Source organism: Streptomyces sp. NPDC001920 (genome assembly GCF_053594495.1).
In genome coordinates, this window is the sequence record NZ_JBSFEP010000018.1 from 113,953 (window position 1) to 169,774 (window position 55,822).

The 55,822-nt window shown below is 70.0% G+C and carries 51 protein-coding genes and 2 pseudogenes (2 of these 53 running past the window's edge); 25 read left to right on the plus strand and 28 right to left on the minus strand.

Going from position 1 to position 55,822, the window contains the following annotated elements:
- Together ACWCPI_RS28565 and ACWCPI_RS28570 are read right to left on the minus strand one after the other, a co-directional pair.
- On the minus strand, positions 1 to 862 hold the 5' portion of the coding sequence (locus ACWCPI_RS28565; RefSeq protein WP_451040847.1) for a S1 family peptidase. 68 nt of this gene lie to the left of the window's left edge; 862 of the gene's 930 nt are visible here — the first part of the coding sequence; it begins with the start codon at positions 860 to 862; its stop codon lies beyond the left edge, outside the window.
- A gap of 243 nt (positions 863 to 1,105) precedes the next feature.
- A complete protein-coding gene (locus tag ACWCPI_RS28570; protein WP_451040848.1) occupies positions 1,106 to 1,969 on the minus strand; it encodes a hypothetical protein in 864 nt (287 codons plus the stop codon).
- A gap of 124 nt (positions 1,970 to 2,093) precedes the next feature.
- Here ACWCPI_RS28570 and ACWCPI_RS28575 point away from each other — a divergent pair, with 124 nt between their 5' ends.
- Both ACWCPI_RS28575 and ACWCPI_RS28580 read left to right on the plus strand, forming a co-directional pair.
- Entirely contained in the window at positions 2,094 to 3,305 is a 1,212-nt protein-coding gene (locus ACWCPI_RS28575; protein ID WP_451040849.1) for a pyridoxal phosphate-dependent aminotransferase, read from the plus strand.
- Positions 3,306 to 3,401: 96 nt separating this feature from the next.
- Positions 3,402 to 3,824: an SCO4983 family protein gene (locus ACWCPI_RS28580; protein ID WP_451040850.1), complete on the plus strand. Its 423-nt coding sequence runs from the start codon at positions 3,402 to 3,404 to the stop codon at positions 3,822 to 3,824.
- A 130-nt stretch (positions 3,825 to 3,954) separates the two neighbouring features.
- Here the strand turns inward: ACWCPI_RS28580 and ACWCPI_RS28585 are convergent, their stop codons facing one another.
- Both ACWCPI_RS28585 and ACWCPI_RS28590 read right to left on the minus strand, forming a co-directional pair.
- Positions 3,955 to 5,688, minus strand: coding sequence for an Ig-like domain repeat protein (locus ACWCPI_RS28585; RefSeq protein WP_451040851.1), 1,734 nt, complete (start codon positions 5,686 to 5,688; stop codon positions 3,955 to 3,957).
- 307 nt (positions 5,689 to 5,995) lie between these two features.
- Positions 5,996 to 7,819, minus strand: coding sequence for a phosphoenolpyruvate carboxykinase (GTP) (locus ACWCPI_RS28590; protein ID WP_451040852.1), 1,824 nt, complete (start codon positions 7,817 to 7,819; stop codon positions 5,996 to 5,998).
- A gap of 331 nt (positions 7,820 to 8,150) precedes the next feature.
- On the opposite strand from ACWCPI_RS28590, the gene trhA reads away from it, so the two are divergent.
- The 3 genes from trhA (at position 8,151) to ACWCPI_RS28605 (ending at position 10,714) form a co-directional block, all read left to right on the plus strand.
- Positions 8,151 to 8,900 (plus strand): PAQR family membrane homeostasis protein TrhA, encoded by a 750-nt coding sequence (gene trhA / locus ACWCPI_RS28595; protein ID WP_451040853.1) that lies wholly within the window; start codon positions 8,151 to 8,153, stop codon positions 8,898 to 8,900.
- A gap of 425 nt (positions 8,901 to 9,325) precedes the next feature.
- Complete coding sequence (locus tag ACWCPI_RS28600) at positions 9,326 to 9,955, plus strand: TetR/AcrR family transcriptional regulator (protein ID WP_451040854.1); 630 nt, start codon at positions 9,326 to 9,328, stop codon at positions 9,953 to 9,955.
- Between the two features lie 33 nt (positions 9,956 to 9,988).
- Complete coding sequence (locus tag ACWCPI_RS28605; RefSeq protein ID WP_451040855.1) at positions 9,989 to 10,714, plus strand: Mut7-C RNAse domain-containing protein; 726 nt, start codon at positions 9,989 to 9,991, stop codon at positions 10,712 to 10,714.
- A 1-nt stretch (position 10,715) separates the two neighbouring features.
- Here the strand turns inward: ACWCPI_RS28605 and ACWCPI_RS28610 are convergent, their stop codons facing one another.
- The 5 genes from ACWCPI_RS28610 to ACWCPI_RS28630 form a co-directional block, all read right to left on the minus strand.
- The gene (locus ACWCPI_RS28610) at positions 10,716 to 13,118 is read right to left on the minus strand and encodes a galactose oxidase-like domain-containing protein (RefSeq protein WP_451040856.1); all 2,403 of its coding nucleotides are present in this window, start codon (positions 13,116 to 13,118) and stop codon (positions 10,716 to 10,718) included.
- The gene (locus tag ACWCPI_RS28615) at positions 13,115 to 14,296 is read right to left on the minus strand and encodes a glycosyltransferase (RefSeq protein WP_451040857.1); all 1,182 of its coding nucleotides are present in this window, start codon (positions 14,294 to 14,296) and stop codon (positions 13,115 to 13,117) included. The genes ACWCPI_RS28610 and ACWCPI_RS28615 overlap by 4 nt, the downstream gene beginning before the upstream one ends.
- Positions 14,293 to 15,942 (minus strand): ArnT family glycosyltransferase, encoded by a 1,650-nt coding sequence (locus tag ACWCPI_RS28620; protein WP_451040858.1) that lies wholly within the window; start codon positions 15,940 to 15,942, stop codon positions 14,293 to 14,295. The genes ACWCPI_RS28615 and ACWCPI_RS28620 overlap by 4 nt, the downstream gene beginning before the upstream one ends.
- Positions 15,939 to 17,216, minus strand: coding sequence for a glycosyltransferase (locus tag ACWCPI_RS28625; protein WP_451040859.1), 1,278 nt, complete (start codon positions 17,214 to 17,216; stop codon positions 15,939 to 15,941). The genes ACWCPI_RS28620 and ACWCPI_RS28625 overlap by 4 nt, the downstream gene beginning before the upstream one ends.
- Positions 17,217 to 17,407: 191 nt before the next feature.
- Entirely contained in the window at positions 17,408 to 19,441 is a 2,034-nt protein-coding gene (locus ACWCPI_RS28630; protein WP_451040860.1) for a thioredoxin domain-containing protein, read from the minus strand.
- Between the two features lie 39 nt (positions 19,442 to 19,480).
- Between ACWCPI_RS28630 and ACWCPI_RS28635 the strand changes: the two are divergent.
- A pseudogene (locus ACWCPI_RS28635) lies at positions 19,481 to 19,764 on the plus strand (hypothetical protein); the annotation flags it as partial.
- Positions 19,765 to 19,819: 55 nt separating this feature from the next.
- Here ACWCPI_RS28635 and ACWCPI_RS28640 read toward each other — a convergent pair.
- Positions 19,820 to 20,086, minus strand: a complete 267-nt coding sequence (locus ACWCPI_RS28640; protein ID WP_451040861.1) for a hypothetical protein — start codon at positions 20,084 to 20,086, stop codon at positions 19,820 to 19,822.
- Positions 20,079 to 20,939: a mycothiol conjugate amidase Mca gene (gene mca, locus ACWCPI_RS28645; protein ID WP_451040903.1), complete on the minus strand. Its 861-nt coding sequence runs from the start codon at positions 20,937 to 20,939 to the stop codon at positions 20,079 to 20,081. The genes ACWCPI_RS28640 and mca overlap by 8 nt, the downstream gene beginning before the upstream one ends.
- A 224-nt stretch (positions 20,940 to 21,163) precedes the next feature.
- Here mca and ACWCPI_RS28650 point away from each other — a divergent pair, with 224 nt between their 5' ends.
- Together ACWCPI_RS28650 and greA are read left to right on the plus strand one after the other, a co-directional pair.
- Positions 21,164 to 21,562 (plus strand): DUF4307 domain-containing protein, encoded by a 399-nt coding sequence (locus ACWCPI_RS28650; protein ID WP_451040862.1) that lies wholly within the window; start codon positions 21,164 to 21,166, stop codon positions 21,560 to 21,562.
- A 211-nt stretch (positions 21,563 to 21,773) separates the two neighbouring features.
- On the plus strand, positions 21,774 to 22,274 hold the full coding sequence (gene greA / locus ACWCPI_RS28655) for a transcription elongation factor GreA (protein WP_356575477.1): 501 nt from the start codon (positions 21,774 to 21,776) through the stop codon (positions 22,272 to 22,274).
- A gap of 116 nt (positions 22,275 to 22,390) precedes the next feature.
- Here the strand turns inward: greA and ACWCPI_RS28660 are convergent.
- The 4 genes and pseudogenes from ACWCPI_RS28660 to ACWCPI_RS28675 all read right to left on the minus strand — a co-directional run.
- Positions 22,391 to 22,486: pseudogene (locus tag ACWCPI_RS28660) on the minus strand (ABC transporter permease); the annotation flags it as partial.
- The gene (locus ACWCPI_RS28665; protein ID WP_451040863.1) at positions 22,483 to 24,468 is read right to left on the minus strand and encodes a recombinase family protein; all 1,986 of its coding nucleotides are present in this window, start codon (positions 24,466 to 24,468) and stop codon (positions 22,483 to 22,485) included. The pseudogene ACWCPI_RS28660 and the gene ACWCPI_RS28665, both read right to left, overlap by 4 nt.
- A 747-nt stretch (positions 24,469 to 25,215) precedes the next feature.
- Complete coding sequence (locus ACWCPI_RS28670) at positions 25,216 to 25,596, minus strand: hypothetical protein (RefSeq protein WP_451040864.1); 381 nt, start codon at positions 25,594 to 25,596, stop codon at positions 25,216 to 25,218.
- On the minus strand, positions 25,593 to 26,825 hold the full coding sequence (locus tag ACWCPI_RS28675) for a helix-turn-helix transcriptional regulator (RefSeq protein WP_451040865.1): 1,233 nt from the start codon (positions 26,823 to 26,825) through the stop codon (positions 25,593 to 25,595). The genes ACWCPI_RS28670 and ACWCPI_RS28675 overlap by 4 nt, the downstream gene beginning before the upstream one ends.
- Positions 26,826 to 26,893: 68 nt before the next feature.
- Between ACWCPI_RS28675 and ACWCPI_RS28680 the strand changes: the two genes are divergently transcribed.
- Positions 26,894 to 27,394: a hypothetical protein gene (locus ACWCPI_RS28680; protein WP_451040866.1), complete on the plus strand. Its 501-nt coding sequence runs from the start codon at positions 26,894 to 26,896 to the stop codon at positions 27,392 to 27,394.
- A 50-nt stretch (positions 27,395 to 27,444) separates the two neighbouring features.
- Here the strand turns inward: ACWCPI_RS28680 and ACWCPI_RS28685 are convergent, their stop codons facing one another.
- From ACWCPI_RS28685 to ilvA, 3 genes are all read right to left on the minus strand, one after another.
- Positions 27,445 to 28,251 carry an ABC transporter permease gene (locus tag ACWCPI_RS28685; RefSeq protein ID WP_451040867.1) on the minus strand — a complete coding sequence of 269 codons (807 nt, stop codon included), beginning with the start codon at positions 28,249 to 28,251 and terminating at the stop codon, positions 27,445 to 27,447.
- Positions 28,252 to 28,330: 79 nt separating this feature from the next.
- Positions 28,331 to 29,311 carry an ATP-binding cassette domain-containing protein gene (locus ACWCPI_RS28690; RefSeq protein WP_451040868.1) on the minus strand — a complete coding sequence of 327 codons (981 nt, stop codon included), beginning with the start codon at positions 29,309 to 29,311 and terminating at the stop codon, positions 28,331 to 28,333.
- A gap of 173 nt (positions 29,312 to 29,484) precedes the next feature.
- The gene (gene ilvA / locus ACWCPI_RS28695) at positions 29,485 to 30,714 is read right to left on the minus strand and encodes a threonine ammonia-lyase (RefSeq protein ID WP_451040869.1); all 1,230 of its coding nucleotides are present in this window, start codon (positions 30,712 to 30,714) and stop codon (positions 29,485 to 29,487) included.
- A gap of 163 nt (positions 30,715 to 30,877) precedes the next feature.
- Here ilvA and ACWCPI_RS28700 point away from each other — a divergent pair, with 163 nt between their 5' ends.
- The 3 genes from ACWCPI_RS28700 to ACWCPI_RS28710 all read left to right on the plus strand — a co-directional run bounded on the left by ACWCPI_RS28700 (position 30,878) and on the right by ACWCPI_RS28710 (position 32,385).
- Positions 30,878 to 31,384: a MarR family winged helix-turn-helix transcriptional regulator gene (locus ACWCPI_RS28700; protein WP_451040904.1), complete on the plus strand. Its 507-nt coding sequence runs from the start codon at positions 30,878 to 30,880 to the stop codon at positions 31,382 to 31,384.
- A gap of 240 nt (positions 31,385 to 31,624) precedes the next feature.
- Positions 31,625 to 32,140: a sigma factor-like helix-turn-helix DNA-binding protein gene (locus tag ACWCPI_RS28705; RefSeq protein WP_451040870.1), complete on the plus strand. Its 516-nt coding sequence runs from the start codon at positions 31,625 to 31,627 to the stop codon at positions 32,138 to 32,140.
- Entirely contained in the window at positions 32,137 to 32,385 is a 249-nt protein-coding gene (locus tag ACWCPI_RS28710) for a hypothetical protein (protein WP_451040871.1), read from the plus strand. The genes ACWCPI_RS28705 and ACWCPI_RS28710 overlap by 4 nt, the downstream gene beginning before the upstream one ends.
- Before the next feature lie 76 nt (positions 32,386 to 32,461).
- Here the strand turns inward: ACWCPI_RS28710 and ACWCPI_RS28715 are convergent, their stop codons facing one another.
- Entirely contained in the window at positions 32,462 to 33,616 is a 1,155-nt protein-coding gene (locus ACWCPI_RS28715; protein ID WP_451040872.1) for a cystathionine gamma-synthase, read from the minus strand.
- A 110-nt stretch (positions 33,617 to 33,726) separates the two neighbouring features.
- Between ACWCPI_RS28715 and ACWCPI_RS28720 the strand changes: the two genes are divergently transcribed.
- The 7 genes from ACWCPI_RS28720 (at position 33,727) to ACWCPI_RS28750 (ending at position 38,921) form a co-directional block, all read left to right on the plus strand.
- Positions 33,727 to 34,845: a hypothetical protein gene (locus ACWCPI_RS28720; protein ID WP_451040873.1), complete on the plus strand. Its 1,119-nt coding sequence runs from the start codon at positions 33,727 to 33,729 to the stop codon at positions 34,843 to 34,845.
- Between the two features lie 148 nt (positions 34,846 to 34,993).
- On the plus strand, positions 34,994 to 35,659 hold the full coding sequence (msrA, locus tag ACWCPI_RS28725) for a peptide-methionine (S)-S-oxide reductase MsrA (protein WP_451040874.1): 666 nt from the start codon (positions 34,994 to 34,996) through the stop codon (positions 35,657 to 35,659).
- Between the two features lie 91 nt (positions 35,660 to 35,750).
- Positions 35,751 to 36,203, plus strand: a complete 453-nt coding sequence (locus ACWCPI_RS28730; protein WP_451040875.1) for a hypothetical protein — start codon at positions 35,751 to 35,753, stop codon at positions 36,201 to 36,203.
- Positions 36,204 to 36,286: 83 nt separating this feature from the next.
- Positions 36,287 to 36,631 (plus strand): hypothetical protein, encoded by a 345-nt coding sequence (locus ACWCPI_RS28735; RefSeq protein ID WP_451040876.1) that lies wholly within the window; start codon positions 36,287 to 36,289, stop codon positions 36,629 to 36,631.
- 135 nt (positions 36,632 to 36,766) lie between these two features.
- Positions 36,767 to 37,174, plus strand: coding sequence for a YciI family protein (locus tag ACWCPI_RS28740; protein ID WP_451040877.1), 408 nt, complete (start codon positions 36,767 to 36,769; stop codon positions 37,172 to 37,174).
- A 9-nt stretch (positions 37,175 to 37,183) separates the two neighbouring features.
- Positions 37,184 to 38,329: an RNA polymerase sigma factor gene (locus tag ACWCPI_RS28745; protein ID WP_451040878.1), complete on the plus strand. Its 1,146-nt coding sequence runs from the start codon at positions 37,184 to 37,186 to the stop codon at positions 38,327 to 38,329.
- Between the two features lie 124 nt (positions 38,330 to 38,453).
- Complete coding sequence (locus ACWCPI_RS28750) at positions 38,454 to 38,921, plus strand: SRPBCC family protein (protein WP_451040879.1); 468 nt, start codon at positions 38,454 to 38,456, stop codon at positions 38,919 to 38,921.
- 70 nt (positions 38,922 to 38,991) lie between these two features.
- Here ACWCPI_RS28750 and ACWCPI_RS28755 read toward each other — a convergent pair whose 3' ends face one another.
- On the minus strand, positions 38,992 to 39,921 hold the full coding sequence (locus ACWCPI_RS28755) for a helix-turn-helix domain-containing protein (RefSeq protein WP_451040880.1): 930 nt from the start codon (positions 39,919 to 39,921) through the stop codon (positions 38,992 to 38,994).
- Positions 39,922 to 40,105: 184 nt separating this feature from the next.
- Between ACWCPI_RS28755 and ACWCPI_RS28760 the strand changes: the two genes are divergently transcribed.
- Together ACWCPI_RS28760 and ACWCPI_RS28765 are read left to right on the plus strand one after the other, a co-directional pair.
- Positions 40,106 to 41,146 (plus strand): NAD(P)-dependent alcohol dehydrogenase, encoded by a 1,041-nt coding sequence (locus ACWCPI_RS28760; protein ID WP_451040881.1) that lies wholly within the window; start codon positions 40,106 to 40,108, stop codon positions 41,144 to 41,146.
- A gap of 199 nt (positions 41,147 to 41,345) precedes the next feature.
- The gene (locus ACWCPI_RS28765; protein ID WP_388802601.1) at positions 41,346 to 41,729 is read left to right on the plus strand and encodes a VOC family protein; all 384 of its coding nucleotides are present in this window, start codon (positions 41,346 to 41,348) and stop codon (positions 41,727 to 41,729) included.
- A 145-nt stretch (positions 41,730 to 41,874) separates the two neighbouring features.
- Here ACWCPI_RS28765 and ACWCPI_RS28770 read toward each other — a convergent pair whose 3' ends face one another.
- From ACWCPI_RS28770 to ACWCPI_RS28780, 3 genes are all read right to left on the minus strand, one after another.
- Positions 41,875 to 45,114, minus strand: a complete 3,240-nt coding sequence (locus ACWCPI_RS28770) for a S8 family peptidase (protein ID WP_451040905.1) — start codon at positions 45,112 to 45,114, stop codon at positions 41,875 to 41,877.
- A 407-nt stretch (positions 45,115 to 45,521) separates the two neighbouring features.
- A complete protein-coding gene (locus ACWCPI_RS28775; protein WP_451040882.1) occupies positions 45,522 to 46,769 on the minus strand; it encodes a L,D-transpeptidase in 1,248 nt (415 codons plus the stop codon).
- 221 nt (positions 46,770 to 46,990) lie between these two features.
- Positions 46,991 to 47,344: a hypothetical protein gene (locus tag ACWCPI_RS28780; protein ID WP_451040883.1), complete on the minus strand. Its 354-nt coding sequence runs from the start codon at positions 47,342 to 47,344 to the stop codon at positions 46,991 to 46,993.
- A 109-nt stretch (positions 47,345 to 47,453) separates the two neighbouring features.
- Between ACWCPI_RS28780 and ACWCPI_RS28785 the strand changes: the two genes are divergently transcribed.
- On the plus strand, positions 47,454 to 47,783 hold the full coding sequence (locus ACWCPI_RS28785) for an LAETG motif-containing sortase-dependent surface protein (protein WP_451040884.1): 330 nt from the start codon (positions 47,454 to 47,456) through the stop codon (positions 47,781 to 47,783).
- A 42-nt stretch (positions 47,784 to 47,825) separates the two neighbouring features.
- Complete coding sequence (locus ACWCPI_RS28790; RefSeq protein WP_451040885.1) at positions 47,826 to 48,590, plus strand: hypothetical protein; 765 nt, start codon at positions 47,826 to 47,828, stop codon at positions 48,588 to 48,590.
- A gap of 78 nt (positions 48,591 to 48,668) precedes the next feature.
- Here the strand turns inward: ACWCPI_RS28790 and hutH are convergent, their stop codons facing one another.
- The 3 genes from hutH to ACWCPI_RS28805 form a co-directional block, all read right to left on the minus strand.
- Positions 48,669 to 50,207: a histidine ammonia-lyase gene (gene hutH, locus ACWCPI_RS28795; protein ID WP_451040906.1), complete on the minus strand. Its 1,539-nt coding sequence runs from the start codon at positions 50,205 to 50,207 to the stop codon at positions 48,669 to 48,671.
- A gap of 64 nt (positions 50,208 to 50,271) precedes the next feature.
- Positions 50,272 to 51,423 (minus strand): diguanylate cyclase domain-containing protein, encoded by a 1,152-nt coding sequence (locus ACWCPI_RS28800; RefSeq protein WP_451040886.1) that lies wholly within the window; start codon positions 51,421 to 51,423, stop codon positions 50,272 to 50,274.
- Positions 51,424 to 51,713: 290 nt separating this feature from the next.
- The gene (locus ACWCPI_RS28805) at positions 51,714 to 52,523 is read right to left on the minus strand and encodes an enoyl-CoA hydratase/isomerase family protein (protein ID WP_451040887.1); all 810 of its coding nucleotides are present in this window, start codon (positions 52,521 to 52,523) and stop codon (positions 51,714 to 51,716) included.
- Between the two features lie 217 nt (positions 52,524 to 52,740).
- Here ACWCPI_RS28805 and ACWCPI_RS28810 point away from each other — a divergent pair, with 217 nt between their 5' ends.
- Positions 52,741 to 53,358 (plus strand): hypothetical protein, encoded by a 618-nt coding sequence (locus ACWCPI_RS28810; RefSeq protein ID WP_451040888.1) that lies wholly within the window; start codon positions 52,741 to 52,743, stop codon positions 53,356 to 53,358.
- Positions 53,359 to 53,399: 41 nt separating this feature from the next.
- On the opposite strand, the gene ACWCPI_RS28815 is transcribed toward ACWCPI_RS28810, so the two are convergent.
- Together ACWCPI_RS28815 and ACWCPI_RS28820 are read right to left on the minus strand one after the other, a co-directional pair.
- Entirely contained in the window at positions 53,400 to 54,530 is a 1,131-nt protein-coding gene (locus ACWCPI_RS28815) for an adenylate/guanylate cyclase domain-containing protein (protein ID WP_451040889.1), read from the minus strand.
- Positions 54,531 to 54,626: 96 nt separating this feature from the next.
- The gene (locus tag ACWCPI_RS28820) at positions 54,627 to 55,487 is read right to left on the minus strand and encodes a biotin--[acetyl-CoA-carboxylase] ligase (RefSeq protein WP_451040890.1); all 861 of its coding nucleotides are present in this window, start codon (positions 55,485 to 55,487) and stop codon (positions 54,627 to 54,629) included.
- Positions 55,488 to 55,597: 110 nt separating this feature from the next.
- Here ACWCPI_RS28820 and ACWCPI_RS28825 point away from each other — a divergent pair, with 110 nt between their 5' ends.
- Positions 55,598 to 55,822, plus strand: the 5' portion of a protein-coding gene (locus ACWCPI_RS28825) for an acyl-CoA carboxylase subunit beta (RefSeq protein WP_451040891.1). The gene runs 1,398 nt beyond the window's last position; 225 of the gene's 1,623 nt are visible here — the first part of the coding sequence; the start codon lies at positions 55,598 to 55,600; its stop codon lies off the right edge, out of view.

The following is a 55,822-nucleotide window of genomic DNA, read 5'->3' on the forward strand; positions in this document are numbered from 1 at the left end:
GGATCTGGTAGGTCTGCTGGGCGTAGTTGATGCCCTGGCGGACGGTGACGTTGCCGCTCTCGTCGACCTCGCACGGATTGTTGACCGTGCAGCGCTGGCCGTCCTCGTTGCCCGAGTTGTTGACGGCGACGACCTTGTTGGTGGCCTGGTCGATGACCGGGGAGCCGGAGGTGCCGCCGATGGTGTTGCAGGCGGAGGTGTAGCGGACGGAGTCCTTGAAGGTCCAGTCGCCTTCCTTGAGGCGGTACACGAACCCGTCGATGTTGCAGTTGTACAGCCGCTTCCAGTAACCGGAGGCGACGGTGATGGCGGTGCCGGCGACCGGGTGGGTGTCGGCCATCGTCAGGGCGTTGATGTTGTACGAGCGCTTGATCTGCGCGTAGGTCGTGGTGAGCTGATAGATCGCCACGTCCGTGTCGGTCATCGTCCCGTAGGCGATCTTGCTGGCCCGCAGGGTGCCGACCCGGCTGCCGGAGGCGTTGAGCAGCCCGAAGGTCCGGCTGGAGGCCCGGTCGACGACGACCTGGCCGGGTCCGGGCATGCCGGTCTCCAGGCAGTGGCCGTTGGTCATCACCAGCGCGGGGTCGTCGTCCTCGGCGTCCGAGAAGCGCACGACCGAGCCGGAGCAGTTGCTCAGCGAGACGGTTCCCGCGAAGTTCACCGCCCGAACGGAGGGGTTCAGGGCCTGGTTGAGGCTCTCCGTGGTGGCGGTGACGGCGTCCCTGACGGTCGACACGGCCGTCTCCGTGTCCACGCTCTTGCCGAACGGTCCGGCCGTGTCCACGGGAGCCGCGATCGCGGGTGCGGCACCGGCCCCGGCTATCGCCAGGGCGAGGAGGGCGGCGCCGAGAGGTTTTCTCATGTGGGGGTCCCCTCATACGAGGAGGGTGACCGAAGAACCTCCGGCCACCCGCACTTTTGTCATGTGCATTCTCACGTAGGAGAGGGGTGGGGACAAGGACTCGGCTACCGGTGGGTTCGGGCCGTAGGGCTTTCCCTATCACCCGCGGCGAGGGGTCCAGGCCGGGCGGCTCAGGACGTTCACGAGGGGGGTGTGAGATCACCACACACGACGCGCGCCCCCCTAACCCCACCCGCTCGTCCTTCAACCCGGCTTCTTGGTGCTCCCCTGCCCCAGCCCGGGCTTGTCGTCCGAGTTGCCCGGCGCGGTCCTGGTCTCGGTGGGGGTGGTGGGGAACGCCGTCGGGCTGGTGGTGGTCGGGGCGGGTGAGGGGCTCTTGCCGTCGGAGTCGGCGTCGTCCGACGCGGCCCCGGAGGGGCCTGAGGACGAGGGGCTCGGGGAGGCGCCTCGCGACGACTCGCCGCCGTCGGACGGGCGGGTGCCGGCGGACGGGTCCGAAGACCTGGCCGGTGCCGCCGGCGCCGCGGGGTCCTCGACCGTCGGGCTCGTCCGGTCGTCCTTGGTCTGCGCGCCACCACCGGAGGAGGACCCGGACATGGCGAAGCCGGCTATCAGCGCCGCCACCGAGACCGCCCCCACGGCCCCTGCGGCCATCGCCACGCGGCGTGGCCCTCGGGCCACGGGCTTGCGCCGCGAGCCCCGGCCCGCGCCGCCGGCCCGCCGGCCGCCGGATCTGCGGCCGCTCTCCTCGCCGAAGCCGTAGTCGTCATCGGGGCCGCTGTACCTGTAGTCGTAGCCGCCGGACGAGCCCTCCCGGTCGGAGTCGGCCCTCGTGAAGGCCGTGCCGTCGTCCGCCCCAGGGCCCGCGTCCACCACCTGCGGCAGCTTCGTCGTCTCGTCGTACGCGTTCTGCCAGCCGTGCGCGGCCGCCGGGTCCGCGTAGGCGTCGTAGGCGGGGGGCGCCTCGGGCTGGGGGTGGTACACGTTCGGGGGTACCTGAGGAACGTCGCGCTCCGGGTCCGAACCATGCAGGCCGTACCCATCTGCCGCACCGTTCGCGGCGTCGGCGGCGGGCGTCCCGTTCTCGTACTCAGGTGGCCTGGACATGACCGCGAATTGTAGAGACGGGAGTGGCGTGCGGGACAGCTACCGTCGATAACACTGCAAACTCCGCGTCTCACGTGGCGGAAAACACGACCCGCCGGACGTTACACGGCCGTAAGCTCCTGGCATGCAGGTGATCCAGTCGACCAAGCTCGCCAACGTCTGTTACGAGATCCGGGGCCCGGTGCTCGAGGAGGCGATGCGGCTCGAGTCGGCGGGGCATCGGATCCTCAAGCTGAACACCGGCAATCCGGCCGCGTTCGGGTTCGAGTGTCCGCCCGAGATCCTGGAGGACGTCCTGCGCAACGTGTCGTCGGCCCACGGGTACGGCGACGCGAAGGGCCTGCTGGCCGCGCGCCGGGCCGTCGTCATGCACAACCAGACCCTCGGCATCGAGACCGACGTCGAGCACGTCTTCATCGGCAACGGCGTCTCCGAGCTGATCGTCATGGCGATGCAGGCCCTGCTCGACGACGGGGACGAGGTGCTGGTACCCGCCCCCGACTACCCGCTCTGGACCGCCGCGGTGTCCCTGTCCGGCGGCACCGCCGTGCACTACCGGTGCGACGAGCAGTCCGAGTGGATGCCCGACCTCGCCGACATCGAGCGCAAGGTCACCGACCGCACCAAGGCCATCGTCATCATCAACCCCAACAACCCGACGGGGGCCGTGTACGACGACGCCATGCTGCGGGGGCTGACGGACATCGCCCGGCGCCACAACCTCCTCGTCTGCTCGGACGAGATCTACGACAAGATCCTGTACGACGGCGCCACGCACACCCCGACCGCCGCCATCGCGCCCGACCTGCTCACCCTCACCTTCAACGGCATGTCCAAGGCCTACCGGGTCGCCGGGTACCGGGTGGGCTGGATGTCGATCTCGGGCCCCCGCGCCCATGCCGACTCCTACATCGAGGGCCTCACCATCCTCGCGAACATGCGGCTGTGCGCGAACATGCCCGGTCAGCACGGTGTCGTGGCCGCGCTGAGCGGACGGCAGTCCATCAACGACCTGGTGCTGCCCGGCGGGCGGCTGAAGGAGCAGATGGACACCGCGTACGATCTGCTGACCCAGATCCCGGGCGTGAGCTGCGTACGGCCGAAGGGGGCGCTGTATCTGTTCCCGCGCCTCGACCCCAAGGTCTTCAAGATCAAGGACGACCGGCAGCTGGTCCTGGACCTGCTGCGGCGCGAGAAGATCATGGTCGTCCAGGGCACCGGGTTCAACTGGACCGCGCCGGACCACTTCCGCGTCGTGACGCTGCCGACGGTCACGGACCTGCGGGACGCGGTCGGGCGGATCGGGCGGTTCCTCGACGGCTACAGCCAGCCGTGACACCGCGTAGGCGGGCGACCCCGCCTTGCAAGCGACTCAACTTTAGACGAGATCTAAGCTAGGATGGCTTCCTGTCAGAGCACAGGAGGCCATCCCATGTACGAACCGATCCGCACCAAGTCGGTCCACAGCACGATGGCCGACACCCCCTCCGACTTCCCCCACCGCTCGCGTGAGGAAGAGCTGGACATCCAGCTCGCAGGTCATCTCGCGGCACTGCTGGCCGTCACGGACGAGCTGCGTGCGGCGGCCCCCTCCGAGGACCTGGACACCGCGGCCGAGCGGCTCGCCGCCCAGGTGGCACGGCTTCGGGGCGGGCGGGCGCCGGCCCGCGCGGCGGCCTCCGGCGGTGAGCCGAAGCTCGCGGCGCTGCACCACCGGGCGCACACCCTCGCGGGGCGGGCGCTGGTGGTCGCGGCGTCGCGTGCGGACACGGCCGTGGCGATCCTCGCCGCCGAGCGCATGGACGCGCACGCCGCCGCGCAGGCCGAGCCGCAGGAACTGACCGGCGTCGGCTGACACCCCCTGGACGGCCCCGGTCCGCGTGCACCCGCAGCGACGCGCGGACCGGGCGCCACAGCACCGCACCCGGCGGGCCGTGGCGCTCCTTGGCCCTCGTCGGGCCCGCTGCGGCCCCTTTCTCCCCCGCTCAGCGCCTGACGTAGACCGTCGCCGTGGCCGTGGACGCCTGGTGCGCATCGTCACCCGGCCAGGCCACCGTGTACGTCGTGTTGCCCCGGGAGCGGGGCAGGTCGTTGATCGTGAAGGTGCCGTCGGCGGCCACCGTCACCGATGACAGGGTGCCCGTGCCGAGGCGGTCCGTCCGGGTCACCTTGAGTACCGCTCGCTCGGGCAACGCCCTGCCCTGAGCCGTGAACGAGCCGCCGATCTCCACGCCCGTCCGCAGCGAGCCCTCCTCGGGCGCGGTGAGGACGATCGAGGTGGGCGCCTTGCCCACGGAGACGGTCGCGGTGACGTCCTCGGCGGGGCGGTGGGTCAGGTCGCCGAGGTAGGAGGCCGTGTACGTGGCGTCGCCGACCCGGTCGGGCTCGTCGAGGACGGTGAAGGTGCCGTCGTCCTTGACGGTGAAGGTGCCGAGCTCACGCGTGCCGCTCGCGTCGGTGCGGGTGGCCCGGACCTTCAGGGGTTCGGCGGGCGCCGGCCCGTCCTGCTCCAGCTTGCCCCGCACGGCCAGCGGCTCACCGGCGACCGCCTGGGCGGGGCTGTGGGTGAGGCCGCCGGCGAAGCGGGTGTCGTACTGGACCGCCGGCGGCTGGATGATGTGCAGCCAGTACTGGTTGCCGGCCGCGTTGGTGGTCACCGCGAACAGCCGGGAGCCGTCCGCCGACCACTCCAGGCCACGCGGCGCGACCCGGTCGCCGTCGAGGCTGCCCTCGAAGGCGAACTCCAGCGGCGCCGTGGAGTCGGTGGGGTCGGCGGGCTGCACCAGCAGGTCCGGCGTCGAGCCGTCGGCCGAGGCGCCCCGCGCGATGTACTTGCCGTCACCGCCGAAGGCGACCGCGCTGGCGGCGGCGCCGGCGGGCAGCGCCTGGTAGCCGTCCGCCGCGTCGGACAGGTCGCCGGTGTTCAGCAGCCGCGTCCCGGCCGACGCGTCGGCCACGGCGATCTTGCTGCCGTCGGCGGAGAACGCCATGTCCTTCAGGTTCAGGGCGCCCTTGCCGTCGGCGTCGGCGAAGCGGCGGGCCGCGTCGCGGACGAGGCTGCCGCCCCCGGTGTCGTACACCGTAAGGAACGGGTCGGCGGCGGACGAGTTGAGCGGCTGACCCATCAGCATCCGGTCGCCGGGACCGGCCTCCAGCTGCAGCTTGCCGTTGTCCTGCCAGTTGGTGCGCGCCACGGTGTTGGTGGCGGGCGCGTAGGCGTCCAGGTGGGTCAGCGTCGTGTCGCACTGCGACGTGTAGTACGAGTAGGGCGTCGTGTAGTACGCCGTGCCGCCGGAGAAGGCGAGGCTGCGGCCGCAGGTGTCGGTGGAGACGTACAGGCCGTTGGAGGTGTAGGTGCTGGTGTCGTAGCGCCAGAGCACCTCGCGTCCGCCGACGTAGAGCGTGGAGCCGTCGGCGTTCAGCGCCAGGCCGGAGATGTGCTGGGTGGTGCTGATCGTGGTGATCCGCTCGCCCTGGAAGTTGTAGACGGCGATCAGACCGGGGTTGTCGTAGCTGCCCATGTTGCTGTCGGCGACGTAGACCCGCTGGTGCGCGGAGTCCACCGCCAGCGCCGAGTACGAGGTGATCGGCAGCTTGGCCACGGCTTCGGAGGCCGCCGCGTGGGCCGCGGGCGCGGCGGCGACGGTCAGGCCGGTCCCGGCGAGTGCGGCGGCGAGCAGCGTGGCCGCGAGACGTCTGGGACGGTGCGCTGTATTCAACTGTGCCCCCCACAGGCTGAATCGAACGCTCACTGGGATCAGTGACGCTCTCGTGGAGGCCATGTAACAGCGGTGGGGAGGCCGCGCTCAAGGCGGCGCGGCCGAACAGGAGAACGAATACAGGCGAGGGCCTGTCGTCGCGCCGCTCCCCGTCGGGGCGGACGGGGACATGCGACGACAGGCCCGGAGCCCCGCACGCCGTTGTACGGAACTTCGCCGGTCTGTGGTGCGGTCACCGCGGCCGACCGTGACGATCTCGCTGGTCAGGGCAGACTCGGAGCCGGCCGCGGCGTGAGGGAGGGCTGGATCAGCCCAGGCGCTGCACCAGGGCGCGGTACTCGTCCCACAGCTCCTTGGGCGTGTGGTCGCCGAAGGTGTTGAGGTGCTCGGGGACGAGCGCGGCCTCCTCGCGCCAGACCTCCTTGTCGACGGTGAGGAGGAAGTCCAGGTCGGAGTCGGACAGTTCGAGGCCGTTCGTGTCGAGGGCGTCCTTGGTCGGCAGGATGCCGATCGGGGTCTCGACGCCCTCGGCCTTGCCGTCGAGGCGCTCGACGATCCACTTCAGCACGCGGCTGTTCTCACCGAAGCCGGGCCAGACGAACTTGCCCTCGTCGTTCTTGCGGAACCAGTTGACGTAGTAGATCTTCGGCAGCTTGGACTGGTCCTTGTCCTTGGCCACGTCGACCCAGTGGGCCATGTAGTCGCCCATGTTGTAGCCGCAGAAGGGCAGCATCGCGAACGGGTCGCGGCGCAGCTCACCGACCTTGCCCTCGGCGGCGGCGGTCTTCTCGCTCGCCACGTTCGCGCCCAGGAACACACCGTGGTTCCAGTCGAAGGACTCCGTCACCAGCGGTACGGCGGTGGCGCGGCGCCCGCCGAACAGGATCGCCGAGATCGGCACGCCCTTGGGGTCCTCCCACTCGGGCGCGATGATCGGGCACTGGGACGCGGGGACGGTGAAGCGGGCGTTGGGGTGGGCGGCCGGGGTCTCGCTGCCGGGCGTCCAGTCGTTGCCCTTCCAGTCGGTGAGGTGGGCCGGGGTCTCCTCCGTCATGCCCTCCCACCAGATGTCGTTGTCGTCGGTGAGCGCCACGTTGGTGAAGACCGAGTTGCCCCACAGCGTCTTCATCGCGTTGGCGTTGGTGTGCTCACCCGTTCCGGGCGCGACGCCGAAGAAGCCGGCCTCGGGGTTGATGGCGTACAGACGGCCGTCCTCGCCGAAGCGCATCCAGGCGATGTCGTCGCCGATGGTCTCGACCGTCCAGCCGGAGATGGTGGGCTCCAGCATCGCGAGGTTGGTCTTGCCGCAGGCGGAGGGGAAGGCCGCCGCCACGTACTTGGACTCGCCCTGCGGCGGGGTCAGCTTGAGGATGAGCATGTGCTCGGCGAGCCAGCCCTCGTCGCGGGCCATGACGGAGGCGATGCGCAGGGCGTAGCACTTCTTGCCGAGCAGGGCGTTGCCGCCGTAGCCGGAACCGTAGGACCAGATCTCGCGGGTCTCCGGGAAGTGGGAGATGTACTTGGTCTGGTTGCAGGGCCAGGGGACGTCCTCCTGGCCCTCCTCCAGGGGGGCGCCCAGCGTGTGCACGGCCTTGACGAAGAAGCCCTCGGAGCCGAGCTCGTCGAGGACGGACCGGCCCATGCGGGTCATGGTGCGCATGGAGACGGCGACGTACGCCGAATCGGTGATCTCGACGCCGATCGCGGACAGCGGCGAGCCGAGCGGGCCCATGCAGAAGGGCACGACGTACATGGTGCGGCCGCGCATGGAGCCGCGGAAGAGGCCCTTCTCCCCCTGGAAGATCTCCCGCATCTCCGCCGGGGCCTTCCAGTGGTTGGTGGGGCCCGCGTCCTCCTCCTTCTCGGAGCAGATGAAGGTCCGGTCCTCGACGCGCGCGACGTCGGTCGGGTCGGAGGCGGCGTAGTACGAGTTGGGGCGCTTGATCGGGTCGAGCTTCTTGAAGGTGCCCTTCGCGACGAGCTCCTCGCACAGACGCTCGTACTCGGCCTCGGAGCCGTCACACCAGACCACGCTGTCCGGCTGCGTCAGTTCGGCGATCTCGTTCACCCATGAGACGAGCGCCCGGTGATTGGTGGGGACGACGGGGGGAGCCGCGATGTCGCGCGCCACGGTTGCTCCTAAATGAGGGATTCTTGTCCTGAATATGCCCTTGTATGCCCCGTGGGGGCCGCGACCCGGATGCTGCACTGAGTCGATCTTCCGCGCTCATCCGGTGCCGACCGCACTCATTTGATCATCCGACGCCTCCGCCCATATGTCCAGAGGGCGTCACAGGTGAGCGGCGTGAGGATCGCCACTCCATCCGATGTTTTCGCTGGGTCACCGAGGATTCACCCCGAGTGCGCCCATGCCGGGCACCCCATGAGACGAAGGCCACTTCCGAGCGCCCATCTGGACGCGGTGATACGAGACTTACGGCCGCGTAGGTACGATTTCCCGCATGACTGCGCCCGCCCCCGACGCGCCCTCGGACACGCCGGCCGCCGGCCGCGATTCCGACGCGCCCTCCCTGCCGCACCAGATCAAGCAACAGGTCGCCCAGCACATCACCGACCCGATCAAGCCCAAGCTCCGCGGCTGGCTGCACCTGGGTATGTTTCCGGCCGTTCTCGTCGCGGGCCTGGTCCTGACCGCCCTCGCCGACTCGACCCGGGGCCGCATCGCCTGTGGGATCTACGTCCTCACGGCCTGCCTGCTGTTCGGCGTGAGCGCGCTGTACCACCGGGGCGACTGGAGCCCGCGCATGGACGGCATCCTGCGCCGGCTCGACCACGCCAACATCTTCCTGATCATCGCCGGCACCTACACCCCGCTGACGATGCTGCTTCTGCCGGGAGCCAAGGGGCAGTGGCTGCTGTGGGGCATCTGGGGCGCCGCCGCGGCGGGCATCGTCTTCCGCGTCTTCTGGGTGGGCGCCCCGCGCTGGCTCTACACGCCCTGCTACATCGCGATGGGCTGGGCGGCCGTGTTCTTCCTGCCGGACTTCATGCGCACCGGCGGCATCGCCGTCCTGGTCCTGGTGATCGTCGGCGGCCTGCTCTACAGCGCGGGCGGCGTGATCTACGGCATCAAGCGCCCGAACCCGTCACCGCGCTGGTTCGGCTTCCACGAGGTGTTCCACTCCCTCACGCTGGCGGCGTTCATCACGCACTACGTCGGGATCTCGCTGGTGGCGTACCAGCACGGATAGCGCTCCTGGGTTTCGCAAGGGCCACCGCCTACGAGCCGTGGCCCTTTTCCATGCCCTCCCGGCGCATCAGGAGCAGACCAGGTGGGCGGGCCCTCGGCATCGCGCTGCTGGGCAGCCTGGTCGCGAGTCCTACCGGGATCGGCTCGACACCGCCGGCCTCCCGGCGGCCGCCGCGGAGCCGCACGTGACTCGCTCAGCGGCGCCCACGCGGTCGCCGAGCGGTTCGACCTGCCCGCCCTCGCGCGTTCCGCCGACGCCGCCCACGTGGACGGCATCGCCGCGGTCCTCGTCGTATGCGGCATCGCCGCCCTGGTGACGGCGGCCCTCACGGCAGCGCTGCTGCCGAACCGGCGGCCCGCCGACCGGCAAGGGTCCGGCGCCGCGGCCTTGGTCCCCCGTAAGGCCCATGGCCGACAATGAGGGGCATGACCACGGCACATACCCCTGTTCCGGAAGCCACGCGCCGTCCGGGCCTGCGGGAACGCAAGAAGACCAAGACGCGGATCGTCATCCGGGACGCGACCTACGCCCTGGTCGGGGAGCAGGGGTACGAGGCCACCACCGTCGAGCAGATCGCGGAGCGCGCCGAGGTCTCGCCGAGCACCGTCTTCCGCTACTTCCCCACCAAGGAGGACATCGTCCTGACGGACGAGCTCGACCCGGTCCTGCTGGCGGAACTGCGCAAACGGCCGGCCGAGGAGCCGTGGCCGGAGTCCTTGCGGTACGTCATGAAACTGGCGATCAGCGCCGCGTTGTCGGAGGAACCCGAAATCGTCCGACTGCGGTCGCGGCTGCTGGCCGAGGTACCCGCGGTGCGTTCACGGATGCGGGAGAGCATGTCGGTCACCGGCCGGATGCTCGCCGAGGCCGTCGCCGAGCGCACCGGTGCGGCGCGGGACAGCCTGGAGGCGAGGGTCTACACGATGTCCCTCATCGGCGGCCTGACGGAGATCTCCCTGTACTGGGCCGAGAACGGCTTCGAGGACGATCTGCACGACCTCCTCGACCGTGCCCTGGACGTGGTCGAGCACGGCCTCCCTGCGAAAAACACCTGAGGTACGAGCCCGCTGCCGTGACATGCTGGCCGGGTGAACGGTCCCGAGATCCACGTCGAGTTCGCCCCCGAGCTGCACCTGTTCGTCCCCGAGGCCAGGCGCTCGGGCGCCACCCGGCTCGCCACCGACGGCGTCTCCACCCTCGGCCATGTCGTCGAGTCCGTCGGCGTCCCGCTGACCGAGGTCGGCACCCTGGTCGTGGACGGTGCCCCGGTGCCGGTGTCCCACGTCCCGGCGGCCGGCGAATCCGTGGTGGTACGGCCCGTCGAACGCCCCCAGCGGGTGCCCGGCGCGCCCCTGCGCTTCCTGCTCGACGTCCATCTCGGCACCCTCGCCCGCCGCCTGCGCCTGCTCGGCGTGGACACCGCCTACGAGTCGACGGACATCGGCGACCCGGCCCTCGCCTCCCGCTCGGCCGCCGAGAAGCGGGTGATGCTCAGCCGCGACCGGGGCCTGCTGCGCCGCCGTGAACTGTGGGCCGGCGCCTACGTCTACAGCACCCGCCCCGAGGACCAGCTCCGCGACGTGCTCGCCCGGTTCCGGCCCGAACTGCGGCCCTGGACCCGGTGCAGCGCCTGCAACGGCCTGCTGAAGGAGGCCACCAAGGAGGAGGTGGCCGACCGGCTGGAGGGCGGCACGCAGCGGTCGTATGACGTCTTCGCCCAGTGCACCGAGTGCAGGCGCGCGTACTGGAAGGGCGCGCACCACGAGCAGCTGGTGGCCATCGTGGAGCGCGCCCTCGCCGACTACGCGAGCTGAGCTAACGCCTGCTCACATCACCCTTCCCGCAGGCGGTCCCGTCCCGGTTGCCGTCCAACCGCAGCGGGTCATCCTTGCCGTTGACCTTCAGACGGCCGTAGTCGTTCTTCTTCAGCCAGTCGCAGCGGGACTTCGCCGTCGCCTTCACCGTCGGCGGGAAGTCGGTCGGCACGCAGACGTTGGCGGAGCCGTAGTGCCGGTCGCAACCGGAGACGGTCGGGCTGACCTTCTGCGAGCCGCGCTTCTTGCCCGGGCCCGTGACCTTGCCCCGGAGATCACCCGCGAAGTCGTGGACGTGGGCCGAGGCGTCCTCGGCGCTCAGGGCCTGCGGACCCCCCAGGTGCACCCACTCGGCCACCGACGGCACCCCGTTGGCGTCGACCGCGAAGAGCATGTACCAGCCGGGCGGGGCCAGGTTGGGGTTGCTCGTCACGTTCAGGTCGACGTTGTTGCCGTCCACCGACAACGGCAGGTCGACGAAGCGCTGGTTCGGGTCGGAGGAGTGGGTGACGGCGGCCGGGCGGATCAGCTCGGCCTTGGCGATGGGCCGGTCGACGGTGATCCGCTGAGTGTCGCCGTAGGTCCACTCGGTGTCGATGACCGACGTGATCTTCGGGCGCTCGCCCTTGAGGAGATAGGGCGGGGTGTAGACCGACACGTCATGGTTCCAGGTGCCGTTGCCCGGGTTGTCGCCGGTCGTCATCACCCGGCCGTCCGGCAGCAGGAACGCCGAGGAGTGGTAGCCGCGCTCCTCCGGGTCCGGGGCCACCGGGTCGAAGGTGTTGGTCGCCGGGTCGTAGAGCGACGACTCGTACACCGGGTCGGCCCGGTTGTGCAGCGCGCCACCCGTCTCCAGGACCTTGCCGTCAGGCAGCAGGACGGCGGAGACGTACATCTTGCCCTGGTCACCCGTCTGGGGGACCTTTCCGGCACCGAGGTCGACGGTGCCCTGCGGGAGCGGCGGGCCGGCGACGTAGGACGGGTCGGGCTGCTTGAGGTCGATGACGTCGGTCAGGCGGTTCGCGTCCGGGTTGGAGTCGATGTTGCCGCCGCCGATGGTGAGGACCTTCTGGTCCTGGGCCGGGGGCAGCAGCACGCTCGCGGACTGGTCGCGCTGGTCCTTGTTCCGCAGGCCGGGGACCTGGGTGACGGTGTTGGCGTCGTAGTCGTAGATCGCCGAGCCCGTGCCCGGGATGTTGTTCCCGAAGACATGGCTGCCCGAGTAGAACAGGCGGCCGTCCTGCATCAGGATCATCGACGGGTACAGACCCCAGTAGGACCAGGTCTGGTTGACCTTCCAGAGTTCGAGCCACTTCTGCTCGGCGTCCGACCAACGCTCGGCGGTGACCGATCCGGTCGAGTCCTCCTTCAGACCGCCGAAGGAGATCACGTCACCGTTGCCGAGGATCGTGGCCGACGGGTACCAGTGGCCGTCGTTCATGTCGTTGGTCCTGCTGTACGTCTCGGTGACCGGGTCGAAGAGGTACGAGTCCTTGTAGCCCTGGTAGCCGACCTTGCCGTCCGCCGACGGGTAGCCCTTGTTGCCGCTCATCACGAGCACCCGCCCGTCGTCCAGCTGGACGTGCCCGGCGCAGAACATGTCCTTGGGCGTGGGGATCTGCTTGTACGTGCCCTTCTCCGGGTCGTAGACCGCGCTGGTGAACGTGCCCGCCTTGAACATCTCCTCGCTGTTGCCGGAGCCGGCGATCAGCAGCACCTTGCCGTTGTTGAGGACGACGGAGTGCATGGAGCGGACCGGGTTCTTCGTGGGCAGCACGTCCCAGCGGCCGTTCGCGCACTCCTCGGCGGTGCCGGTGCACACCGGGTCGGGCACCGGGTCGGCGACCTGGTCCATCGTGTAGTCGTCGGTGGTGACGGAGCCGGTGCCGTACACGGAGACGCCCCAGGCGATCCGGTCGGTGCCGACGGGCACCTCGGGTGTGCGGACCGTGGCCTCGGTCCAACCGGCCGCCATCTGAAGCGTCTTCAGGTCGGTCCAGTACTGCCAGCCCGCCACCGGATCGTGCCGGAACAGGGTGACCGAGGTGTCCGGGGTGGTCGACTTGTACCAGAGCCCCAGGTCGTACTGCTTGCCCGGCGTGACGACGGGCGCGCACGCGGCGGACTCGGTGATCAGCGCCTTGCGGTCGCCGTCGACGCGCCGGGTCAGCGTGACCTTCATGGCCTTGCTTCCCGAGTGCGCGTCGGCCACCGTCTCGAAGGTGAAGTCGTTGTCGCCCCAGCCGGACTTCTTCCAGCAGTAGGGCATGTCGTCGCTGCCGGCGGTCTCGAAGCCGGGGTTCTTGATGAGGTTGGCGGCGGAGGCGGGCGGGGGCGCGGTGAGGAGCAGACCACCGGTGAGTCCCATCACGGCCAGCAGGGCCGTTCTGGTTCTGTATCTCATGCAGTACTCCTTGCTGTGCGGCTCCTGCGCGGCAGATAGACCAGCGCCTCGGTACCGACGAAGCGCAGGACGAAGGTGATGACCAGGGCCAGCGCGGTGGCCGGGAGCACGGCCAGCCCGAACTGCCCCACGAGCAGTGCGATCAGCGGGATGCGCAGCACCAGGTCGGCGTTGGCGAGCAGCGCGAACCGGGCGGTGCGGTCGGCCCAGTGCCGGTGCCGGCGGCGGTCGCGGAACAGCAGCTTCTCGATGAGCAGGAAGTTCCAGGCCACGCCGAACTGGTTGGCGATGATCTCGGCGGGGAGGTAGTGCAGCCCCGCCTGGGTCATCGCCCACAGCGCGGTCAGGTTGGGCACGAAGCCGGTGAGCCCGATCAGTCCGAACACCACCATGCGGGCCAGCGGGTCGGCCGTGCGCAGCCCGGCGAGGTGCCGCAGGAAGCGCCGGCCCTCGGCCGCCGTGGACTTGGACTCCCCCGCGAACCGCTCCTGGAACACGAACGGCACCTCGGTGACCGTCCGCGGGCGGCTGCGTACCGCCAGCTCCAGCAGGATCTTGTAGCCGAGCGGCTTGAGCGCCGCCGCGGTGATGTCACTGCGCCGGATGGCGAAGAAGCCGCTCATGGGGTCGCTGATGCCGTGCAGCCGGCGCGGGAAGAGGGCCTTGGTCAGCCAGGTCGCCGCCCGTGACACGGCCACCCGGTAGCTGTCCGCGAGCCCGGCCCGGCTGCCGCCCTTGATGTACCGGGAGGCGACGACGAGCCCGGCGTTCGCCCGCTCACCCGTGGCGACCAGCTCCGGGACCAGGGACGGCGGATGCTGGCAGTCGCCGTCCATCACGACGATCCAGTCCGACCCGGCGGCCTTCATCCCCTCGACGACCGCGCCGCCGAGTCCGCCGACCGGTTCGTCCCGGTGGATGACGGTGACCGGGAACGGGCAGTCCTGCGCGGCCTCCTTGATGACCTGCGGGGTGTCGTCGGTGGAGTCGTCCACGAAGACGACCTCGCAGGGCAGCCGGGACGGCACCGACTCGGTGATCTGGTGCAGCAGCTGCCGTACGTTCGCCGACTCGTTGAAGGTCGGTACGACGATGGTGACCGCGCCCGGTTCGGGGATCTCGGCCGCCTGTACGGCCGGATCGCCCAGTTCCTCGGGGACGGTGGACTCCTGGCTCATCGAACCCCTCCCGAGGCTGTCTGGATCCGCCGGATCTCGATCCGGTCCTCGCCGGTGCCGAACACGGCGACGGCCTTCGAGTGCTCGATGGCCGCCCGCACGTTGGGCAGGTCGACCGCGTCGCGCCGTACCGTCGGCGAGGCCACCACGTAGTCGAGGTCCTTCCAGCCGCGCGGCATCGTCTTCGTCACGGCCGGGTCGAGGTCGGCCTTGTAGAACCAGATGACGCCGCGGCCGGGCTCGTAGCCCGCGTGCACCAGATCCAGCCACAGCGCGTCGTCGACGAGCACCCGGGTGTTCTTCGGGTCCTCCACCTCGGTGGAGAGCCACTGGGAGGCGGCCTGGTAGGGCGCGTTGGCGTCGGCGGTGACGGCGGTGCGGTCGCCGTCGTACCAGCGCGGCACGACGTAGGCGCCGGCGGCGAGCGCGAGGACGGCCGCGAGGGCGTACCGTCCGCCGGTCACGTACCGCTTCTCGGCCTCGGACCGCCCCCTGCGCAGTACGGCGTGGGCGACGGAGGCCGTTCCTCCGGCGAGGACGAGAGCGAGGAAGGGCAGTGCCTGGATGACGTACATCGCGGGCAGGTAGCCGCTGGGGCGCATGGCCACCAGGGCGAGGATCACCACCGCGCACGAAGGTCCGGCCAGCGCGCGGGCGGTGACCGACCAGCGCCAGGTGACCAGGAGCAGCAGGCCACCGGCGAGCCCGCCGAGGATGAGGACACGGTCGTAGTAGAGCCACGACCGGAGCACGCCGTGGGAGCCGGACCCCTGGTCCAGGATGAAACCGGAACCGGGCCTGGTCATCTGGTACTTGATGCCGTCCCAGAGCGAGACGTGGCCGCCGCCCGGGAACAGTTCGCCCTTCAGCAGGGCGAACAGGGGGTAGGAGAGGCCGATCAGCGCGCAGGCGGTGACGGCTCCGGTCACGGCGAACTTGCGGGTGTCACGGTGGCTGTGCCGCCACATGGTGATGAGGACCGCCGGGAGGACGAAGAGCATCGTCTCCTTGGTCAGTACGGCCGTCGCGGCCGCGATCCCGGCGCCGAAGTGGTGCCAGAGGTGCCGGCTCGGCGAGGCGGCGAGGGCGAACGCGAGCAGCGTCCACATCACCGCGAGGTTGTCGAGGAAGATCTCCCGCTGGAGGACGACCGACAGCGGCGACAGGCCGAACAGGACCATGCCGAGCCCGGCCGCCCAGCGCGGCAGGGACAGCCGTCGCCCGAGCACGTAGACCAGGACCGCGCTGACCGCGCTGATGACGAGCATCGCGGCGCGCATGGTGCCGACGGTCATCGACTCGGGGCTGAGCGCGGCGGGTATCCAGGTCAGCAGGGCTATCTGGATCCAGCCGAGGGGCGGGTGGTCGTACCAGTAGGTGTAGTGGGCGAGGCCCCGGCCCTCCTGGACCGCCCAGGCCTGGGCGAGGTAGGTGCCCTCGTCGTCGCTGAGAGTCGGGTAGTCGGCGATGTTCCAGCCCTGCACGACCAGGATCGCGACGAGGAGTACGCCGCACAGGATCAGGTCGGGACGGGAGGACCGGAGACGCTTCGGCGGCTCCGTTCGACTGGTCGAACATGCTTCATGGACAGGTTGTCTCTGCGCGGGGACCTTCGCAGTGGTCACCGCGGGAAGGGTGGAGGTCACGCAGGGACGTCCTCTCGGAGGTCTCGGGTCGCTTCGGCGTCGGAGAGATGCGCGCCGACGTGCGTGGTCAGCTCCCAGTCGTTCTGGCCGCGCTGCTCACGCCATACGGCGCGGACGGCGGCCCCCGCTAGGAGCACCTGGTAGAAGGGGCCGCCCACGACGAGCTTCAGGTAGTGGACGAAACGGACGCGCAGCCCGTACTGCTTGCCGAAGTCGTGCAGTCCGACGATCTCGAAGACGAAGGTGACGAGCGCGGTGACGGCCGGCAGGAAGGTGATGAACGCGACGCTCACCGGCACGTCGAAGAAGACGGCGATCGCGATGTTGAGCGGGATGACGAGCCCGGTGAAGGCCTGCATGAACGGCGTCATGAGCGTGTACCGGGCGAGCAACCGCTGCCCGAAGGTGGGCAGTTGCCGCCAGTCCTTCTTCCGGTACACCTGGAGGAAGCCCTGGTTCCAGCGGGTGCGCTGCTTGAGCAGCGACATGAGGCTGCCGGGCGTCTCCTCCTTGGTGACCATGTCGGAGTCGTAGGCGACGACGACCTTCTTGCCGACACTGGACAGGCGCACGCCCAGATCGCAGTCCTCGGCGAGGCAGTCGGGGTCCCAGCCGTCGGCTTCCCGCAGCACGTCGGTGCGTACGAAGACGGTGTTGCCCCCGAGCGGGATGAACCCCTTCTGCGCGTGCAGGTGCAGTCGCGACCGGAACCAGAAGAAGTACTCCAGGCAGTTGCGCAGGCTGTACCAGCTGGAGTGGAAGTTGATGAGCTGGACGCCCCCTTGGACCACATCGGCTCCCGTGGTCCGGAACGCGTGGTCCACGTGCGCGAGGAGCTCCGGGTGGACCTGGTCCTCGGCGTCGAAGACCCCGACGACGTCGCCGCGGCAGTGCGGCAGCGCCGTGTTCATGGCCTTCGGCTTGTTCTTCTTCTCGTGGGTGTCGACGACGACCCGGACGCGCGGGTCACGTGCCGCGGCCCTCTCGGCCACCTCCGCCGTCTCCGGGTCGTCGTGCCCGACGATCACGATGATCTCGAAATCGGTGTGCGTCGACTCCAGCAACCGCTGGATGGTGTGGTCCAGCACGGCCTGCTCGTGCCGGGCCGGCAACAGCAGCGAGAACGACACGTGCTCGCCGCCGTCCGGTCTGCTGAACCGGGTGGAGGCGAGCACCTCGGGCGTGCGCCACGCGTGCATCTGCCACCACAAGGTGAAGGCCGCCATCCAGAACAAGGCCAGCGAGACAACGGCTATGAAGACAGATGTCAACAATCAGATCCCCCCAGATCCTCAATGCCCCCTGTCGCAACGGTGAGTTACGCCCGTCACGGCACTGTGCAGAGATTAGGGGGGATCTGTGAAGCCCGCAGGCCGTTTCAGTGAAGAGCGCGTTTCATCACAACGGTCCCCGAGAGTGAACAATTCGAACACAGCTTGCGTAACTGCCGCATGGACATGCCGTTTCAGCTGCTCAGCGCGGTTCGCAACCGGTCCGGCTCGGTGGTCGGGGCATCGCAGGTGAAGTTACGGCAGACGTAAGCGGCGGGTTGACCCTGCTGCAGGGGCCGGTCAACAAGAAGCGGGAACTCGTCACTCTCCGGAGTTCCCACGGCCACGACCGCCCCCGGGGCCGTGGCCAGAAGTGCCGTACGGTGCAAGGTCTTCGTGGCCTTGTCATCCAGACTCGGTCCCACGATCGCGACCTCGCGCGGCCCGTCCAGGCCGGCCTCGGCCACGGCCAGACCCCAGCCGATGAAGCGGGGGACGCGCGGACCGAGGGCCTTGACCACACCCAGCGCCTTCTCGGCCGCGGCACGGTGCGACCCGGCGCCGGTCTGCGCGGCGTAGCTCAGCAGGGCGCCGGCCGCCGCGCTCCAGCCGGAGGGGGCGGCGTTGTCGGTGGGGTCCTGCGGGCGGCGGATCAGCTGCTCGGCGTCGGCGGCGGTGTCGTACAGGGCGCCGGACTCCTCGTCGGTGAAGCGGGCGAGCACGTGGTCGAGCAGGAACCCGGCGAAGTCCAGCCAGACGCCCTCACCGGTGACGGAGGCCAGCGCGAGGAAGCCCTCGGCGACATCGCCGTAGTCCTCCAGCACCCCCGCGTTGGCGCCGGCCCGGCCGTCCTTGCTGGTGCGCGTGAGGCGGGCCTGGTCGTCGAGGTGCAGCCGGACGAGGAGGTCGGCGGCACCGAGCGCGGCGTCCACCAGATCGGGGCGGTCGAAGTAGGCGCCGGTCTCGGCGAGGGCGGCGATCGCGAGGCCGTTCCAGGCGGCGACGATCTTGTCGTCTCGGCCCGGCGCGGGGCGGTCGGCCCGTGCCGCGAGGAGGCGTTCCTTCACGGACGCGATCTTCTCGGCGTCGAACACGCCCTCGTGCTGCGGGAGCTGGAGGACGGAGGACCCGTGCTCGAAGGTGCCTTCCTCGGTGACGCCGAAATACTGGGCGGCGAGTTCGGCGTCGTCGTCGCCGAGCACCTCGCGCAGCTGCTGAGGGGTCCAGACGTAGTAGGCGCCCTCGACGTGCGCACCGGTCCCGTCGTCGCTGTCGGCGTCGAGCGCGGACGCGAACCCGCCCTCGTCCGTGCGCAGTTCACGCACCATGAAGTCCGCGGTCTCCAGGGCGACACGCCGGGCCAGCCCGGATCCGGTGGCCCGCCACAGATGGGCGTACACCCGGCACAGCAGGGCGTTGTCGTACAGCATCTTCTCGAAGTGCGGCACGACCCAGTCCCGGTCGACGGAGTACCGCGCGAACCCGCCGCCGAGCTGGTCGTAGATCCCGCCCCGGGCCATCCGCTCACAGGTGTCCCGCGCCATCTGCAACGCACCCTCGGCGCCCGTCCGCGCGTGGTGCCGCAGCAGGAACTCGATCACCATGGACGGCGGGAACTTGGGCGCGCCCCCGAACCCGCCGCGCTGCGGGTCGTACTCCCGGGTGAGCCCGAGCAGCGCCTGGGCCAGCTCCTGCTCGCCGGGGGCCTCGGTGCCGCCGTAGGAGATCTCCCGCCCGGCGAGGTCCCGCACGATCTTCCCCGCCACGTCGGCGACCTCGTCCCGCCGGTTCACCCAGGCGCTGTGCACGCCCTCCAGTACCTGACGGAAGGACGGCATGCCCTGCCGGGGCGCCGGCGGGAAGTAGGTGCCGAAGTAGAACGGCTCGGCGTCCGGCGTGAGGAACACGGTCATCGGCCAGCCGCCCTGGCCGGTGGCCGCCTGGACGGCCTCCATGTAGACGGCGTCCACGTCGGGGCGTTCCTCGCGGTCGACCTTGACGTTGACGAAATGGGCGTTGAGGTAGTCGGCGGTCGCCTGGTCCTCGAAGGACTCGTGGGCCATCACGTGACACCAGTGACAGCTGCTGTAGCCGACGCTGAGCAGAACGGGTTTACCGCTCCTGCGCGCCTCCTCGAAGGCCTCGGCCGACCACGGCCACCAGTCGACCGGGTTGTCGGCGTGCTGGAGCAGGTACGGGGACGTTTCGTGAGCCAGTCGGTTCGGCATACGTCCATCCTGCCCCACCGGGGCCACCGGCCGTCCGTGTCGTACGGCGACCGGCATGGCGGCGACCGGGCCCGGCTCCTGCGGTGCCCCCCGCTGCCGTACGCGGCATCGGGCGGCGTGGAATCCGGCTCAGCGGTGGCGCAGGAGGAACCGGCATGCCGCCCGGCGCCGGCCGTCCGCTACGGGACGCGAAGCCGGACGACGGCGTGGAGGCGCAGCGGCTCCTGCCGGCGCGCGGCGTGAACCGGGAAGCCGGCCGGCGGGCACGGCGGCTCGGCATGGTGCCGGATCGCCATGCCCGGGAGGCCATGGGCGTGGCGGTGCGGCCCGGCGGTCACTCGGCCACCGTGCCGCCCGCCCGCCCGCCGCTGTGCGCCGTCAGCTCTGCCGTGGCTCGGCCGAGGAGCCGGCCGCCGCGGCGCCCCGGGAGTCACCGGCGTCGGCCTGCGCCTCGGGGGCCTCCTTGAAGTCGACCCTGCTCATGTGACGGTTCATGGACTTCATCAGGCCCCACACCGCCACGGCCATCACCGCGAAGACGATGAACCCGAGGACGCCGGGGGTGACCTTGTCCTTGTCCACCTCCTTGGCGAGGGTGGCGAGCTGTGTCATTGCCAGGCTTGCGCTTGCGCTCATGTCAGGCATTGTCGCGGATGCCCGCAAACAGGTCGTCCTCGGGGAGGGAGGTACCGACGAGGGACTTCGCCAGCTCGTACTCCTCGGTCGGCCAGACCTCCTTCTGGATCTCCATCGGGACGCGGAACCAGCCGCCGTCGGGATCGATCTGGGTGGCGTGCGCGATCAGGGCCTTGTCGCGGATCTCGAAGAAGTCGCCGCACGGGACGTACGTGGTCAGCGTGCGCTGCTTCATGCCGAACTCGTCCCAGCGCTTGAGCCAGTCGCCGTACGGTGACTCCAGGCCGCGATCGATCATGGCCTGGTGCAGCGCCTCGGTACGAGGACGGTTGAAGCCCTGGTTGTAGTAGAGCTTCAGCGGCTGGAACGCGGGGCCGAACTCCGCCTCCGGGTACTTCTCGGTGTCCGCCGCGCCCTCGAAGGCCACCATCGAGATCTTGTGGGTCATGATGTGGTCGGGGTGCGGGTAGCCGCCGTTCTCGTCGTAGGTGGTGATCACCTGGGGACGGAACGAGCGGATCTTCTTCACCAGCTCACCGGCCGCCACCTCGACGTCCTCCAGGGCGAAGCAGCCCTCCGGCAGCGGCGGCAGCGGGTCGCCCTCGGGCAGGCCGGAGTCGACGAAGCCGAGCCACTCCTGCTCGACGCCGAGGATCTCGCGCGCCTCGTCCATCTCCTTCTTGCGCACCTCGTGGATGTGCTCCTCGATGTACGCGTCGCCCTGCAGCTTCGGATTGAGGATGGAGCCGCGCTCCCCGCCCGTGCAGGTCACGACCAGCACGTCCACCCCCTCGGACACGTACTTCGCCATCGTCGCCGCGCCCTTGCTCGACTCGTCGTCGGGGTGGGCGTGGACGGCCATCAGTCGCAACTGGTCAGTCAAGACTCAATCCTCGTAAGTCGGCGCCCGGTGTGCACCGGGCAATTCAGATAGATGCCGTCCCGGTGGGACGTCGTCGAGGGGCGGCGGTCGGGTGCCGGGCGGGCGGCTTCTATAGTGACCGAATCGGAGGGCGGATAATTCCGGGGTACGGCCCGGACACTTCTTTTCGGGACATCCGGCCCGCCCCGACCGAGAGGACGATCATGAGTACGCCGAGCACGCGACTGCCCGAGGGCCGCTACGGCCGCTCCTCGGACGCGCGCGCCGACCGCACGCTCAAGGTCGTCGGCGCGGTGCTCGGTGCGGCACTGCTGGCGCTGGTCGGGTACTTCGGCTACCACTACGTCGGCCAGAACAAGATCAGCGCCGAGGTGATCGGCTTCGACGCGTCGAAGGACTCGGTGAAGGTCCATCTGGAGGTCCGCAAGGACGCCGGCGCCTCCGGTTACTGCACGCTGCGCTCCCAGGCGGAGAACGGCGCCGAGGTGGGCCGGGCCGACTTCCGCTTCGACGGGGACGCGACCCGGATCGACAAGGTCGTCACACTGCGTACGACCTCCCTGGGAACGACGGCCGAGCTGCTCGGCTGCCACGCCGACTGAGCCGGCCGACCGGAACCGATCGAGGCTGGTCGACACCGACCGGATCCGTCCGGAATGCGTAGGCGCTGACCTGCGTCGATGCAATTCTGGTGGCTTATGTCCTCCCCCTTCGGCCATTGAATTGTTAGGCTCGTGGTTTCGCCCTTCCGTGAGGGAACATCCTTCTGGGTAGGGCGATGCTTTGTATTCCCAGTACCTACGAGGAGCACCTGTGACCCAGACCAGCGAGAACGTCACCTGGCTGACCCAGGAGGCGTACAACCAGCTCAAGGCCGAGCTGGAGTACCTGTCTGGTCCTGCGCGCACGGAGATCGCCGCCAAGATCGCGGCCGCGCGCGAGGAGGGCGACCTGCGCGAGAACGGCGGGTACCACGCGGCCAAGGAGGAGCAGGGCAAGCAGGAGCTCCGAGTGCGCCAGCTGACCCAGCTCCTGGAGAACGCCAAGGTCGGCGAGGCCCCGGCGTCGGCGGACGGTGCGGTGGCCCCCGGCATGGTCGTGACGATCGCCTTCGACGGTGACGAGGACGACACCCTGACCTTCCTGCTCGCCTCACGCGAGTACGCGAGCTCCGACATCGAGACGTACTCGCCGCAGTCCCCGCTGGGCTCCGGCGTGATCGGCCACAAGGTCGGCGAGGACGCGGAGTACGAGCTCCCGAACGGCAAGACGGCCTCGGTGAAGATCCTGAAGGCCGAGCCCTACAGCGGCTGACCCGGACCGCGCGGCGGCCGACCCGTCCTCCGCCGAAGCCCCCGGCGCCCGTCCGGCGCCGGGGGCTTCGGCTATGCCGTCGCCGAGCGGTACTTGCGCACCGCGAGGGTCCGGACGGCACTGGTGCTGCCGCCGATCTGCATGGATCCGCCGAAGACGTAGGTGAACAGGACCACGAACATGATCGGCTGGATGAGGCCGTAAATGATCATCTCCGGGAAACTTCTGCCCCGATCTTCGCGTGGTTCCACTCGGAGTCACTACCGCCCCGACCAGCCCGTTCGGCGGTGTACTCCGGATCAGCCGTGCCCGTCACCTCCATGGGAGGCAGCACATAGAGGGGCGGCGGGGCAGTGCCCCCATAGGGCGCCAGAGCCTCTAGCGCACCCTCGTACTCCCCGGTGCCCCACCAATGCTGTGCACGCCGATACAGGGCGGCCCAGCCCCGTCCGCCGATCTGCTCCGAGCGGTCGTAGTCCTTCCAGTTCTTCCCGGAACGAATCTTGTCCAGCATTGCTTCAAAACCGCCCCGGACGTCCTTCCACTGACGGCTGGGTGAGACGATGCCCGCGATCTCCCGCCACTGCTCGTCGGTGATCTCGACGGGGATGGTCACGCCGGTCTCTCGGTGCCACTCAGCGATCGGGTCTGTCACCCCTTTGTGGCGAGGCTCGCCCCTGCCAGTGATCTGCACGCGCACGTCGAGTAGGTCCAGCACATCTTGCTTCTGCTGGAAGGTGAAGTCGTCCAAGCGACCGTCGACCTTCTCGATCTTGGCGAGCATGTTCTGAGCACGGCCTTCCTGGCCCTCAACCTCGCACAGCCACTCCGCAACGCGCTCACGCTCGGCAACAAGGTCGGCTTCCTGTTGCTTCAGCTCCGCCTTGATCTCTTCGACAAGCTTGGCGTCGCCATCGTCGTCTTGGTCATCAATGGAGGCGAGAAGAAGGGCAATCTTGCGCTTGCGGCTGCCACGCTTCTTCTCGATCTGGTCGTCCAGCTCCGCCAGCCGTCGGCGGTATGACTCAGCACGCTGGGGCACGGTCCCCAAGGAATCCTCGACCAGCTTGCGCAGCTTGCCCTTGTCGGACATCAGCTTCTTGACCTCAGCCCAGACTGCGGCGTCCACCTCGTCACAGGGGATCTCCCAGCAGTCCGCGTGAGACTCGGGTACCTCTCCGTCCGTGCGGTTGGCCATGCATCGGTAGTAACGGCCAGCCGTGTTGATCGAGCGGCCCTCCGGGACCATCGCGCCCGTACGGTGCGCACCACAGACGCTAAAGAGTCGGTTCGAGAGCAGATACTTGCTGTGCTTGCCCTTGACGCGGGCACCGCGCGCGAGGGCGGCCCTCAGCTCCTCCGCTCGGTCGTCCGGAAGCGCCTTGGGGAGGTCGATCCGGAAAGTGGTGCTGATCTCCTCGCCGTCTTCGTTCTCTCCGGCGAAGACAAAATCCACGTAGCCCTTGAGGGCAGCCATAACGCGGCCGACGAGGTTGCCGCCCTCCCATTCCTTACCCCGGCGCGTTCGGTACCCGAGGGCGTTGAGGTGACGAGCGCCGTCCTCCCGAGTCACGGGCTCGGGCGAGTCGATCATGAAGTCTGCGAACGTCTCGATCTGCTCGACCTCTGCGGGGTTGAGCGCAGGGTTCCCGTCCGCGTCGAGCATGTAGCCGAAGGGCGGTTCACCCAGGGGCCAGCCCCCAACCGCAGCCTTCTGCATCCGCCCACCCGACGTACGCTCCAGGATCAAGGCATGCTCCACCTCTGCCAGGTATGCGAGCAGGGAGAGCTGAATGCCGAACATGTCGTCTTCGGAGTCGATTCGGCCGTCGGCAGTGGCCACGCGTACACCCGTGTCGGTCACGTCGTAGACCCAACGATGGATGTTCTTCATCGTGCGTCCGAGGCGGTCCAGCTTGCCGAAGACGATCAAGTCCAGACGGCCGCCCAGAGCGTCATCGGTGAGGCGGTCGAGGTCTTCACGGCTGGCAAGCTTGCCCGAGACACCCCCGTCCACATAGAGGTCAACGACGATATGAGGCACGTTACGCAGGGCGTATGCGAGCCAGGCCCGGCACTGCTCCTCTTGGACCTTCAGCCCGTAGCCTTCGAGTTGCTGGGCCGTCGACACCCGCAGGTAGATGGCAACCCGAAGGGGCTTCTGGAGGGTGCGCGCAAGGGTACGCTTAGCCATGGTCAGTCCTCCGCGACTGGCAAGTGACCCCGGTGGCAGGCCCTAATCTCCCACCGGGGTCGCGTTGTTTTTGCACATGATAACTCGCGAGGTGGCCTCAAGATCTAGTTTGGCGCAATCAACTCGTTTGTGCTGATGGGTCGTTGGACATCGATCCAATCAAGAGGGCCGCCAGACGCCTCCGTTGCGCCTCCGTCCACTCAAACAGCACGCCAACGGGAGGTCACCTCACCGGGGCGCGATTCCCTTTCATTTCCATTATTCTCGGATCGCTCCTTACTCGGCATACTTCCACCCTCAGCGATCATCTGCTGCCTGATCTCGCGCAGGTTTGCCAGGTCTTCGGCAATACCGAAAGCGAAGTCAGATTCTCCGGGGGCGCAGCCGGAACCGACATAACGCCAGGCCGCCGAGGCTGTGAGACCACGACCGCAGCCGGAGGTGTTCCAGTTCGGTCAGGCCGCCCAGGCGCCAGCACGTGCCCATCAGGGCGCGGATGTGGCGGTCCACGACGGCCGCACGAATGTCTTCCAGGCTCTTGAGCCCGATCCGCAGGGCAGCGTAAGGCCCCCTGTTCACTCGCCCATGGCAGCTCCCGCCCAAAGCCTCTACGGCCGGCGGCGTGCCCAAGCCGCGCCTCCACGAGGGCGACGGTTCGTCCTCGTGGCAGGCCGATGACGCGGTGACAGCACAACGAAGGCTCCCAGCCGCAAAGCCGGGAGCCTTCGGACACAGACCTGGAACGCGTTACTTCAGACTGAGCTCAACGGCCTCAAAGATCTCTGAGTCAGTCTCCTTCTGCCAGTCCGGCAGATCGGGCCAGTCGGCTACGTACCCCGGCTTCGGGTCCTCGAAGTGCTTGAACATCTGCGCCGTCCAGCACGTCGCGACGAAGCGGCTCTTCTGTTCGCGCGACAGTCGGGAGGCGTGCCCGCCGCTCAATTCGAGGAAGTGGCGCACCTGCTCGTACACAGCGCCCGCAGCCTCACGTTCCCACTCAGGCGTTTCGTCCCACGGGGTTACGTAGCTCGGCTTGGGTTCGCCAGGGAAGTGCTTCCGCACACCGTCGATCCATGCCTCACGAAAGACTCGCGCGCCCTCGGTCGTCATGGCATCCTGTCTCGTCATGCCGTCAGGGTGCCGATCTCGGCCCTCAACTCGGCGATACGCCCGTCTCGCCCGAAGCTGCCCAACTTGGCAGTCAAGGTCTGGAGTCTACGGGCGACGTAGCCAGACCCTGAGGTCCGTGCCAGGTGCACCGCTTCGAGCCCGTACTCAATGACCTGCTCCGGATCCTTCCGCTTGGCGCCGATCGCAGCCAGGTCGACGAGCACCGCGCCACGGCGCCGGAAGGACTGCCCCGCAGCCAGAGGTGCGAGCTTCAGCGCGTCCTTCAAAGCCGTCTCAGCCAGCCCGAGACGGTTGAGCTGCAAGTACCGGGCTCCTCGTTCCTCCGCCAGTCGCGAGCCGTCGAAGCGGAGCCAGCCACCGGTCGACACCTGCCCTCTGAGGTCGGCAACCTTCTCGGCCTCATCCATCGCCTCCTCGCAGGCATCAAAGTCGCCGAGCCATGCGAACGCCTCAGCCTGTACGGCCGCAGCCCAATGCTTGGTTGCAAGGCTGCTGTCCCCGCGCATGGCGACCCGGCGCGCGGCTCCCAGGGTCTCGGCAGCCTGACGGTAGCGCCGCTCGGAGAGGTCGACGTAGGCGGTGCGAATCAAGGCACACGCCCACAGGTCGTAGGCACCGGCTTCCTTGCTCGCGCTGGCTGCCAACGAGTACGAGGCAGCGGCATCGTGATGTCGGTTGGAGTCGAAGGCCAGCTCACCCGCCAGTTGAAACAGGTCACCGGCCGCGATGCACAGAGAGCCTGCCGTGGCCTGGCCATTGCGTAGCGCGTCGTTCAGAGCTGTGAGTTGGGACTGCACCACCGGATAGACCGAGTGCTTGGCGCGAGCGAGCTGATAGACCTGCCACAGGTGGCCGTTCATGCGGTCGAAATCAGTGGCGCCCTGCTCCTGGGCATCCACCTCGACCGTGGGTATGGCGGCAACCACGCCTGACACCGCCATGAGGTGCAGAAACTCGCGTCGGATCATCTCGTCTGGGTCCCCAGGGCCGTTGTGGGCACTCGACGCCAACCCTTCCAACTGCGGCAGCGCCTCGGCCGGGGTGAGCAAGGCATCGAGTTCTTCCAGGCTCATCGTTAACACCTCGGCGACTTTGGGACGCTGAGGAGGCTGGGGCCTGGATGCGCCCCGTTCCCATCGGCCTACGGTGCGCCGGTCGACGCCCACCGCTTCGGCGAACCCCTCTTGGGTGAAGCCCAGAGCCCTACGCCTGTCGGCGATGCTCATGCTGGCCCCTTCCCCTGATCTTGCCGCGCTCAACCGTGACACCTGCTCCATCCTCTCGGAAGGCGCGCATGAGCTGGACAGGACACATTCACGGCTTCGGCCCGTGGATCGGATCGCCCGACAGCTACCACCGGGAAGGCGACCGGCGGCCTCCGCATCCTGACCCACCGGCGCCCCCCGCGTCCGACGACGACAAGGTGGCCATCCGCATCCTTCAGCGGTACCGCGAGGTGATGGCCGAGTTCCCGACGTCGAACCTGCCGCCGATGATGTCGGGGCATTGGCTGCTGAAGCGGAACCAGGCATCGGATGAGCAGACCTGGACCGACCCCACAGCGGCTGTCGACTGGGCGACGAAGCACTTCCTCGACAACCCGCCGACGGAGCGCGAGGACGCGCAACAGGGGTACGTGGAGCTGGAGGCGAAGCGCGAGTACGCGCGCGATGTCCTGCCCGCTGGCGTCGACGTGAGCTGGGTCTACTACAACCGGTCGGGCAATATCGTGTCGCTCAACCTCGTGTGCTGTCCGAACCGGCACCACCCTGGCCTCGCCTGCCCGCTCGCGTGATGCCAACCGCAACGTAGCCAACCGGCGAACAGGCTCCAAAGGCGGAGTAATCATCCGTCTGCCCGGCGATACTTGCGCACTGCAAGAGTTCGGAAGATCGCGACGATCACGATCGAGTAGATCAACGACGCCCACACCGGGTGCTGCATGGGCCAGGCGCTGGACTGGGACAAGCCAGGGTCACCAAAAAGCTGGCGGCACGCCTGAACGGTGGCGCTGAAGGGGTTCCAGTCCGCGACGTGCCGAAGCCAGGGGGTCATCTGGCTGGAATCCACGAAAGCGATCGAAATGAACGTCACCGGGAAGAGCCAGATCAGGCCGCCAGAGGTGGCCGCCTCCGGGGTACGGACGCTCAGGCCGATGAGGGCGCCGATCCAGGTGAACGCGTACCCGAGCAAGAGCAGGAGGCCGAAGGCGCCCAGGATCTTCCCGAGGTTGGTCGGCTCCGCAGAGCCAGGCCGCCAGCCCACGATCAAGGCGACGATCGCGAGGATGAGCAACGTGATGGCCGTCTGCATGAGGTCAGCCACGGTACGACCGGTGAGCACAGCGCCGCGCGCCATGGGCAGTGAGCGGAAGCGATCGATGAGCCCCTTGTGCATGTCGTCCGCGATACCGGCTCCTGCCCCCGCTGTGGCGAAGGTGACGGTCTGGGCGAAGATGCCCGCCATCAGGAAATTCTTGTAGACGTTCGGGTCCGTGGTGTTGCCGATCTTCATCGAGCCGCCGAAGACGTAAGTGAAGAGGACCACGAACATCACTGGCTGGATGACACCAAAGAGGATCATCTCGGGAATCCGGGTCATCCGAATCAAGTTCCGTCGGGCGATGACGAGGGAATCGTTCACGGCACTCACTTCGGCTGCCCCTTCCCGCCACTCACTCGCCGGCCATGCGCTCGCGGCGAGCTGAATCGAATCGAAGCTCCGAGAGCGCTCATTTCTTGACGGCCTCCTTGCCGTTCTCCTCGTCCTTCACCTCGGCCACGTGGCCCGTCAGGGAGAGGAACACGTCGTCGAGGGTCGGACGGCGCAGACCGATGTCGTCGATCTCGATGCCGCGGGTGTCGAGCTCGCGGATGACCTCGGCGAGCAGCTTGGCGCCGCCGGTCACCGGCACGGTGAGCTTGCGCATGTGGTCCTCGACCGCGGTGTCCCCCTTGCCGAAGCCGCGCAGCACCTCGGAGGCGGCCTGGATGTCGTCGCGCTCGTGCACCACGACCTCGACGCGTTCGCCGCCGGTGCGGGCCTTGAGCTGGTCGGAGGTGCCCTTGGCGATGACACGGCCGTGGTCGACGACCGCGATCTCGTGCGCGAGGTGGTCGGCCTCCTCCAGGTACTGGGTGGTGAGCAGCAGCGTCGTACCGCCCGAGACGAGCCGCTTGATGACCTCCCAGAGCAGTTGGCGGTTGCGCGGGTCGAGGCCGGTCGTCGGCTCGTCCATGAACATCACGGGCGGTGAGACCACCAGGGCGGCCGCGAGGTCGAGGCGGCGGCGCATGCCGCCGGAGTAGGTCTTGGTGGGCCGGTCGGCGGCGTCGGTGAGGTCGAACTGCTCCAGCAGCTCGCCCGCGCGCACCTTCGCCGCCTTGGCTTTCATCTGGTAGAGCTGGCCGACCATCTGCAGGTTCTCGCGGCCCGTGAGGTACTCGTCGACCGCCGCGAACTGGCCGGACAGTCCGATGGAGCGGCGGACGGCGTCCGGCTGCTTGAGGACGTCGATGCCCGCGACGACCGCCGAGCCGCTGTCGGGGCGCAGCAGGGTCGTCAGACAGCGGACGGTCGTCGTCTTGCCCGCGCCGTTCGGCCCGAGCAGACCGAGGACCGTGCCCTCGGGGACATCGAGGTCGACGCCGTCCAGAGCCCTTACGTCACCGAAGGTCTTCACCAGGCCTTCAGCATAGATGGCGCCTGGCATATGAATCTCCACGTCGTCGGGGAAACTTCGGGAAGCTTAAGGTTTGCACTTTTCATGCCGCTCGTGGCGGGATTACGACAACACACCATAACGCGATGTATCGCGTCTCACAATCGATTTACCCGAACGAGTGACAAGGAGGCTGTGACCTGGTCTTTCGCTGCCCCGGCCGCTCAGCCGATGACGATGTAGCCCGCCTCGCGGAGGGCCTGGCCGACCTCGACGCAGTGCGCGGTCCCCTTCGTCTCCAGGTGCAGCTCCACCTCCGCCTCCGTGAGCCCGAGCCGTGGGTCGGTCCGGACATGGCTCACGTCGAGGACGTTGGCGTCCACCGCCGACAGCACCCCCAAAAGCGTGGCGAGCGCGCCCGGCCGATCCGTCAGCCGCAGCCGAACGGCCAGGTAGCGGCCCTGCGCGGCCATGCCGTGCCGCAGCACCCGCTGCAGCAGCACCGGGTCGACGTTGCCGCCGGACAGCACCGCGACCACCGGGCCCTCGAAGGCGCCGGGGTCGCTCAGCAGCGCCGCGACGGGGCTCGCCCCGGCGGGCTCGACGACCAGCTTGGCCCGTTCCAGGCACAGCAGCAGAGCGGTGGCCAGCTCGTCCTCGGTGACCGTGCGGACCTCGTCGACGAGTTCGCCGATGATCCGGAACGGCACCTCACCGGGCCTGCCGACCCGGATGCCGTCGGCCATCGTCGCCGGGTTGTCGACCGCGACCGGGTGCCCGGCGGCCAGCGAGGGCGGATACGCCGCCGCGCCCGCAGCCTGCACGCCCACGATCCGCACGTCCGGCCGCAGCGCCTTGACCGCCATCGCGATACCCGCCGCGAGCCCTCCCCCGCCGATGCCGACGACGATCGTCCGCACCTCCGGGCACTGTTCCAGGATCTCCAGGCCGACCGTGCCCTGACCCGCGATGACGTCGGGGTGGTCGAAGGGGTGGATGAACACCGCGCCCGTCTCGTGCGCGTACTCCTGCGCCGCGGCCAGCGTCTCGTCGACCACCTGGCCGTGCAGGCGCACCTCGGCGCCGTAGTCCTTGGTGGCGCTGATCTTCGGCAGCGGGGCCCCCATCGGCATGAACACCGTGGAGTGCACGCCGAGCAGCGACGACGCGAGAGCGACGCCCTGCGCGTGGTTGCCGGCGCTGGCGGCCACGACCCCCGCCGCCCGCTCCTCCGGCAGCAGCCCGGCGATCCTCACGTAGGCGCCGCGCAGCTTGAACGAGCCCGTCCGCTGGAGGTTCTCGCACTTGAGGTGCACCGGCGCGCCCACCAGCTGGGACAGGTGCCTGCTGCCCTCCATCGCCGTCACCCGTGCCACGCCCGAGAGCATCTTCTGGGCGCCGCGCACGTCGTCGAGAGTGACGGGAGGCAAGGAGTCAGCGGTGCTGTAGCTCATGACCCAAGTCTCGCAGTTCACAGGCGCCGGGCCCTGGTGTGACCAAGCACCGAGATGGGTTTGGGCAGCGCCGGTACACCCCGCGTCCGGGCCGCGTACCCTGTCCCCCAACCCAGCACCCCCTTCATGAAGTGAGCCTCCGGCCATGCCCACAACACCTGGAATGTCGATGGACATGACGACCGTCGCGGACAGCGGTCTCCTCGACACGCTGCAGCACGAGGTGGCGGTGTTCGCCCGTCGTGCCGAACAGACCCGGCTCGGTGGGGTCGGGCAGGTGCGCAACTCCATGGACCGCGCCGCATACCTGCTGCTCAACCGCCTCGACAAGGAAGGCCCCATGGGCGTCAAGGCGCTCGCCGCGAGCATGGGGATCGACTCGTCGACGGTCACCCGGCAGGTGGCGCCGCTCGTCGACACGGGGCTCGTCAAGCGGACCTCGCACCCCGAGGACGGGCGGGCGGTGGTGCTCCAGTTGTCCCCGCGCGGGCAGTCCCGGCTGGAGGAAGTGCGCTCGTCCCGGCGCCAGTTGATGGCCGAGCTCACGCAGGACTGGGCCCCGGAGGAGCGCGAGGCGTTCTGCACGCTCCTCACTCGCTTCAATGTCGCGCTCTCCTCGCGGATGGCGGCCCAGGGCATCGCCGGCGCGGAGCCGTCCTCGGCGTCCTGACGGATCGGGACCCGCCGGTGCGCCGGTCACGCGCAGGGTTCGGGCACACGCGCGCGCACATGTGGACGGGGCCCCGGCTCCCGCACCGGCCGCTGATCGGGGCACGGGTCTTGACCTTGGGCCGCCGCTGGCCTCATATGAAACCGGGCCCTCGTTCACCCGCACGACTCGTGTGCGACGGACGCGCCACGCGCGCGGCCGGGGCCCGCTTCCTCAGGGCGTGTTCAGGCGGGAGGGGTGGTGGGACGACGGCGTGCGGCCCAGGACGCCCGCCGGGCCCGGGAGTTCGAGGCGTTCGTCGCGGGCGCGGCAGGGCGGCTGCTGCATGCCGCCACGCTGCTCACCGCGGAGCCATCGGACGACAACCCGCAGGCCCGGCGCCTGCTGACACTGTCGCTGGCGCACACGTACGCGTGCTGGGACCGGCTGCGCGGCGAGGATCCGTACGACCGTGCCCGCCAGTACCTGGCCACCCGCTTCTCCCGGTCCGCCTGGCACCGGTACGGCGGCGGCCTGGGCGTCCTCGGCCGGTCCCGCCCGCACCCCGGCAGCCCGCTCGCCGTCCTCTCCCCGCAGGAACGCCTGATCCTGGTGCTGAGGCTGTACGAGGGCGTCGCCGACGAGCAGGTGGGGGCGCTGCTCGGCCTGCCCGCGGAGCGCGTCCACGCGATCTGCGACCGGGCGACGGCGACTGTGCTGCATCCGCCGCGAGGGCCCGCGCCGGCCGTCCTGGGGGCCGAGGTGGTGTCGCCGTGAATCGCAGCCAGCGGGAAGCGGCCGCGCGGCGGCTCATGGACCGCACGCCGCCGCCGGTGCCGCCGGACCTGTATCCGGAGGCCGTACGGCGCGGTGGCCGGATGCTGCGCCGCAGGACCGCCGCCGTACGCCTGATGTGGCTGGTGCTGTTCGCCGCGTCGGTGGCGTTCGTGGTGTGGGCGGTGCTGGCCCGCCCGTGGGTGGAGCCGCCGTCGCAGACGACTCCACCGCTGACGGGCTGGTGACCTTTCCCGAGAGGCCCGGACCAGGGGGTGGTGCGAAAGTCCCGCACGGCACCCGCCCGGGACTTTCGGGACGCTCCTAGGCCAGCGCCTGCTGGAGGTCCTCCAGGAGGTCGTCCACGTTCTCGATGCCCACGGAGAGGCGCACGAGGTCGCCGGGCACCTCCAGGGCGGAGCCGACGACGGAGGCGTGCGTCATGCGTCCCGGGTGCTCGATGAGGGACTCGACGCCGCCCAGGGACTCCCCGAGCGTGAACACCTTGGTGCGGTTGCAGACCTCGACGGCCGCCTCCTCGCCGCCGGCGACCTGGAAGGAGATCATGCCGCCGAAGGTCCTCATCTGCTTGGCGGCGATCTCGTGACCGGGGTGCTCGGGAAGGCCGGGGTAGAGGACGCGGGTGACGCGCGCGTGCCGGGTGAGCATGTCGGCGATCTTCGTGGCGTTCTCGCTGTGCCGGTCCATGCGCACCGAGAGCGTCTTGGTGCCGCGCAGCACCAGCCAGGAGTCGAAGGGCCCGGCGACCGCGCCCATCGCGTTCTGGTGGAAGGCCAGTTCCTCACCGAGGTCCGGGTCGCTGACGATCAGGGCGCCGCCGACGACGTCCGAGTGGCCGCCCATGTACTTGGTCAGGGAGTGCACCACGACGTCCGCGCCGAGGGACAGCGGCTGCTGCAGGTAGGGCGTGGCGAAGGTGTTGTCGACGACGAGCCGGGCGCCCGCGTCCCGGGCGATCTGGGCGACGGCGGCGATGTCGGTGATGCCGAGCAGCGGGTTGGAGGGGGTCTCCACCCAGACGGCCTTGGTCTTCGGGGTGATGGCGGCCCGTACGGCGGACGGGTCGCTGGTGTCGGCGACCGACCACTCCACGCCCCACCGGGAGACGACCTTGGCGAAGAGGCGGAACGTGCCGCCGTAGGCGTCGTTGGGGATGACCACGTGGTCGCCGGGGCTGAGCAGCGTACGCAACAGGCAGTCCTCGGCCGCCAGTCCGGACGCGAACGCGAGCCCGCGGCGGCCGCCTTCCAGTGCGGCGAGGTTCTCCTCCAGGGCGGTCCTGGTCGGGTTGGCGCTGCGGCTGTACTCGTAGCCGCCGCGCAGGCCGCCGACGCCGTCCTGCTTGTAGGTCGAGACCTGGTAGATCGGCGGGACGACCGCACCGGTCAGGGGATCGGCGGTGTTGCCCGCGTGGATCGCGAGGGTCTCGAAATGCTGGTTGATATGCCTGTCGCTCATGGGCACCGAGGGTAGTGCGCGAACGCGGCACGCGCCGGGCGACGGGCTTTCGGCGAGGTCCGGGGGCCACTCGTTGGCCAATTGTCGGCGGCGTCTGGAACGCTGGAGGCATGGAGATTCTCTGGGTGCTGATCGCGCTGCTCATGGTCGCCTTCGTGGTGGTGCCGTTCATGCGGCGCAGGCGGGGCATGATCGAGCAGGTCCCGCCGGGCCACCCGGACGCCGCGGACCCGGCGAACTACGGCTTCGTACGGCAGGAGGAGCTGGACATCCGCATGCCCGGCCCCGACCAGGACCTGCTGGACGTCCTCGACCTGGTGCAGCGCACCCAGGACTACCGGGCCGCCTCGCAGCTGCTGGCCGGCACGGAGGCGGAGGGCGAGCTGCGCTGGCAGCGGGTGCAGGCCTTCGCCGGTGCCGCGTCGCTGGAGCTGCAGCAGCGGCCGGGCGGGGTCGGCGAGTCGCCGGGCGGTCAGTGGCTGCGGGTGTGGCGGACCGAGCAGCCCAAGGACGCGGGCGGCGCGGCCGTGCACGCGGAGTTCCTGGTGCAGCAGGCGTGGCGCACGGCGACGCCGGGCACGGACGAGTTCCGGATCATCATGGAGGAGGCGAAGTCGGCGTGTGCCGACGCCGCGCTGCTGGCCCCCGGTGATCCGATCCCGTACGTCATCGAGCTGTCGGTGGCCCGTGGACTGGCCTATTCCCGACCGGAGTTCGAGCAGCTCTGGCTGAAGATACTGGACCGTGCCCCGGCCCACATGGGCGCGCACCTCGCGGCCCTGCACTACTGGTGCGAGAAGTGGCACGGCTCGCGTGCGCTCGCGTACGACTTCGCGGAGGCGGCGGCGGCGCGCGCGCCCCAGGGCTCCCTCCTCGCCGCGATGCCGCTGTTCGCGGTCTTCGAGCACATGCCCGAGGTGAACCTGGTCAGCGGCTTCTACCAGAGCGAGGTCGTGACGAAGGCGATCCACGGCGCGCTGTACGCGGTGCACGCCGCGCGCCCCGACGACCCGATGCTGGCGCACGTACGGCACCTGCTGGTCTTCTTCCTGGTCCGCGGTGAGCGCTGGGCGGAGGCGATGGACCAGCTGGTGCACGTCGACGGCCATGTCGGTGCGCTGCCCTGGACGCTGTCCGCCGACCCGGCGGCCGAGTTCGCGGTCTACCGCGCACTGGCGGTGGCGGGTTACGAGGCGAACGGCGGCAGCCCGGCGACACTGCCGCACTGATTTCCCGTGCCGCGCGGGCGGCAGCGGCGTGGCGCGGAATCCGAGAGGCCGGCCGTGCGTTGAAGGGGGTACCGCCGGCGGGGACGACCGCCGGAGCACCGCTGCCGTCGCCCTCAGGGTCGCGAGGCCCGCTTGGAAGGAACCCGTCATGCTCTTCGGCCGTACGCCCGTCCTGCCCACCCCCGAGCAGGCGCTGAAGGGCCGCCCGGACCCGGCCTTCGCGGTCCCCGACCGTCACACGGTCCTCGGCAACCCGCTCCTCGGCCCCTACCCCGAGGGCCTGGAGATCGCCGACTTCGGCCTGGGCTGCTTCTGGGGCGCCGAGCGCAAGTTCTGGCAGCTCCCGGCCGGCGTGTGGACGACCCTGGTCGGCTACCAGGGCGGCTACACCGAGAACCCCACCTACGAGGAGGTCTGCTCGGGTCTGACCGGCCACACGGAGGCCGTGCGCGTGGTCTACGACCCGAGCGTGATCTCGTACGAACGCCTCCTGAAGACCTTCTGGGAGTCCCACGACCCCACGCAGGGCTTCCGTCAGGGCAACGACGTCGGCACGCAGTACCGCTCGGCGATCTACACGCACACTCCTGACCAGGCGAAGACGGCCGAGACCTCCCGCGCGTCCTACCAGAAGGTCCTGACCGGCTCCGGCTACGGCACGATCACCACGGAGATCCTCCCGGCGCAGGACCGGACCTTCTATCCGGCCGAGGGGTACCACCAGCAGTACCTGGACAAGAACCCGGCAGGCTACTGCGGGATCGGCGGGACCGGGGTGTCCTGCCCGATAGGTGTGGCCAAGGCCGACGGGTGAGCACCGGCGTATGCGCTCCGGGGATCTTGGTGTGCTGTGATCGTTCTGGCGATAGGGTGCACGCTCCACACACGACTTTCACGGAGCGTTCATGCGTCGCAAGCGCACCATCGGCATCGCCGCGACCCTCGCGGCCCTGTTCACGCTGAGCCTGGGAGCCGGCCAGGCGTCCGCCAGCACGGTCACCGGCACCTCGGTCTCCACCAGCTGGGGCTACGCCTCGGGCAAGACCCAGTGGCGGCTGAACCCCTACCGCCTCGACCCGGTGTACCTCTACGTCGAGGACAAGGCGTCCGACGGCCACGGCGTGGCCGTACGCCTGGTGACCGCCGGCGCCGCCGGGACGGTCTACTACCAGCTGCGCCGGGTGTCCACCGGTGTCGGCACGTCCGGTCAGTGGTACACCTACGCGAACCCCGGCGGCTGGATAGACCGGGCCTGGATCGAGCTGTGCCACATGGAGGGGACCACGGTGCTGCGGTGTGTCTCCTCCTCGGTCATGTACCCGGCCTACGACGACAGCGGCAACGCCGACCCGTTCTAGGCACCCGGTTCCGAGCCGACCGCAAGGGCCGGCCGGGGAGAAACCCGGCCGGCTCGCCCACGGAGATCACTGGGGGACAGCCGATGACTGCGACGGGCGAGCGCCCGAGCCCTGATCCGGCCTTCGGCGAGAGTTGGATCTTCGAGGAGAACCTGCGGCCGTTCTGCGAGTCGGTCGCGGAGTTCTCCGGCTACGGCTTCGACGACTCCGACTGGCAGGCGGTCGAGAACGCCCTTCCCGAGACGGACGTGGAGACGGGCGACTGGTACGACTACCCGGTGTCGGGCCGGATCCCGCTGACGCTGCTGGTCGCGGCCGACCACGGGTCGTCGGTGGTCTTCGTCGCCCTCGCCGGGGAGCCCGACGCCCCCACGCGGGCGCAGATCGAGGCGGCCCTGCACATCTTCTCCGCCTACCGCGTCCGCTGACTCGGTGAGCGGCTCGGTGAGCGGCTCGGTGATCGCCCGGAAAATCCTGTCGCGGTGATGTCGAGAAACCACGACCGGCTCCGTCCCCGAGGTGAACGCGACCAGAATGGGTCGCACAGCACCGAGGAGAACACCATGGCCAAGTACCTGCTGCTCAAGCACTACCGCGGTGCCCCGGCCGCGGTGAACGACGTGCCGATGGACCAGTGGACGCCGGAGGAGATCTCCGCGCACATGCAGTACATGCGGGACTTCGCGGACCGGCTGGAGACGAGCGGGGAGTTCGTCGACGGTCAGGCGCTCGCGCCCGAGGGGACGTGGGTCCGGTACGACGGTGAGGGCCGCCCGCCGGTCACCGACGGCCCGTTCGCCGAGACCAAGGACCTCATCGCCGGCTGGATGGTGATCGACGTCGACAGCTACGAGCGTGCCGTGGAACTGGCCGGGGAGCTGTCGGCGGCCCCCGGGGCTGGCGGCAAGCCGATCCACGAGTGGCTGGAGCTGCGTCCGTTCCTCGCCGCGCCGCCCACCATCACGGAGTGACCTCTCTTCATGGACGAGGCACTGCTGCGGAGCCTCACACCAGGTGTGCTCACCGTTCTCGTCCGCCGCGGAGCCGACTTCGCGGCGGCCGAGGACGCCGTGCAGGACGCGCTGGTCGAGGCGGTCCGCGTCTGGCCGGACGATCCGCCGCGGGACGCGAAGGGCTGGCTGGTCACGGTGGCCTGGCGCAAGTTCCTCGACCAGGCGAGGTCGGACGCCGCACGCCGCCGGCGTGAGGGCCTCGTGGAGGAGGAACCGGTGCCCGGGCCGGCGCCCGCCGCGGACGACACCCTTCAGCTGTACTTCCTGTGCGCCCACCCGTCGCTGACGCCCTCGTCCGCGGTCGCGCTCACCCTGCGCGCCGTCGGCGGGCTCAGCACCCGGCAGATCGCCCAGGCCTACCTGGTGCCGGAGGCGACGATGGCCCAGCGCATCAGCCGGGCCAAGCGCACGGTCTCCGGCGTACGGTTCGACCAGCCCGGCGATGTCGTCACCGTGCTGCGGGTGCTCTACCTGGTCTTCAACGAGGGCTACTCCGGCGACGTCGACCTCGCCGCCGAGGCCATCCGGCTCACCCGGCAGCTCGCGGCCCAGGTCGACCATCCCGAGGTGGCGGGGCTGCTCGCCCTCATGCTGCTCCACCACGCCCGGCGCGCCACCCGGATCGCACCCGACGGCGGGCTCGTGCCGCTCGCCGAGCAGGACCGCGGCCGGTGGGACACCGCGGCGATCGCCGAGGGCGTCGGCATCCTGCAGGCCGCCCTGGCCCGCGACCGGCTGGGCGAGTTCCAGGCGCAGGCCGCCATCGCCGCCCTGCACGCCGACGCGCCCACCGCCGAGGAGACCGACTGGGTGCAGATCGTCGAGTGGTACGACGAACTGGCGCGCCTGACCGACAGCGCGGTCGTCCGGCTCAACCGCGCGGTCGCCGTCGGCGAGGCCGACGGACCGCGTGCCGGGCTGGCGGCGCTCGCCGCTGTGGACGACACGCTGCCCCGGCACGCCGCGGTGGCCGCGTACCTCCACGAGCGCGACGGCGACCTGGCCACGGCGGCACGGCTGTACGCCGAGGCGGCCGGGAAGGCACCCAACCTCGCCGAACGCGACCACCTCACCCGGCAGGCCGCCCGGCTCAACGCCCGGCGGGGGCGCTGAGGCACCGGCCGCGGCCGGCAGCCGTCGGGCGTGGGGCGTGGGGCGTGGGGCGTCGGGCGACCGTCGTCGGGCGTCGGGCGAGTGTCGTCGGGCGACTGTCGGACCCGGCTGCTTTCATGGGGGCATGACCAGCAGAAGCGTCGTCGTGGAGCGGCGCGTCGCCGCGGGCCGGGGGCCCGTGTGGGAGGCGCTGACCGACATCGAGGGAATGGAGCGCGTGCTCAGCGGCGTCTCCAGGGTCGAGGTCGTCACGGAGGGGGCCTTCGGGGTGGGCACCCGGTGGCGGGAGACCCGGCGCATGTTCGGCAAGGAGGCCACCGAGGAGATGTGGGTGACCGCCTGCGAGGCGCCCGAGCGCTATGTGGTGGAGGCCGAGTCGCACGGCACCCACTACGTCTCGGAGTGGGTGGTGAGGGCGGACGGGCCGTCCGCGGCGACCATCCGTATGACGTTCACGGCGGTGGCTCCCGGCGGGGTCGCGGGCCTGCTCACGAGACTTCTGGGCGGGGTCGGCGCACGGGCGGTGAGGAAGGCCGTCGCCAAGGACCTCGACGACATCGCCGCGGCGGTCGAGGGGCGCGGCGGCCACTGACGCGGCAGCGGTGGCGGCCGTGCGCGGCGACCGTGCGCGCGGCGGCCCTGCGCGCCGTTGCGCATGAGCGTCAGCGGAGCGGGGACGTCCCCGCCTTCGTCGCGTCCGCTCCCCAACTGGCCAGCAGCCGCAGGGCCTCCGCCGACGCCGAACCCGGCTCCGCGTGATACGTGATCAGTGTCTGCTCGGTGCCGTCGGACATGCGGAACGACTCGAAGTTAAGGGTCAGTTCGCCCACCAGGGGATGCCGGATGTGCTTGACGCCGTAGGTCTTCTCCTTGACGTCGTGGGTGGCCCACAGCCGCCGGAACTCCTCGCTCTTGACCGAGAGTTCGCCGACCAGGGCGGACAGCCGCGGGTCGTCCGGGTGGCAGCCGGCGTCCATCCGTAGATAGGCGACCATGTCGGACGCCTTCTGCTCCCACTCCACGAACAGGTCGCGGTACTCGGGCCTGAGGAACACCAGCCGTGCCCAGTTCCGCTCCTGGACCGGCAGCTCCGACCAGTCGCCGAAGACCGCCGCCGCCATCCGGTTCCAGGCGAGGATGTCCGAGCGGCGCCCCGCGACGTAGGCGGGTACCCCGTCGATCGACTCCAGCAGCTGCCGCAGCGCCGGCCGCACCTGCTCGGTGCGCGCCGCCGGCTTCTTCTTGTGCTGCTTGGGCTTCGCGAGGTGGGTCAGATGGGCGTGCTCGGCGTCGCTCAGCCGCAGCGCCCGCGCGATCGCGTCGAGGACCTCCGCCGAGACGTTGCGCCCGTTGCCCTGCTCCAGGCGTGTGTAGTACGCCACGGACACCCCGGCCAGCTGTGCCAGCTCCTCGCGCCGCAGCCCCGGTACCCTGCGGTGCCGCCCGAAGTCCGGCAGCCCGACGTCCTCCGGCTTCAGCCGGGCACGCCGGGTGCGCAGAAACTCGCTGAGCTCGGCCCGCGGGTCCAGGCCGGCCCGGTCGGCACCGGTGTCGGCGGCGGGTCCGGACAGGGAATCGGGCTTTTCGTCCATGCCTCAAGTATTCCCGGTCCTACGCACAGGAGCCTGACCCCACCAGTGGTAGGACCGGCGAGCGTACGCACGACCGAGGTCTGGGTGGCGCAGCCTCTTCCCGGCAGGCTGGATGCCGTGCCCGGACGGACAGCGAAGACCAGAAGGCAGCCGGGCACGAGAACCCCGCTAGGAGATCCCCGGCATGACGACCGTTGCCGCATACGCCGCACCCGCCGCGAAGGCTCCGCTGGAGCGCACCACCATCGAGCGCCGCGAGGTCGGCGAGTTCGACGTCCTGATCGACATCAAGTTCGCCGGTATCTGCCACTCCGACATCCACCAGGCCCGCGAGGGCTGGGGCAAGGCGATCTTCCCGATGGTCCCCGGGCACGAGATCGCGGGCATCGTCTCCGAGGTCGGCTCGGGCGTGACCAAGTACAAGGCCGGCGACCGCGTGGGCGTGGGCTGCCTGGTCGACTCCTGCCGTGAGTGCGAGAACTGCGAGGCAGGCCTGGAGCAGTACTGCACCGGCGGCAATGTCGGCACCTACAACGCGCTCGACAAGAACGGCGAGCCGACCTACGGCGGCTACTCGGAGAAGATCGTCGTCGACGAGAACTTCGTCGTCCGCATCCCCGACGGCCTGTCCCTGGACGTGGCCGCGCCCCTGCTGTGCGCCGGCATCACCACGTACTCCCCGCTCAGGCACTGGAACGCAGGTCCCGGCAAGAAGGTCGCGATCCTCGGCATGGGCGGCCTCGGCCACATGGGCGTGAAGATCGCGCACGCGCTCGGCGCCGAGGTCACGGTTCTCTCGCAGTCCCTGCGCAAGAAGGAGGACGGGCTGAAGCTGGGCGCCGACCACTACTACGCGACCAGCGACGAGAACACCTTCGAGGAGCTGAGGGGCACCTTCGACCTCATCCTCTCCACGGTTTCGGCGCCGCTGGACCTGGACCGGTTCCTGTCCCTGCTCAGGACGGACGGCGCGTTCGTGAACGTAGGCGCCCCCGAGGAGCCCGTCAGGCTCAACCTCTTCTCGGTGATCGGCGGGCGCAAGACCCTCGCCGGATCCGGCATCGGCGGCATCCGGGAGACCCAGGAGATGCTGGACTTCTGCGCCGAGCACGGTCTCGGCGCCGAGATCGAGTTGATCGACGCCGAGCAGATCAACGAGGCGTACGAGCGGGTGCTGGACAGCGATGTGCGGTACCGGTTCGTGATCGACACGGCGACGATCTGACGTCGGCGCCCACCCCCTGGCCGAGGGCCCCGGAGCCGTACCGCTCCGGGGCCCTCGGCATGAGCGGCTCGGGGCCGAGGGCGGAGTACCGAAGCAGTAGACCCGCCCCCTCCCCGGGACCGATGTGCCGCGTGGCGGGCCCGCCTAGCGTGGGAGACGGAGCCAGTCCGATCCGTGTGAGACGAGGAGACAGCCCACGATGACCGTCGAGCTCAACCACACCATCGTCGCGGCGCACGACAAGAAGGCGTCGGCCCAGTTCCTCGCCGACATCCTGGGCCTGGCGGTGAGCCCGCAGTACGGCCCGTTCGTCCCGGTCGAGATCCCCAACGGCGTGACCCTGGACTATCTGGACACGCCCGGCGCGGTCACACCGCAGCACTACGCGTTCCTGGTGTCGGAGGACGACTTCGACTCGATCTTCGGCCGGATCCGTGAGGCCGGTCTGACGTACTGGGCCGACCCGTACCACCGCCGTCCCGGCGAGATCAACCACAACGACGGTGGCCGCGGCGCCTACTTCGAGGATCCGAACGGGCACAACCTGGAGATCCTGACGAGGCCGTACGGCAGCGGCGGCTGACGCACCGGCCCCTCGGCACCGTGCTCGAAGTCCCCCTCGTGGCGGCCGGGTTCGTGGCCGACGCCGTGCGGGCAAGCGCGAACCGCCCGCCGGAAGAGCAGTTCCGGCGGGCGGTTCGGCGGCGGCCTCCGGCACGCCGTACGGCTTACTTGCCGTAGTAGGCGTTGTAGATCGACACCGTCGCCTTGTTGCCCTTCTTGTCGGCGACCTTGGCGTGGAAGGAGATTCCCTTCCCCTTCGCCGGGTTCTTCACGGTGATCCTGCCGTTCCTGACGTCGAGCTTCTTCCAGGTCTGGCCGTAGTCGTACGACGCGTACACGTGCAGCGACCTGAGGTTGGCGCCCGCGGCCGAGCCGACGACGGTGACCGGGAACGTCACCTTCTTGCCGGCCTCGACCCGGCTGTCCAGGCCCGTCCTGGCGTTGAAGCGGACGGTGGAGGCCGCGAGCGTGGCCTGGTCACCGGTCGGCTTCTTGGAGCGGAAGGTCCAGCTCGCGTCGATCCGTGTGGAGGCGGCCGCGACCTTGACGCTCCGCTTGACCGAGGTGGTCAGCTTGTACTCGGCCTCCGCGGCCGGGACCTTGAACGTCGTCCCGCCGAACAGCGGGTCGTCGTTGGTGCCCACCTTGGTGCCGTTGCGGTACAGGCTGGTGGTCACCGCCGTGAAGTCCGACGCGCCGGCGTGCTTGTGGGCGTCGGCGAACAGCGGCAGGAAGCCGTAGATCTCGTTGTCCTGACGGAACAGGCCGAATTCCTTGTTGATGTGCGGGCCGAAGACCGCCGTGTTGAAGGTCTTCGCGTAGCGCCGGCCCGCCTTGAACGTCTGCGGGCTGCCCAGGGTGTAACCGGCGTCGATGATCGGGAAGCCGTCCGCGTCCCGGCCCGCGTACTGCTCGAAGTCGAACGTCCACTGGACCTTGTCGGACGTCGACAGGTACATCGTCCGCGAGCCCGGCAGCTTCTGCTCGATCGGAGCGCTGATCACGGCGTCGTCGGGGAAGACGCCCACGGGGAGCAGCGCGCCGGTCTTGCCGGGGGCCGCGGCACCCAGGCTGCTCTTCACCTCGGCGAGCTCGCCCGCCTTGAAGTGGCGGACCTTGTTCCCCTGGATCTTCTTGACCTCGGCGGTGGTCGCGACGTCGTACTCGGCGTCGTCCCCCTTGGTCCACTGGCCGTTCCAGCTCTGCACCAGGCCGCTCGCGACCTGCGGGCCGAGGTGCGCCATGCGCAGGTCGGCGAAGGAGGCGAGGCCGACGCCGAGGCCGAGACCCGCCGGGTCGTAGAAGTAGCTGCTGGCGGCGAGCACCTGCTCGGCCCGCGCGTCCGGCACGGTGATGTCGGCCGACTTCGTCGTGCGGGCGTCGATCGTGACGGTGATGTCCTCAGTGACGTTCAGCTTCGGCTGGACCAGCCAGTCGAGGCCGCCCTCCAGGGTCACCAGGTCCTTGCCGATCCAGGCGTCGAGCAGATACGTGCCGCGGGGCAGCCGCAGCGTGGTGGTGCCGGACTCGGCGGGCGGAACCTGGTGGTCCAGGTTCGTGGCCAGGCCCGCGTAGCCGAACAGTGCGGTGTTGTACTCGGGCGCCGGCTTGCCGTCCCGGTCGAGGTGCTTGACGGTGACGTCGTACGACTCCACCTCGCGCTGCACCGCGGCGGCCGTACGGACGCTCTGCCCGCCGCCCGCCGCCGTCACGTACGCGGAGTAGGCGCCGTCGAGGGTGCCGCCCAGCCTGGTGTCGACGGTGAGGTCGACGGCGGCCTCGCCGCCCGCGGGAACCGTCACCTTCGTCGCGCCGAGCTTGAAGAAGCCCGAGGGAGCCGGCCGGCCCTTGGGGTCGGTGGCCGTCGCGGACAGGGTGAGCGTGACGTCCTGGGTGCCGAGGTTGCGGTACGTCAGTTTCCTGGTGTCCGGCTTGTCGTCGGTGTGCGGCCACTGCTGCGTGCCGAAGCTCAGCGACACCGGGTCGGCGATCACCGTCTGCTTGACGGCCCTGTCGACCTGGATACGGCCCGAACCCTGCTGGAACGCCGTGTACTTGCCGCCCTTGGTGGAACCGGTCAGGGCACCCTTGAGCTCGGTGTACGACCAGTCCGGGTGCTGCTGCTTGAGGATCGCCGCGGCACCCGCGACGTGCGGGGTCGCCATGGAGGTGCCCTCGATGGTCAGGTAGCCGGGCGGTTTCTCGCCGAGCTCCTGCTCGAAGAGGCTGCCCTTGGCGGACGCGGCCGTGATGGCGACGCCCGGGGCGGTCACGTCCGGCTTGATGGCGCCGTCGCCGAGCCGGGGGCCGGTGCTGGACCAGGGCGCGAGCACGTCCTTGTCGTCGACGGCGCCGACGGTCAGCGCGGCCTCCGCGCTGCCGGGCGAACCGACCGACTCCGGACCGGAGTTGCCCGCCGCTACAGCGAAGAGGATGCCCTTCTCGGCGGACAGCCTGTTGACCGCCGCCTCCATCGGGTCGACCTCCGGGGTGTCCGTGCCGCCGAGGCTCATGTTGACGACCTGGGCGCCCTGCTCGGCGGCCCACTCCATGCCCGCGACGATGCCGGAGTCGTCGCCGAAGCCCTCGTCGTCGAGGACCTTGCCGTTGAGGATGTCGGCGCCGGGAGCCACGCCCTTGTACTTCCCTGCGGACCTGGCGCCGGTGCCGGCCGCGATGGACGCGACGTGCGTGCCGTGGCCGACCTTGTCCTTCGCGTCGGCGGCCCGGGAGAAGTTCTTCTCCGCGATCACCTGGTCCTTGAGGTCCGGGTGGGTGGCGTCGACGCCGGTGTCCAGGACGGCGATCTTGACGCCCTTGCCGTCGTATCCGGCCGCCCACGCCTTGGGGGCGCCGATCTGCGCGACGGACTTGTCGAGGCTGGCCTTGCGGACACCGTCCAGCCATACGTTCGCTATCCCGGAGGCGGTCCGGTCGCCGTTGGTGAGCGCGTCCCACAGCTCGGGCGTGTCCTGGTGGGAGGTCTGCACCGCGTCCGCGTTCAGCGACTTCAGGGTCCGGCGCAGGGTGCCCGCGTCCCGGACGTCCGCCTTGGTGGCGGCCGCGGCGCCCTTGTAGCCGACGATGACCTTCAGGCCCTTCGCCTGGGAGGCGCGGATCGCGGACTTGTTCAGCTCGGTGACGTCGAACAGCCGCTGGTCGAGCTTGCCCGCCGCGACCAGCCGCGCCGCGTCGGCCGGGATCACCAGCGTGTGCCCGTGGATCCGGCGGATCTGGACGGGTATGTGCCTGCGCGCCTGCGTCCGCTCCAGACCGACCACGCGGCCCTTGGAGTCGATGGAGACCCGGTCACCCGTGATCAGGGTGATGCGGTGGGGGGACGAGAACGAGCTGGCGGCGCCGGACGGGCGCTGCTCCGGTTCGGCCGACGCCGGGCTGGTCATTCCCACGGCGAGGGCGATGGCGGCCGCTGAGGCGACAGAGGCCGCGCACACTCTTTTGACTTGTCTGCGCAAGTTTCCCCCTTGCAGAAGGTCCGGGTGAATCCCCGTTCACCCGGCCGGAGGAGGTCGCCTACGCATACGCTTCGCCCCCCGGAACCCGCAGTATGCCGAGGGGCCGTCTGACGCCTCAATAGATGAGCGGAAGATGAGAAGCACTCCCGCCGACTGTTACGCGACGGCGCGAACTCCGTTACCCGTTCGCCGGTTTACGCCCCCGCATTCTCCCTTGACACCGATCCGCCCTGCCCGGCCGCTCCGGAAACACCGATGCCGCCCCTTGGGGGGCGGCATCGGTCAGCTGTGGGAAAGCTGTCGTGAGGCTGAGTACGAAGGAACCTCAGGGTTCGTCAGGCGGCGGAGCCGGCCTTCCACTGGGCCCAGTCCATGTTCCAGCCGTTGAGGCCGTTGTCGGGCGCGATGGTCTTGTCGCCGGTGTTCTGGACGACCACGACGTCACCGACGATCGAGTTGTTGTAGAACCAGTAGCCCGCGGTGCCCTTGTCGTTGGCACCCTTGGTGTCGGACAGGCCCACGCAGCCGTGGCTGGTGTTGACGCTGCCGAAGATGGACTTGGCGCCCCAGTAGTTGCCGTGGATGAAGGTGCCGGAGGTGGACAGGCGGATGGCGTGCGGCACGTCCTTGATGTCGTACTCGCCCTTGCCGTCGTCGTCGGTGAAGCCCACGGTCGCGCCGTTCATGCGCGTCTCCTTGAACTTCTCGGACATCACCATGATGCCTTCGTAGGTCTTGTTCTCCGGAGAACCGGCGGAGATCGGGATGGTCTTGATGGTCTTGCCGTCCTGCGTGACCTTCATCTGCTTGGTCTTCGCGTCGACGTAGCTGATCTGGTTGCGGCCGATCTTGAAGCTGACCGTCTTCTGCTGGACGCCGTAGACGCCCTCGGAGCCCTCGACACCGTCCAGGGACATCTTCAGGGTGACGGTGGCGCCCTCCTGCCAGTAGTCCTCGGGCCGGCAGTCCATGCGGGTGTCGTTGAACCAGTGGCAGGCGACCTCCTGGCCACTGGTGGTGGAGACGGTGACGGCCTTCTGGACGGCCGCCTTGTTGCTGATCGCCTTGTCGAAGTTGATCGACACGGGCATGCCGACGCCGACGGTGGAGCCGTCCTCCGGCGTGTAGTAGCCGAGGAAGCTGTTCTTCGGGGAGACGGTGGTGAAGGAGGCGTTCTCATGGGCCTCAAGGCCCTTGGCGTCCTTCGCGGTCACCGTGATCTTGTAGGTGGTGGAGCGCTCCAGCTGGGTGCTGGGCTTCCAGCTGGTCTTGTCCGCGGATATCTCACCCTCGACCGGGGCGCCGTCGGCGGTCTTCATCGACACCTGGGTGAGCGAGCCCTTGCTCACGGTGACGGCGGCGGAGTTGATGGAGGCGTTGTCGGTGCCGTCCTTGGGCGTGATCTTGATCTGGGCCGCGGAGGTCTTCTTGGCGGCCGCCTCGTCGACCTTGGACTGCGAGCTGTCGCCTCCGTCGCTCCCGGAGGCGTTGTCGTCGCCACCGGAGCAGGCCGAGAGCACCAGGACACCGCCGAGCAGTGCGGACGCGACCGTGAGGCCCTTGCGCCGCTTACTGTTCGTCATCACACGCTTCTCCATTGTTCCCGAATCCCCAAAAACCCCGAGAGTCCCCGTCAAGAATCTTCAACGCTACGACCGGTTCGTCCCGTTCCACATCGCTGATATGTGTGGGGCACACCACCTTCGTCGAAGCCGGTGGTGCGGATGTCGGTCAGTGCGCCCCTTGAGACGACGAAACCCCGGGCGGCGGTTGCCGCCCGGGGTCACGATTTCCCCAAGACGCCTCAACCGACCCGCTTCGCCGCTTCGTCGTCGAAGTCCTCGTCGACATCATCGTCGTCGAGGCCCCACTCGGGCGAATCGGGGTCGCGCTCGATGTGCTCGCTGGACCATGACGCCTGCGCGAGTTCGATCCCCGGCACCTCACTGACCAGGTCGAAGGGATCAACCAGATAGGCGAGGGCCTCCGCGGTGTCTTCCGTCACAGCGCTCTCGGCGAGCGTCCGCTCGTCGGCCGGCATCGTGCTGTCCTCGGCGATCCGCCGCAGCGCGGCCCCGGTCAGGGCTTCCTCGTCGTCCACTTCGAGAACGACTTCCACGCGAACTCGTACAAAGCGTGATGTTTCTGGAGTGCTCATGCTCGGAGAGTACGGCTCATTCCCCCCGTGACTTTCCCGTGACCCGCGACTTTCACTAACATCGCCCCACACGGCCAATTCGCCAGCACCACAAGGGGATCGATATTCCGTGTCCGCCGCTCACCGATCGCCGTCCACCGCACGCCGATCGCTGCTGACCGCCACCGCCGCGGGTGCCCTGCTGGGCGCCCTGTGGTTCGTGCCCTCCGCGAACGCGACGGGCGAGCAGCCGGCGAGAACGGAACCCTCGGCGGCCCGGACGACGCAGCAGGCTCGGGCCGTCTCCGAGAGCACGGACAGCGCCACCGCGGACGGCACCCGGCTCGCCGACACCGGAAGCCTGGACACCACGCCGTACATCGTCGGCGGGACCGTCTTCCTCGCGGTGGGCGCGGGCTTCGTCGCCTACTCGGTGCGCCGGGAACGTCTCGGCTTCTGAAATCACTTGACGCTCCCTTCACCTGCGCTTCATAGTCCGCCCATGAAGAGATCATCGGGCGTGCGTGTAGCCGCCACGGTTGCCGTGAGCGCGCTGTCGCTCGCCCTTGTCACGGGCTGCGGGGGTGACTCCGGGGGCTCCGACGCGAAGGCGCTCAGCTCCGCGGAGTTGAAGAAGGCGATCATCGCCCAGGGCGATGTCGACGGATACAAGGTGGACGCGTCCGGCAAGCAGCTGCCGAAGTCCAAGGACGCCGTCAAGAGCGGCGAGGAGCAGTGCGCGCCGCTGGCCTACGCCATGGGCGGTCTGGCGCCGGGCGACTCGGCCTCGAACGCGGCCGTGATGGCCACTCAGGAGAAGAAGAAGCCCACCGACAACCCCTCCAAGTCCCTGGACGACCTGACCGAGGGTGAGTTCGAGGACGCCTTCACGGACGCCCTGAGCCTGGACATGACGGTCGTCGGGCTCTCCTCGTACGACGGTGACGGCGCGGAGAAGACCTTCAAGTCCGTGTCGGACGCGGTGAAGAGCTGCTCCGGGGGCTTCCCGCTCACCATGCAGGGCACCGACCAGAAGGTGACCTCGATCGCCGCGGAGAAGGCGTCGGGTGCCGGTGACGAGTCGGTGGCGTTCACCGCGAAGAGCGACGCGGAGGACGGCGACGTGGCCACCACGCACGTCGAGGTGGTCCGCCACGGCGGCACCATCGCCACGTACTACACGATGAACCTGGGCCTGATGATGACGGACAAGCCGTACGACGTGCCGGCCGCCGTGATCGACGCGCAGGCCGCGAAGCTGAAGTAACCGGCCCGCGCGGAGCATCGGGGCCCTGTCGGTCGTACGGCAGGGCCCCTCTTCCGTGTCAGCCGAGCGCTCGGGGCGTCACTGGAGCGGCCCCGTGACCTTCTCCGCCGCCGCGACCAGGTCTCCGCCGCGCACGAACGCGTCGGCCGCGGCGAGATCCGGTGCCAGGAACCGGTCGGGCCCGGCGCCCTGGACTCCGGCGGCCCGCACGGCGTCGATGACCGCCTGGGAGGCCGGGGCCGGGGCGAGGCCCTCGCGCAGTTCGATGGCGCGGGTGGCGGCGTACAGCTCGACGGCCAGGACCCGGGTGAGGTTGTCGACGGCCGTACGCAGCTTGCGGGCGGCCGACCATCCCATGGAGACATGGTCCTCCTGCATGGCGGAGGAGGGGATGGAGTCGGCGGAGGCGGGGACGGCCAGCCGCTTCAACTCGCTCACCAGGGCGGCCTGGGTGTACTGGGCGATCATCAGCCCCGAGTCGACACCCGCGTCGTCGGCCAGGAACGGCGGCAGACCGTGGCTGCGGTTCTTGTCCAGCAGCCGGTCGGTGCGCCGCTCCGCGATGGAGGCGAGGTCGGCGACGGCGATGGCGAGGAAGTCCAGCACGTAGGCCACGGGCGCCCCGTGGAAGTTGCCGTTGGACTCCACGCGTCCGTCGGGGAGCACGACGGGGTTGTCGACCGCCGACGCCAACTCCCGCTCGGCGACCAGCCGAGCGTGCGCCATGGTGTCCCGTCCGGCGCCGGCGACCTGCGGGGCGCACCGCACCGAGTAGGCGTCCTGGACGCGGGGCGCGTCGTCCTGGTGATGCCCGGTCAGCCCCGACCCCTTCAGCACGGCCAGCATGTTGGCGGCGGAGGCGCCCTGCCCCGGGTGGGGGCGGATGGCGTGCAGTTCGGGCGCGAGCACCTTGTCGGTGCCGAGCAGCGCCTCCAGCGACAGGGCGGCGGTGACGTCGGCGGACTTGTAGAGGGTGTCGAGGTCGGCGAGGGCCATGACCAGCATGCCCAGCATGCCGTCGGTGCCGTTGAGGAGGGCGAGGCCCTCCTTCTCGCGCAGTTCGACGGGCGCGATGCCATGCGCGGCGAGGAGTTCACCGGCGGGCCGGACGGTCCCGTCCGGTCCCTCGGCGTCGCCCTCGCCCATCAGCGTCAGGGCACAGTGGGAGAGTGGGGCGAGATCACCGGAGCAGCCGAGGGAGCCGTACTCGTGGACGACCGGGGTGATCTGGGCGTTGAGGACGTCGGCCATGGTCTGCGCGACCTCGGGCCTGACGCCCGTGTGCCCGGAGCAGACGGTCTTGAGCCGCAGGAACATCAACGCCCGTACGACCTCCCGCTCCACCCGGGGGCCCATCCCGGCGGCGTGCGAGCGGACGATGTTGCGCTGCAGCCGACCCCGCAGCTCCTGGCTGATGTGCCGGGTCGCCAGGGCGCCGAAGCCGGTGGAGACGCCGTAGACGGGGTCCGGCTTGGCCGCCAGCGCGTCCACGATCTCGCGGGCCGCGGCGAGGGCCGCGAGCGCCTCCGACGACAGCTCGACGCGGGCACCGCCGCGTGCCACGGCGAGGACGTCGGACGCGGTGACCCCGGACGTCCCCACCACCACAGTGTGCATATCCATATTCAGGAGCGTACGCAGTGAAGACGAGGATGTCACTAGTGGGTGACCGGTACGACCCTTACAGCGGCCGACGACCGCGGAACCGCCGCCGTTCCACGGCGCCCTCCCCGGAGGGCTCCGCGTCGGCGAGACGCACGACCGGGTCGTCCGGCCCCTCCCGGCCCGCGACCACGGGCTTGCCGGACCGTTCGGCCTTCGCCTGGTACTGAGCGGCGTCGGCGAGCCGGAACAACCGGCGGGCGGAACCCACCGCCCCGACGGGATCGTCCGTGGACGCCACCCCGCAGGCGACCCCCTCGCCCAGTTCCAACTCCGCCGCCCTGCGGCACAGTTCGTCCGCGGCCTTCACGACGTCGTCGGCCGGCGACCCCACGACGAGAAGGCAGAACTCGTCGCCGCCGAGACGCGCGGCGAGAGCGCCCGGCAGCATGGCCCCGCACAGCGACAGCACCGACCCGAACCGTTCCAGCAGCCGGTCGCCGACGGCGTGCCCCAGGGTGTCGTTGACACGCTTGAGCCCGTTGAGGTCGCATACGACGAGGCTGACGACGACGCCCTCGGTACGGTGCCGTTCGATCGCCTCCTCCAACTTCACGTCGACCGCACGGCGATTGGCGAGCCCGGTCAGCGCGTCGGTGAACGCCAGCCGCCGGGCCTCCTCCAGCCGCTCGCTCTGCCCGATGCCCGCGGCCACGACAGCGGCCAGTACGGTGGCGAAGTCGGCGTCACCCCGGTCGAACACGGGGGAGCCGATGGAACGGGCCACGTACAGCTCCCCCCAGGCCCGCCCGTTCAGCACGATCGGGGCGACGACGCAGCACCCCCGGCCGCGACGCCGCAGAGCGGCCACCCGCTGATGGCAGTACCCGGGGTGGCCCGCGGAGAGGCCGTCGGCGGTCTCCACCCAGGCGTTGGGCTCACCACCCGCTGCCCACCGCTCGTGCAGGAACTCGGTGATCTCCGGGAACTGGTGCACCGGATACGCCTCGTCACCCGGGAACTCCTCCTCCCCCTGAGCCCGGTCCCCGACGTTCACGAGCACCCGCAGCCGCCCGAGCTCCCGCTCCCACACCGACAGCGCGGCGAAACTCCCGGCCAGCGCCCGGCACGCACCGAGCGCCGCCGCCCGCCAGGACTCACGGGGAGTGTGCGCTGCCGCCATCCCCTGCGCCAGCGCCACCACGGCCGCGAGCCGTCCGTCCTCACCCATCACTCCAGGCTAGGAGGTTTGGGGCGAACCGGTGCATTGTTGCGGCGCTTGGAGTGACGGCGGGTCGGCGGGTCGGCGCGAAGACATGGGAAGGCCCCGCGCTCGCGTCCCGCTCCCGGGCCCGACGCACGGGCACCGGGCGCACGGCGGGCCCGAGGACGGCGGGACCAGAAAACGGCGGGCGAGGACGGCGGGACGCGCACCCAATGGGCGGTCGCACGCGGCACCGGCCCCGCCGGGTGGCGCGGGCCGCCGCCGGGAGTCAGCGGCGGCCCCGGCCCTCGCCCCGCTCACTCACCCGGCCACGCGGGCTTGCGCTTCTCGTTGAACGCGGCCACGCCCTCCGCACGGTCCCCCGAGAAGGCGACCGACCGCCAGGCCGCGTCCTCGACCTCCAGTCCGGCCCGCAGATCCAGCCCGTGCCCGACCCGCAGCGCCCGCTTGGCAGCCCGCAGCCCCACCGGCGAGTTCCCCGCCATCCGCTCCGCCAGGGCCACCGCCTCCTCCCGGTCGCGCCCCTCGTCCACCAGGACGTCGAGCAGCCCCAGCTCCCGGGCCTCGACGGCTTCGACGCGCCGCGCCGTGAAGATCAGCTCGGCCGCCCGGGCCGCCCCCACCCGGCGGGGCAGCAGCTGCGTACCGCCACCGCCCGGGATCACCCCGACCGACACCTCCGGCAGCCCCACCACGGCCGTGCGGTCGGCCACGATCACATCGCAGGACAACGCCAGCTCGAAGCCGCCCCCCAGCGCGAATCCGTGCACCGCCGCGATCGTCGGCACCGGCAACTCCAGCACCCCGGTGTAGGCCGCGCGCGTCACCGGCCGCTGCCGCACCAGGTCGGCGTCGCTGAAGGAGTTCCGCTCCTTCAGGTCCGCACCGACGCAGAACGCCCGGTCATGCGTGGAGGTCAGGACCACCACCCGTACGCCCCGATCGGCGCCCAGCGCCGCGCAGGCCCCCGCGATCGAGCGGGCCATCTCCGTGGAGACGGCGTTCATGGCCTTGGGCCGGTCCAGGGCCAGCTCCGCGACATGCCCGCCGTCACCGTGCCGTCGCACCGACACGAAGTCCCCGTACCGCTCCTCAGCCTCAGCCATGACACCCTCCGGTTAACGCGGGTTAACAACACTCGCCCCGATCATCGCAGCCGTGCCACGCCGGGGGAAAGGGCCACCACGAGCGGTTCCCGGGTCGAGGCCCGAGACCTCGTTCGAGTGACATGGCACCCAACTGCCGTCGCACCGTCCTCGGCAGCGCATAGCGTGCGCGACACCACGGCGTGTCGGGGGCGCGGGTGCGTTGGGAGGGGTCGAGATGGGCGTGACGAAGGAGACGGCGACCGGGGCCGCCGACGAGGACGGGCGGAGCACCCGTCTCTTCGGTCCTCGCGGTCGCCACCGCCGCCCCCGCCCGCGCAAGGTCCTGCTGGCCGCGGGCGGCCTCGCTCTGGCGGCCGGCGCGCTGAGCCTCGTACGCCTGACACCGGATTCCGAGGTCACCGCTCTGGGCACGGCGGACTCCGGCCCCGCCCCGGCCGGCACGGACAGCGACACGGACCGCTCGACGAACGCCGCCGCCACCGTGGCGACGACGCACCCGAAGCCGAGCCCGTCGGCGACCTCCGCCATGGGCGGCCTGGGCACGACACCGACCACCACCACGGTCGTCGTACCCACGGCCAACCCCGCCGCCGAGCCACCGCGCCACGTTTCCGGCCCGAGGACGCACGACGCCCGGCCGCAGGCCCCTACGCCCCGCCCACCGGCCGGGACCTCCCGCGCACCCGAGCCGTCCACCACACCACCCGCGAGTACGCCGCCCGGCCAGACCTCCCCGGAGCCGTCGCAGCCCCCGGCGGCCGAGCCGGACGAGGACACCTTCTGCGTCCCGGCCATCGGTCTGTGCGTGGACCCGCTCAGAAGCGCCGACTGACGCACAGGGAAGCCGACGGGCGGAGCCCCGCGCCAGCCCGCTCACTCGCCCCCGGTGGACGCCCTGCGCGTCAGGAGCCACGGCTCGACGACCCCGAGCCCGCGAACCGGCCGCTGCCACATCGGCTGCAACGCGAACCGGTACACCGGCGGCTCCTCCCCCTCCTTCTCCGCGGCGGCAGCGGCTTCCGCCGCCTCCGCCTCCGACGCCGGTGCCTCACCCGTTCGGATGAGTTCCTCGGCGAACGCGCTGTCGACGAGAACAGCGTCGCGCGGAGCTATGGAGGTCAGCCGCGAGGCGAGGTTCACGGTCGTACCGAACACATCGCCCATTCGAGTGGTCACCGTGCCGAACGCGATGCCCACACGCAGCTCCGGCATCGTCTCGTCGTTCGCCATCGTCTCGATGAGCCGCAGCGCGATCTCCGCGGCGACCCCGGCGTCGTCGGCCGCGTACAGGACCTCGTCGCCCAGCGTCTTGATCAGTCGCCCGCCGCGTGCGGCCACCAGGTCGGCCGCCGTGGTCTCGAAGGCCTCGACGAGCTCGCCCAGCTCCTCCTCCTCCATCCGGCGGGTCAGCCGGGTGAAGCCGACCAGGTCGGCGAAGCCCACGGCCAGGCGCCGGTCGACCATCTCCTCGTCGTCCGCGGCCTGGATGACCCGGCCGGCCGAGGCGGCGAGCTGGCGGCGCCAGACGTAGACGAGGAACTCCTGCAGCTCCGGCAGGAGCAGCTCGATGATCGGGTACGTCACCTCGGTCCGCGTCATCCCCGGCTCGGGCGGCTCGGTCAGCCCCTCCAGGAACGAGTCGATCTGCCACTCCGCGAGCCGCGCGGTGGTCTGCCCGGTGGACCGGGCCACCTGCACGGCCATGGCCTCGCTGAGCAGGCCCGCCTCCACGAGACCGGCGAGGCGCCTGAGCGCCAGTACGTCGGCCTCGGTCAGCGCCTTGGCCTGCCCGATGTCGGCGAACCCCATGGCCCGCCAGAACCGGGACGCCAGCTCCATCGAGACGCCCGCGCTACGGGCCGCCTGAAACGGGGTGTAGCGCCGCTCGGCGCCGAGGATGAGCCCTTCGAGGCGCAGAGCGAGCGGATCCTCGCCGGGGTCGGCGGCGTGGGGGTCCACCCGGCCGTCCGCGCCCGTGCCGGAGCCCGTGTCGTCGACGGTCACGCCTGTGCCTTTCCGATCTGCCGCGGTCAGTAATCGACCGGCCTTCACTTTACGGCAGGTGTGTGCCACCTCACTCCGGAAGCCGGATCAGAGGGCTCACACCGGCCGCAGGTGCACGATGTCCCCGGCACCCACCGGCTCCTGCACGCCTTCCCCGGTCGCCAGCACCAATCGTCCGTCCCCGTCGATGGCGACCGCCTCCCCGGTGACCGCCCGCTCGCCCGGCAACTCGGCCCGCACCACTTTGCCCAGGGTCGCGCAACCGGCCGCGTACGCCTCCTGGAGCCCGCTCACCACCGGGTCCCCGGCCGCGGCCCGCCACCGCCCGTACCACTCCTCAAGGGACCGCAGCACACCTCGCAGCAGCGGGTCCCGGTCCGTGCTCACGGCTCCGGCGAGGGCCAGCGAGGCCGCCTGCGGCACGGGCAGTTCGTCGGCACGCAGGGTGACGTTGATGCCGACTCCCATGACCACACCGGCGTCCCCGGCCCGCTCGGCCAGGATCCCGCCGGCCTTGCGTTCCTCGCCGCCCACGGTCACCAGCAGGTCGTTGGGCCACTTGAGTGCCGTGTCCACGCCCGCCGCACGGGACAGCCCCGTCGCGACGGCGACCCCGGTCAGCAGCGGCAGCCAGCCCCAGCGGGTCACCGGCACCTCGGCGGGGTTCAGCAGCACGGAGAAGAACAGGCCCGAGCGCGGCGGTGCCGTCCAGTTGCGGTCCAGGCGCCCCTTGCCCGCGGTCTGCTCCTCGGCGACCAGGACGGCGCCCTCGCCCGCCTTGCCCTCGGTGGCCAGGGCCACCAGGTCGGTGTTGGTGGAGCCGGTGCGCTGCACCACGTCGACATCGCGCCACAGCCCGCCCTCCCGCACGAGCCCGCGCCGCAGCGCGGCGGCGTTGAGCGGCGGACGGTCCAGGTCGGACCAACGGCTGTCGTCTGATGCATCTCGCGGCGTCATGCAAGCCACCCTAGGTGTGTGAAACGCCGCACTGCTGATTCGTAGGGCCACCACTACTCTACGGATGAGTAACCGTCCCCCCTTTTGAGCAGGCAGGGAGCGCCATCCCGATGTCCGAGCCGGAAGAGCGTCACGAGATCCAAGAGACCCAAGGGATCGACATCCACACGACCGCGGGCAAGCTCGCGGATCTCCAGCGCCGTATCGAGGAAGCGACGCACGCCGGCTCCGCACGCGCCGTCGAGAAGCAGCACGCCAAGGGCAAGTTGACGGCCCGTGAGCGCATCGAGCTCCTCCTCGACGAGGGGTCCTTCGTCGAACTCGACGAGTTCGCC

Coding starts and splice junctions, on each gene's coding strand:
- ACWCPI_RS28630 (WP_451040860.1), bottom strand. CDS start 19,441: ATGCCGAACCGACTGGCTCACGAAACGTCCCCGTACCTGCTCCAGCAC.
- ACWCPI_RS28780 (WP_451040883.1), bottom strand. CDS start 47,344: ATGAGCACTCCAGAAACATCACGCTTTGTACGAGTTCGCGTGGAAGTC.
- ACWCPI_RS28775 (WP_451040882.1), bottom strand. CDS start 46,769: ATGACGAACAGTAAGCGGCGCAAGGGCCTCACGGTCGCGTCCGCACTG.
- msrA (WP_451040874.1), top strand. CDS start 34,994: ATGCTCTTCGGCCGTACGCCCGTCCTGCCCACCCCCGAGCAGGCGCTG.
- ACWCPI_RS28575 (WP_451040849.1), top strand. CDS start 2,094: ATGCAGGTGATCCAGTCGACCAAGCTCGCCAACGTCTGTTACGAGATC.
- ACWCPI_RS28735 (WP_451040876.1), top strand. CDS start 36,287: ATGACTGCGACGGGCGAGCGCCCGAGCCCTGATCCGGCCTTCGGCGAG.
- ACWCPI_RS28700 (WP_451040904.1), top strand. CDS start 30,878: ATGTCGATGGACATGACGACCGTCGCGGACAGCGGTCTCCTCGACACG.
- ACWCPI_RS28615 (WP_451040857.1), bottom strand. CDS start 14,296: ATGAGCCAGGAGTCCACCGTCCCCGAGGAACTGGGCGATCCGGCCGTA.
- ACWCPI_RS28755 (WP_451040880.1), bottom strand. CDS start 39,921: ATGGACGAAAAGCCCGATTCCCTGTCCGGACCCGCCGCCGACACCGGT.
- ACWCPI_RS28715 (WP_451040872.1), bottom strand. CDS start 33,616: ATGAGCGACAGGCATATCAACCAGCATTTCGAGACCCTCGCGATCCAC.
- ACWCPI_RS28740 (WP_451040877.1), top strand. CDS start 36,767: ATGGCCAAGTACCTGCTGCTCAAGCACTACCGCGGTGCCCCGGCCGCG.
- ACWCPI_RS28750 (WP_451040879.1), top strand. CDS start 38,454: ATGACCAGCAGAAGCGTCGTCGTGGAGCGGCGCGTCGCCGCGGGCCGG.
- ACWCPI_RS28665 (WP_451040863.1), bottom strand. CDS start 24,468: ATGGCTAAGCGTACCCTTGCGCGCACCCTCCAGAAGCCCCTTCGGGTT.
- ACWCPI_RS28690 (WP_451040868.1), bottom strand. CDS start 29,311: ATGCCAGGCGCCATCTATGCTGAAGGCCTGGTGAAGACCTTCGGTGAC.
- ACWCPI_RS28745 (WP_451040878.1), top strand. CDS start 37,184: ATGGACGAGGCACTGCTGCGGAGCCTCACACCAGGTGTGCTCACCGTT.
- ACWCPI_RS28600 (WP_451040854.1), top strand. CDS start 9,326: ATGACCACGGCACATACCCCTGTTCCGGAAGCCACGCGCCGTCCGGGC.
- ACWCPI_RS28680 (WP_451040866.1), top strand. CDS start 26,894: ATGAGCTGGACAGGACACATTCACGGCTTCGGCCCGTGGATCGGATCG.
- ACWCPI_RS28820 (WP_451040890.1), bottom strand. CDS start 55,487: ATGACGCCGCGAGATGCATCAGACGACAGCCGTTGGTCCGACCTGGAC.
- ACWCPI_RS28720 (WP_451040873.1), top strand. CDS start 33,727: ATGGAGATTCTCTGGGTGCTGATCGCGCTGCTCATGGTCGCCTTCGTG.
- ACWCPI_RS28610 (WP_451040856.1), bottom strand. CDS start 13,118: ATGAGATACAGAACCAGAACGGCCCTGCTGGCCGTGATGGGACTCACC.
- ACWCPI_RS28770 (WP_451040905.1), bottom strand. CDS start 45,114: ATGACCAGCCCGGCGTCGGCCGAACCGGAGCAGCGCCCGTCCGGCGCC.
- ilvA (WP_451040869.1), bottom strand. CDS start 30,714: ATGAGCTACAGCACCGCTGACTCCTTGCCTCCCGTCACTCTCGACGAC.
- ACWCPI_RS28790 (WP_451040885.1), top strand. CDS start 47,826: ATGAAGAGATCATCGGGCGTGCGTGTAGCCGCCACGGTTGCCGTGAGC.
- ACWCPI_RS28670 (WP_451040864.1), bottom strand. CDS start 25,596: ATGACGAGACAGGATGCCATGACGACCGAGGGCGCGCGAGTCTTTCGT.
- ACWCPI_RS28730 (WP_451040875.1), top strand. CDS start 35,751: ATGCGTCGCAAGCGCACCATCGGCATCGCCGCGACCCTCGCGGCCCTG.
- ACWCPI_RS28580 (WP_451040850.1), top strand. CDS start 3,402: ATGTACGAACCGATCCGCACCAAGTCGGTCCACAGCACGATGGCCGAC.
- ACWCPI_RS28760 (WP_451040881.1), top strand. CDS start 40,106: ATGACGACCGTTGCCGCATACGCCGCACCCGCCGCGAAGGCTCCGCTG.
- ACWCPI_RS28570 (WP_451040848.1), bottom strand. CDS start 1,969: ATGTCCAGGCCACCTGAGTACGAGAACGGGACGCCCGCCGCCGACGCC.
- ACWCPI_RS28805 (WP_451040887.1), bottom strand. CDS start 52,523: ATGGCTGAGGCTGAGGAGCGGTACGGGGACTTCGTGTCGGTGCGACGG.
- ACWCPI_RS28800 (WP_451040886.1), bottom strand. CDS start 51,423: ATGGGTGAGGACGGACGGCTCGCGGCCGTGGTGGCGCTGGCGCAGGGG.
- ACWCPI_RS28650 (WP_451040862.1), top strand. CDS start 21,164: ATGAGTACGCCGAGCACGCGACTGCCCGAGGGCCGCTACGGCCGCTCC.
- ACWCPI_RS28675 (WP_451040865.1), bottom strand. CDS start 26,825: ATGAGCATCGCCGACAGGCGTAGGGCTCTGGGCTTCACCCAAGAGGGG.
- hutH (WP_451040906.1), bottom strand. CDS start 50,207: ATGCACACTGTGGTGGTGGGGACGTCCGGGGTCACCGCGTCCGACGTC.
- trhA (WP_451040853.1), top strand. CDS start 8,151: ATGACTGCGCCCGCCCCCGACGCGCCCTCGGACACGCCGGCCGCCGGC.
- ACWCPI_RS28640 (WP_451040861.1), bottom strand. CDS start 20,086: ATGCCTGACATGAGCGCAAGCGCAAGCCTGGCAATGACACAGCTCGCC.
- mca (WP_451040903.1), bottom strand. CDS start 20,939: ATGGCCGTCCACGCCCACCCCGACGACGAGTCGAGCAAGGGCGCGGCG.
- ACWCPI_RS28765 (WP_388802601.1), top strand. CDS start 41,346: ATGACCGTCGAGCTCAACCACACCATCGTCGCGGCGCACGACAAGAAG.
- ACWCPI_RS28810 (WP_451040888.1), top strand. CDS start 52,741: ATGGGCGTGACGAAGGAGACGGCGACCGGGGCCGCCGACGAGGACGGG.